At 52.9% G+C, this 57,671-nt stretch carries 50 protein-coding genes, 4 tRNA genes and 7 pseudogenes (2 of these 61 running past the window's edge); 37 read left to right on the forward strand and 24 right to left on the reverse strand.

What is annotated here, in order from left to right; genetic code table 11:
- A protein-coding gene (locus tag ACQ29O_RS17755; RefSeq protein ID WP_000701510.1) for an antimicrobial resistance protein Mig-14 crosses the window boundary here: on the forward strand, nt 1-852 show its 3' portion. The gene continues 45 nt to the left of window position 1, outside the view; 852 of the gene's 897 nt are visible here — the last part of the coding sequence; its start codon lies off the left edge, out of view; the stop codon is at nt 850-852.
- A 721-nt stretch (nt 853-1,573) separates the two neighbouring features.
- Here the strand turns inward: ACQ29O_RS17755 and ACQ29O_RS17760 are convergent.
- From ACQ29O_RS17760 to tctD, 3 genes are all read right to left on the reverse strand, one after another.
- Nucleotides 1,574-2,587: a HoxN/HupN/NixA family nickel/cobalt transporter gene (locus ACQ29O_RS17760; RefSeq protein WP_001059356.1), complete on the reverse strand. Its 1,014-nt coding sequence runs from the start codon at nt 2,585-2,587 to the stop codon at nt 1,574-1,576.
- Nucleotides 2,588-2,719: 132 nt separating this feature from the next.
- Nucleotides 2,720-4,135 carry a sensor histidine kinase gene (locus ACQ29O_RS17765; protein ID WP_000872348.1) on the reverse strand — a complete coding sequence of 472 codons (1,416 nt, stop codon included), beginning with the start codon at nt 4,133-4,135 and terminating at the stop codon, nt 2,720-2,722.
- Nucleotides 4,122-4,796, reverse strand: a complete 675-nt coding sequence (gene tctD / locus ACQ29O_RS17770) for a transcriptional regulator TctD (RefSeq protein ID WP_001237934.1) — start codon at nt 4,794-4,796, stop codon at nt 4,122-4,124. Before tctD ends, ACQ29O_RS17765 begins: the two co-directional genes overlap by 14 nt.
- A gap of 154 nt (nt 4,797-4,950) precedes the next feature.
- Between tctD and ACQ29O_RS17775 the strand changes: the two genes are divergently transcribed.
- The 9 genes and pseudogenes from ACQ29O_RS17775 to csiR all read left to right on the forward strand — a co-directional run bounded on the left by ACQ29O_RS17775 (nt 4,951) and on the right by csiR (nt 15,484).
- The gene (locus ACQ29O_RS17775) at nt 4,951-5,928 is read left to right on the forward strand and encodes a Bug family tripartite tricarboxylate transporter substrate binding protein (RefSeq protein WP_000744416.1); all 978 of its coding nucleotides are present in this window, start codon (nt 4,951-4,953) and stop codon (nt 5,926-5,928) included.
- 11 nt (nt 5,929-5,939) lie between these two features.
- A complete protein-coding gene (locus tag ACQ29O_RS17780; protein ID WP_001574835.1) occupies nt 5,940-6,374 on the forward strand; it encodes a tripartite tricarboxylate transporter TctB family protein in 435 nt (144 codons plus the stop codon).
- 10 nt (nt 6,375-6,384) lie between these two features.
- Complete coding sequence (locus ACQ29O_RS17785) at nt 6,385-7,899, forward strand: tripartite tricarboxylate transporter permease (protein WP_000382038.1); 1,515 nt, start codon at nt 6,385-6,387, stop codon at nt 7,897-7,899.
- A 303-nt stretch (nt 7,900-8,202) separates the two neighbouring features.
- Complete coding sequence (gene glaH / locus ACQ29O_RS17790) at nt 8,203-9,180, forward strand: glutarate dioxygenase GlaH (RefSeq protein WP_000993102.1); 978 nt, start codon at nt 8,203-8,205, stop codon at nt 9,178-9,180.
- Nucleotides 9,181-9,205: 25 nt separating this feature from the next.
- Nucleotides 9,206-10,467 (forward strand): annotated as a pseudogene (gene lhgO / locus ACQ29O_RS17795) (L-2-hydroxyglutarate oxidase).
- A 21-nt stretch (nt 10,468-10,488) separates the two neighbouring features.
- Nucleotides 10,489-11,937, forward strand: a complete 1,449-nt coding sequence (gene gabD, locus ACQ29O_RS17800; protein ID WP_045161702.1) for an NADP-dependent succinate-semialdehyde dehydrogenase — start codon at nt 10,489-10,491, stop codon at nt 11,935-11,937.
- A gap of 14 nt (nt 11,938-11,951) precedes the next feature.
- Nucleotides 11,952-13,235: pseudogene (gabT, locus tag ACQ29O_RS17805) on the forward strand (4-aminobutyrate--2-oxoglutarate transaminase).
- A 129-nt stretch (nt 13,236-13,364) separates the two neighbouring features.
- Entirely contained in the window at nt 13,365-14,765 is a 1,401-nt protein-coding gene (gene gabP / locus ACQ29O_RS17810; protein WP_000531281.1) for a GABA permease, read from the forward strand.
- Nucleotides 14,766-14,806: 41 nt separating this feature from the next.
- Complete coding sequence (gene csiR / locus ACQ29O_RS17815; protein ID WP_000126151.1) at nt 14,807-15,484, forward strand: DNA-binding transcriptional regulator CsiR; 678 nt, start codon at nt 14,807-14,809, stop codon at nt 15,482-15,484.
- Nucleotides 15,485-15,505: 21 nt separating this feature from the next.
- On the opposite strand, the gene lysM is transcribed toward csiR, so the two are convergent.
- Nucleotides 15,506-15,955, reverse strand: coding sequence for a peptidoglycan-binding protein LysM (lysM, locus tag ACQ29O_RS17820; RefSeq protein WP_000522406.1), 450 nt, complete (start codon nt 15,953-15,955; stop codon nt 15,506-15,508).
- Between the two features lie 99 nt (nt 15,956-16,054).
- Nucleotides 16,055-16,213 (reverse strand): YqaE/Pmp3 family membrane protein, encoded by a 159-nt coding sequence (locus tag ACQ29O_RS17825; RefSeq protein ID WP_000508175.1) that lies wholly within the window; start codon nt 16,211-16,213, stop codon nt 16,055-16,057.
- 182 nt (nt 16,214-16,395) lie between these two features.
- On the opposite strand from ACQ29O_RS17825, the gene ACQ29O_RS17830 reads away from it, so the two are divergent.
- The 3 genes from ACQ29O_RS17830 (at nt 16,396) to ACQ29O_RS17840 (ending at nt 17,490) form a co-directional block, all read left to right on the forward strand.
- A complete protein-coding gene (locus tag ACQ29O_RS17830; protein ID WP_000137432.1) occupies nt 16,396-16,695 on the forward strand; it encodes an ArsR/SmtB family transcription factor in 300 nt (99 codons plus the stop codon).
- 9 nt (nt 16,696-16,704) lie between these two features.
- Nucleotides 16,705-17,232 (forward strand): rhodanese family protein, encoded by a 528-nt coding sequence (locus ACQ29O_RS17835; protein ID WP_000022013.1) that lies wholly within the window; start codon nt 16,705-16,707, stop codon nt 17,230-17,232.
- A 78-nt stretch (nt 17,233-17,310) separates the two neighbouring features.
- Nucleotides 17,311-17,490, forward strand: coding sequence for a hypothetical protein (locus ACQ29O_RS17840; protein WP_000494943.1), 180 nt, complete (start codon nt 17,311-17,313; stop codon nt 17,488-17,490).
- An 89-nt stretch (nt 17,491-17,579) separates the two neighbouring features.
- Here ACQ29O_RS17840 and stpA read toward each other — a convergent pair.
- Nucleotides 17,580-17,981 (reverse strand): annotated as a pseudogene (gene stpA, locus ACQ29O_RS17845) (DNA-binding protein StpA).
- Nucleotides 17,982-18,678: 697 nt separating this feature from the next.
- Here stpA and alaE point away from each other — a divergent pair.
- Nucleotides 18,679-19,128: an L-alanine exporter AlaE gene (gene alaE, locus ACQ29O_RS17850; protein ID WP_000492669.1), complete on the forward strand. Its 450-nt coding sequence runs from the start codon at nt 18,679-18,681 to the stop codon at nt 19,126-19,128.
- Between the two features lie 34 nt (nt 19,129-19,162).
- Here the strand turns inward: alaE and ACQ29O_RS17855 are convergent, their stop codons facing one another.
- Nucleotides 19,163-19,513, reverse strand: a complete 351-nt coding sequence (locus ACQ29O_RS17855; protein ID WP_000281305.1) for a DUF2002 family protein — start codon at nt 19,511-19,513, stop codon at nt 19,163-19,165.
- Between the two features lie 161 nt (nt 19,514-19,674).
- Here ACQ29O_RS17855 and ACQ29O_RS17860 point away from each other — a divergent pair.
- Nucleotides 19,675-20,001, forward strand: a pseudogene (locus tag ACQ29O_RS17860) (DUF883 domain-containing protein).
- A gap of 83 nt (nt 20,002-20,084) precedes the next feature.
- On the opposite strand, the pseudogene ACQ29O_RS17865 reads toward ACQ29O_RS17860, so the two are convergent.
- Nucleotides 20,085-21,419 (reverse strand): annotated as a pseudogene (locus tag ACQ29O_RS17865) (PLP-dependent aminotransferase family protein).
- A gap of 88 nt (nt 21,420-21,507) precedes the next feature.
- Between ACQ29O_RS17865 and ACQ29O_RS17870 the strand changes: the two are divergent.
- From ACQ29O_RS17870 to emrB, 12 genes and pseudogenes are all read left to right on the forward strand, one after another.
- Nucleotides 21,508-21,939 (forward strand): carboxymuconolactone decarboxylase family protein, encoded by a 432-nt coding sequence (locus tag ACQ29O_RS17870; RefSeq protein ID WP_000209804.1) that lies wholly within the window; start codon nt 21,508-21,510, stop codon nt 21,937-21,939.
- A gap of 271 nt (nt 21,940-22,210) precedes the next feature.
- Nucleotides 22,211-22,456 carry a glutaredoxin-like protein NrdH gene (gene nrdH / locus ACQ29O_RS17875; RefSeq protein ID WP_000028870.1) on the forward strand — a complete coding sequence of 82 codons (246 nt, stop codon included), beginning with the start codon at nt 22,211-22,213 and terminating at the stop codon, nt 22,454-22,456.
- Entirely contained in the window at nt 22,453-22,863 is a 411-nt protein-coding gene (nrdI, locus tag ACQ29O_RS17880) for a class Ib ribonucleoside-diphosphate reductase assembly flavoprotein NrdI (protein ID WP_001275402.1), read from the forward strand. Before nrdH ends, nrdI begins: the two co-directional genes overlap by 4 nt.
- Nucleotides 22,863-24,980, forward strand: a complete 2,118-nt coding sequence (gene nrdE, locus ACQ29O_RS17885; RefSeq protein WP_371070403.1) for a class 1b ribonucleoside-diphosphate reductase subunit alpha — start codon at nt 22,863-22,865, stop codon at nt 24,978-24,980. Before nrdI ends, nrdE begins: the two co-directional genes overlap by 1 nt.
- 10 nt (nt 24,981-24,990) lie before the next feature.
- Complete coding sequence (nrdF, locus tag ACQ29O_RS17890; RefSeq protein ID WP_000777901.1) at nt 24,991-25,950, forward strand: class 1b ribonucleoside-diphosphate reductase subunit beta; 960 nt, start codon at nt 24,991-24,993, stop codon at nt 25,948-25,950.
- 354 nt (nt 25,951-26,304) lie between these two features.
- Entirely contained in the window at nt 26,305-27,507 is a 1,203-nt protein-coding gene (gene proV, locus ACQ29O_RS17895) for a glycine betaine/L-proline ABC transporter ATP-binding protein ProV (protein WP_000985529.1), read from the forward strand.
- Nucleotides 27,500-28,564: pseudogene (gene proW / locus ACQ29O_RS17900) on the forward strand (glycine betaine/L-proline ABC transporter permease ProW). Before proV ends, proW begins: the two are co-directional and overlap by 8 nt.
- Before the next feature lie 69 nt (nt 28,565-28,633).
- On the forward strand, nt 28,634-29,629 hold the full coding sequence (proX, locus tag ACQ29O_RS17905) for a glycine betaine/L-proline ABC transporter substrate-binding protein ProX (RefSeq protein ID WP_001216622.1): 996 nt from the start codon (nt 28,634-28,636) through the stop codon (nt 29,627-29,629).
- A 164-nt stretch (nt 29,630-29,793) separates the two neighbouring features.
- Nucleotides 29,794-30,978 (forward strand): MFS transporter, encoded by a 1,185-nt coding sequence (locus ACQ29O_RS17910; RefSeq protein ID WP_000165758.1) that lies wholly within the window; start codon nt 29,794-29,796, stop codon nt 30,976-30,978.
- Between the two features lie 496 nt (nt 30,979-31,474).
- A complete protein-coding gene (mprA, locus tag ACQ29O_RS17915) occupies nt 31,475-32,005 on the forward strand; it encodes a transcriptional repressor MprA (protein ID WP_000378431.1) in 531 nt (176 codons plus the stop codon).
- A gap of 126 nt (nt 32,006-32,131) precedes the next feature.
- Complete coding sequence (gene emrA, locus ACQ29O_RS17920) at nt 32,132-33,304, forward strand: multidrug efflux MFS transporter periplasmic adaptor subunit EmrA (RefSeq protein WP_001275606.1); 1,173 nt, start codon at nt 32,132-32,134, stop codon at nt 33,302-33,304.
- Nucleotides 33,305-33,320: 16 nt separating this feature from the next.
- Nucleotides 33,321-34,859: pseudogene (gene emrB / locus ACQ29O_RS17925) on the forward strand (multidrug efflux MFS transporter permease subunit EmrB).
- Nucleotides 34,860-34,907: 48 nt separating this feature from the next.
- On the opposite strand, the gene ACQ29O_RS17930 reads toward emrB, so the two are convergent.
- The 14 genes from ACQ29O_RS17930 to pncC form a co-directional block, all read right to left on the reverse strand.
- The gene (locus tag ACQ29O_RS17930) at nt 34,908-36,278 is read right to left on the reverse strand and encodes a carbohydrate porin (protein ID WP_000645138.1); all 1,371 of its coding nucleotides are present in this window, start codon (nt 36,276-36,278) and stop codon (nt 34,908-34,910) included.
- Between the two features lie 346 nt (nt 36,279-36,624).
- Nucleotides 36,625-37,140 carry an S-ribosylhomocysteine lyase gene (luxS, locus tag ACQ29O_RS17935; RefSeq protein WP_001130194.1) on the reverse strand — a complete coding sequence of 172 codons (516 nt, stop codon included), beginning with the start codon at nt 37,138-37,140 and terminating at the stop codon, nt 36,625-36,627.
- Nucleotides 37,141-37,289: 149 nt separating this feature from the next.
- The gene (gene gshA / locus ACQ29O_RS17940) at nt 37,290-38,846 is read right to left on the reverse strand and encodes a glutamate--cysteine ligase (RefSeq protein ID WP_000611821.1); all 1,557 of its coding nucleotides are present in this window, start codon (nt 38,844-38,846) and stop codon (nt 37,290-37,292) included.
- A gap of 76 nt (nt 38,847-38,922) precedes the next feature.
- A complete protein-coding gene (locus tag ACQ29O_RS17945; RefSeq protein ID WP_001279499.1) occupies nt 38,923-39,348 on the reverse strand; it encodes a YqaA family protein in 426 nt (141 codons plus the stop codon).
- On the reverse strand, nt 39,345-39,911 hold the full coding sequence (yqaB, locus tag ACQ29O_RS17950; protein WP_000271293.1) for a fructose-1-phosphate/6-phosphogluconate phosphatase: 567 nt from the start codon (nt 39,909-39,911) through the stop codon (nt 39,345-39,347). The genes ACQ29O_RS17945 and yqaB overlap by 4 nt, the downstream gene beginning before the upstream one ends.
- A 236-nt stretch (nt 39,912-40,147) precedes the next feature.
- Nucleotides 40,148-40,224 (reverse strand) — tRNA-Arg (locus ACQ29O_RS17955).
- Between the two features lie 193 nt (nt 40,225-40,417).
- Nucleotides 40,418-40,494 (reverse strand) — tRNA-Arg (locus tag ACQ29O_RS17960).
- 62 nt (nt 40,495-40,556) lie between these two features.
- Nucleotides 40,557-40,633, reverse strand: a tRNA-Arg gene (locus tag ACQ29O_RS17965).
- Between the two features lie 3 nt (nt 40,634-40,636).
- A tRNA-Ser gene (locus tag ACQ29O_RS17970) sits at nt 40,637-40,729 on the reverse strand.
- 303 nt (nt 40,730-41,032) lie between these two features.
- Entirely contained in the window at nt 41,033-41,218 is a 186-nt protein-coding gene (gene csrA / locus ACQ29O_RS17975) for a carbon storage regulator CsrA (protein ID WP_000906486.1), read from the reverse strand.
- Between the two features lie 234 nt (nt 41,219-41,452).
- Nucleotides 41,453-44,083, reverse strand: a complete 2,631-nt coding sequence (alaS, locus tag ACQ29O_RS17980) for an alanine--tRNA ligase (protein ID WP_000047242.1) — start codon at nt 44,081-44,083, stop codon at nt 41,453-41,455.
- Nucleotides 44,084-44,318: 235 nt separating this feature from the next.
- Nucleotides 44,319-44,819, reverse strand: coding sequence for a recombination regulator RecX (gene recX, locus ACQ29O_RS17985; protein ID WP_001294863.1), 501 nt, complete (start codon nt 44,817-44,819; stop codon nt 44,319-44,321).
- Between the two features lie 116 nt (nt 44,820-44,935).
- Entirely contained in the window at nt 44,936-45,997 is a 1,062-nt protein-coding gene (gene recA, locus ACQ29O_RS17990) for a recombinase RecA (protein ID WP_000963150.1), read from the reverse strand.
- A gap of 84 nt (nt 45,998-46,081) precedes the next feature.
- Entirely contained in the window at nt 46,082-46,579 is a 498-nt protein-coding gene (gene pncC / locus ACQ29O_RS17995; RefSeq protein WP_000132239.1) for a nicotinamide-nucleotide amidase, read from the reverse strand.
- A gap of 195 nt (nt 46,580-46,774) precedes the next feature.
- On the opposite strand from pncC, the gene ACQ29O_RS18000 reads away from it, so the two are divergent.
- Nucleotides 46,775-47,020 carry a hypothetical protein gene (locus tag ACQ29O_RS18000; RefSeq protein ID WP_001519391.1) on the forward strand — a complete coding sequence of 82 codons (246 nt, stop codon included), beginning with the start codon at nt 46,775-46,777 and terminating at the stop codon, nt 47,018-47,020.
- A gap of 37 nt (nt 47,021-47,057) precedes the next feature.
- On the opposite strand, the gene mltB is transcribed toward ACQ29O_RS18000, so the two are convergent.
- Nucleotides 47,058-48,137 (reverse strand): lytic murein transglycosylase B, encoded by a 1,080-nt coding sequence (gene mltB, locus ACQ29O_RS18005; RefSeq protein WP_001746445.1) that lies wholly within the window; start codon nt 48,135-48,137, stop codon nt 47,058-47,060.
- Nucleotides 48,138-48,390: 253 nt separating this feature from the next.
- Here mltB and srlA point away from each other — a divergent pair, with 253 nt between their 5' ends.
- The 7 genes from srlA (at nt 48,391) to gutQ (ending at nt 53,452) form a co-directional block, all read left to right on the forward strand.
- The gene (gene srlA / locus ACQ29O_RS18010; RefSeq protein ID WP_001746444.1) at nt 48,391-48,954 is read left to right on the forward strand and encodes a PTS glucitol/sorbitol transporter subunit IIC; all 564 of its coding nucleotides are present in this window, start codon (nt 48,391-48,393) and stop codon (nt 48,952-48,954) included.
- Nucleotides 48,951-49,922, forward strand: a complete 972-nt coding sequence (srlE, locus tag ACQ29O_RS18015) for a PTS glucitol/sorbitol transporter subunit IIB (protein WP_000199040.1) — start codon at nt 48,951-48,953, stop codon at nt 49,920-49,922. The genes srlA and srlE overlap by 4 nt, the downstream gene beginning before the upstream one ends.
- An 11-nt stretch (nt 49,923-49,933) precedes the next feature.
- The gene (gene srlB, locus ACQ29O_RS18020) at nt 49,934-50,296 is read left to right on the forward strand and encodes a PTS glucitol/sorbitol transporter subunit IIA (RefSeq protein ID WP_000111553.1); all 363 of its coding nucleotides are present in this window, start codon (nt 49,934-49,936) and stop codon (nt 50,294-50,296) included.
- A gap of 11 nt (nt 50,297-50,307) precedes the next feature.
- Nucleotides 50,308-51,087: a sorbitol-6-phosphate dehydrogenase gene (gene srlD, locus ACQ29O_RS18025; protein ID WP_001077372.1), complete on the forward strand. Its 780-nt coding sequence runs from the start codon at nt 50,308-50,310 to the stop codon at nt 51,085-51,087.
- Nucleotides 51,088-51,163: 76 nt separating this feature from the next.
- Nucleotides 51,164-51,523, forward strand: a complete 360-nt coding sequence (gutM, locus tag ACQ29O_RS18030) for a transcriptional regulator GutM (protein WP_000255198.1) — start codon at nt 51,164-51,166, stop codon at nt 51,521-51,523.
- Between the two features lie 197 nt (nt 51,524-51,720).
- A complete protein-coding gene (gene srlR / locus ACQ29O_RS18035) occupies nt 51,721-52,494 on the forward strand; it encodes a glucitol operon DNA-binding transcriptional repressor SrlR (RefSeq protein WP_000804536.1) in 774 nt (257 codons plus the stop codon).
- On the forward strand, nt 52,487-53,452 hold the full coding sequence (gutQ, locus tag ACQ29O_RS18040; protein ID WP_001278208.1) for an arabinose-5-phosphate isomerase GutQ: 966 nt from the start codon (nt 52,487-52,489) through the stop codon (nt 53,450-53,452). Before srlR ends, gutQ begins: the two co-directional genes overlap by 8 nt.
- Here the strand turns inward: gutQ and norR are convergent.
- The gene (norR, locus tag ACQ29O_RS18045) at nt 53,449-54,969 is read right to left on the reverse strand and encodes a nitric oxide reductase transcriptional regulator NorR (RefSeq protein WP_000010816.1); all 1,521 of its coding nucleotides are present in this window, start codon (nt 54,967-54,969) and stop codon (nt 53,449-53,451) included. The two genes, gutQ and norR, sit on opposite strands and share 4 nt — an antisense overlap.
- A 185-nt stretch (nt 54,970-55,154) precedes the next feature.
- On the opposite strand from norR, the gene norV reads away from it, so the two are divergent.
- A complete protein-coding gene (gene norV, locus ACQ29O_RS18050; RefSeq protein WP_000026001.1) occupies nt 55,155-56,594 on the forward strand; it encodes an anaerobic nitric oxide reductase flavorubredoxin in 1,440 nt (479 codons plus the stop codon).
- On the forward strand, nt 56,591-57,671 hold the 5' portion of the coding sequence (gene norW, locus ACQ29O_RS18055; RefSeq protein WP_253336086.1) for an NADH:flavorubredoxin reductase NorW. Its footprint extends 53 nt past the window's final position; the window shows 1,081 of its 1,134 coding nt (coding positions 1-1,081); the start codon lies at nt 56,591-56,593; the stop codon falls past the right edge of the window. Before norV ends, norW begins: the two co-directional genes overlap by 4 nt.

Consider the following 57,671-nt stretch of genomic DNA (forward strand, 5'->3'; position numbering starts at 1 on the left):
TCTTCCTTTACCCTATACCGGGAGGTGTTTACGCAATACGGCGGTAGTATCAATATGCACCCAGATATTGTTGATTATTTTATGAAGCGCCATAACTGGCATTTTAAATTCTTCCACTATAAAGAAGATGATAAGATTAAAGGCGCCTACTTTATCTGTAATGATCAGAATATTGGCATCCTGACGCGCAGAACCTTCCCGCTATCGTCAGATGAGATACTTATTCCAATGGCACCAGATTTACGCTGCTTCTTACCCGATCGTACTAACCGACTTTCGGCGTTGCATCAGCCACAAATACGCAATGCCATATGGAAACTCGCCAGAAAGAAACAAAATTGTCTGGTCAAAGAAACGTTCTCTTCTAAGTTTGAAAAAACACGCCGTAATGAATATCAGCGATTTCTTAAAAAAGGCGGAAGTGTAAAAAGCGTTGCTGATTGTTCTTCTGATGAACTGACTCATATTTTTATCGAGTTATTTCGGTCTCGTTTCGGCAATACTTCATCCTGCTATCCCGCTGATAACCTTGCCAACTTTTTTAGTCAACTGCATCACCTTCTGTTTGGGCATATTCTTTATATTGAAGGGATACCCTGTGCATTTGATATCGTATTGAAATCTGAAAGCCAGATGAACGTCTACTTTGACGTATCTAATGGTGCAATTAAAAATGAGTTCAGACCACTCAGTCCCGGCAGCATACTAATGTGGCTAAATATTAACCGTGCCAGACATTACTGCCAGGAAAGACAAAAAAAATTGCTTTTTTCCATCGGCATACTAAAGCCTGAATGGGAATATAAGCGCATGTGGTCGACCCCCTATTTTACCGGAAAATCGATTTGCTAAAAAGAAAGCCTGGACGTAAATATGTTTTTTACGTCCAGATTTTTCATAAGTCCTGATGAACTGATAAAAAACGAAAGTTTAATCATAATTTGAAAAATAAGTTAACCACCATATAATCATAATGACAATTACTCGAAATTCACTTACACTACACTCGGTTTTACGGAATTGATTAACACAGTATGTTACAGATAACGTGCTAAAAAGCGTGCAGCGGTTATACATTTTCATATGTGTGTGTCATTAACCTGGCGTCAGGAACAGATGATGATGACAACTACCCTTTTATCTCTTCTGGCCTGGCATACCGTCAGTAGATTAAAGGTGTAGCCTTGCTTTATGGCATTACAAAAATGTGGGTGAGGTCTATGCTCAATGTATACGTTATTTGTAACAACGCTCTTGTGCATAAACAATACGTTATTGCCAACAGCACTGAACGGGTACAGTGGTTCTTGCTGACAACAGGCTTAAAGATCGCCTTAACACGGGATACCTGATAACTGGATTATATTATGACACATGCAGACTGGCTGATTCTTGGGTATACAACTGTTATTATTATTTTTGGTATTGTATGTTATATCGGATTGCTTAAATTGATAACGAAAGGCAAGCATGAAAAATAACGCACTTACCGGGAAGAATATACTCTCAGGAGATAAAATGCTTCGGCAATGATATGACACCACTGCCGAAATGCTATTTTTAAAGAAATCAATCAGGTATTGAGGGTGATTTTATCATAGCCGCGCCAGCGATAATTCAACAACGAGAGCAGCCAGAATAGCACAAAAGCACCCACTACCCAGAAGCCCACATTCCCCATATGATCGTTAAGCGTGCTGACGGTCTGCCAAAATGTTCCGCTTAACTGTAACGCATCATCAATCAACCCCAGCGCCTCAAGCCCGCCAATCGCCAGCGCGACAATGACGGATGCGGCGGTAATGGTCATATTATAATAAAGCTTGCGTAATGGATGCGAGAAAGCCCAACCGTAAGCGCCGACCATGACAAAGTTATCCAGGGAATCTACCAGCGCCATCCCGGCGGTAAACAGCACAGGAAAAATCATCATTGACCAGAGAGATAGCCCCTGGTTGGCTGCTGAAGCGGAAATGCCCAGCAACCCAACCTCGGTTGCGGTATCAAATCCCAGACCAAACAGAAAACCGACAAAATACATATGCCAACTGGAAGTGACCAAACGAAACGTACGCTGAAATATACGCGTCATCAGCCCGCCAGGTATGGCCTCGTCATGCTCCCTCACTGACTCGCCGCGGGTAACCGAGCGAAATTGCCGCCAGACGTTGAACAAAATAAACAGGTTAAGCAGGGCCATCGCCAGCAGAAAAAAAGCGGAAACAGCCGTACCAATCAACGAACCATATTGATGCAAAACATCAATACGATCGCGAAATGCCATCGACGTCACAACAATCGCCAGACATGCCAGAACGACAATGGTCGAATGACCCAATGAAAAAAACGCCCCCACGCCTAAAGGCGTTTTACCCTGCTGCATCAGTTTACGGGTGACGGTATCGATGGCTGCGATATGATCGGCATCAACCGCATGACGCAGCCCAAAGCTATACGCCAGTATGGCTGCACTTAGCATGACTGCATGGTGATGAAAAACACAGAACGCCCAAATCCAGGCCAGGATGTTAACCCCGACAAGAAAGACGGTTAATGCTATTCCCCGTCGTTTAGTATGATTATTCATGCCCCTGCACCCACTATATTTTTAATTAACGCTACGGTTTGTAGGGGGAATGTATGATTATTTGATTAAAACGTCACACCTCAAGATGCGACTTTTTGTAAACGTGCTTTACCGCTGACACATTTGTGCGCATTACTGCGGAACAAGGCTTAAAAAGCGTATCCGAACGTATAACCCTCCCAACGCTTCACTACGGGAAAAATGGGGATGAGTACGGTGCAGGCGTGCAATATCATTGACCAAAGCCAGACCAATGCCCGCCCCGGCCACATTTCCTACGTTATCGAGCCGGTGGAACGGCTGTAGCGCCAGATGGATGTGTTCATCATCAATGCCGGGGCCGCTATCTTCGACAACCAGCGTCACGGCATCGCCATCCCGTTCAAGCCGCGCGGTGACGATACCTTGCTCAGGCGTGTATTTCAGCGCATTATCCAGCAAGTTTCCGCATAGCTCGCTAAGCAGTACCTCATCCCCCTCGATCCACATCGCTTCCTGTTCGCCTTCGTAGCCCAGGTCGATATGTTTACTCCGCGCCTGCGCCAGGCGGGTAAAGCAGCCGCTCTGTACGATATCGTACAGATTCACCGGGGAAAAGCGCCGCTCGCCCTGCTCTTTATGCTTTACCGCAGAAAGTTGCAACAATCTTTCCGTGAGCTGAATGGTACTATCCAGCGTTACGCTCATCGCCTGCAGACTTTCGTACCAATGATGAGGGTGCTGGCTGGCTAACGCCACCGCCGCCTGCGTTTTTAACACCGCCAGCGGCGTTTTTAACTGGTGAGAAGCATCGGCACTAAAGCGTTCCTGCCGGGAGAGAATGCCGCGGAGCCTGTCAATGTAGCGATTAAACGCCACGATTAACAAGCGTGTTTCCGACCACGGCAGCAGTTCCGGCAGCGGCGTTAACAGACCCGGTTCGCGGCGTACCATTAATGACGAAAGTTGACGCATAGGGCGCAGGATCCGGCGTAATAACCAGCCAACCAGCACCAGGGTCAGCAACACCAGCAGCCCCTGTGAGATCCAGGAAGAGAACAGCAGTTGGCCCGCCAGATAACGACGGGACTGCAGCGTCTCTGCGACATAAATCTCCGCCATGCCGATAATGCCGCCTTCGTTGACCGGCTGTAGCAAACGCGCCACGCGGATCGCCTCGCCGCGATACTCGGTATGATAGAACCACGCCAGCGCCGGATAAAGCCGGGTACGGGGCGTAGCGGGCGGCATGACGGGCAGATCGTCATAACCGGAAATGACCTTTCCGGAAGGGTCGACGACTTTGTAATAGAGTCGATCATTCATATTAAGCTCGAAGCTATCCAGCACCACCCAGGGCACGTTAACTTCCAGATGGTTATTGCGCACCACCAGCCGTTCCGATACCGTTCGCGCCGAGGAGAGCAACGTACGATCATAAGCCTGAGTGGCGGCCTGTAGCGCATTGACATAGCTGTTAAACGCCGACAGCCCCCATAGCAGAATCAGCGGCAACCCCAGGAACAGTAAGAGTTGCAGGTACAACGATTGCGGCTTAACCCACTTCATCGCCGCGCTCCAGCACATAACCCAGGCCGCGCAGCGTCGTAATTCGTACATCGCTTCCCTGGAGTTTTTTACGCAGTCGATGAATATAAAGTTCGATGCTTTCAGGGCTTACCTCATCGTTCAGGCTGAACACCTGTTCAAAAAGCTGCTGACGCGAAACCGGCCGCGTTCGTCGGTACATCAATACGGTTAAGAGCGCCTGCTCACGCGGCGTCAGCGCTAACGGCTGTCCCTGTAACAGAAAATACCCTTCATCATGAAAGATCAATTCCCCCAGTTGCTGAACTTCATGAACCTGCCCAGCGCTGCGTCGCAGCAAGGCCCGTAAACGGGCATCCAGCTCTTCCAGTTCAAAGGGTTTCGGCAGATAGTCATCGGCGCCGACGTTGAGACCTTTTACACGATCCGCCACCGCGCTTCGCGCCGTGAGCAGCAAAACGGGCAAGGTCTGACCGCGTTTACGCAGCCGTTGCACCACCTCCAGTCCATCCATTCCCGGCATATTGATATCCAGCACCGCCAGCGCGTACATTTCACTGTGCAGAAGATGGTCAGCCGCCAGGCCGTCAAATACGCAGTCCACGGCAAAGCCGTTTTGCACCAGCGCTTTCTCCAGCCAGTGAGCCAGCTCACGGTTATCTTCCGCCAATAAGAGACGCATATCACATCCTGTAAAGTTTCTGCCGCATTGAAAGGGAATTGAAAGGTTATTGTTTTAACAATCACGCAACCGAACTGCTACATGTCGGCTCACATAATCACAAAAATCTTCTTCCGAACCTGAAAAATCCGGACGTCCGGCGTGAGGATAAAAAATGAAAAAACAATTACTTCGTACCCTTACTGCAAGCATTTTATTAATGAGTACCTCTGTTCTGGCGCAGGAGGCGCCGTCGCGAACGGAATGTATCGCGCCAGCCAAACCTGGCGGCGGTTTCGACCTCACCTGTAAGCTGATTCAGGTGAGTTTGCTGGAGACTGGCGCTATCGAGAAACCCATGCGGGTAACGTATATGCCCGGCGGCGTCGGCGCTGTGGCCTATAACGCGATAGTCGCTCAACGCCCTGGTGAACCCGGGACTGTGGTCGCCTTTTCCGGCGGTTCGCTGCTCAACCTGTCGCAGGGGAAATTTGGTCGCTACGGCGTGGATGATGTGCGCTGGCTGGCAAGCGTGGGCACTGATTACGGCATGATCGCCGTGCGTGCGGATTCCCCGTGGAAAACGCTGAAAGATCTGATGACGGCGATGGAAAAAGATCCCAACAGCGTGGTCATTGGCGCTGGCGCCTCTATTGGCAGCCAGGACTGGATGAAGTCGGCGTTGCTGGCGCAAAAGGCGAACGTCGACCCGCACAAGATGCGCTACGTTGCCTTTGAGGGCGGCGGCGAGCCGGTGACGGCATTAATGGGCAACCATGTTCAGGTTGTCTCCGGCGATCTCAGTGAAATGGTGCCTTATCTGGGCGGCGACAAAATCCGCGTGCTTGCCGTCTTTTCAGAAAATCGTCTGCCGGGCCAGCTTGCCAATGTCCCTACCGCTAAAGAACAGGGCTACGACCTGGTGTGGCCGATTATTCGCGGCTTCTACGTCGGGCCCAAAGTCAGCGATGCCGATTACCAGTGGTGGGTGGATACCTTCAAGAAGCTCCAGCAAACCGACGAGTTTAAAAAGCAGCGCGATCTGCGCGGCCTGTTTGAGTTCGACATGACCGGCCAGCAGCTCGATGACTACGTGAAAAAACAGGTTACTGATTACCGTGAGCAGGCGAAAGCCTTCGGACTCGCGAAATAATCGCGGAGGCAATGATGAGCGATCGTATCTTTGCGGGTATCTGGCTGTTGCTCTGTATCGCCGGGCTATTCATCGCCTGGCAGATCCAAAGCGAATACAGCTATGAACCCGTCGGCCCCCGCCCTTTTCCGCTGGGGATTATCGGCCTGATGGCGCTCTGCGCGCTGGCGCTGTTATTGCGCCATCCCGACACGGTGAGCTGGCCGCGCCGCCATGTTCTGCAAAAGCTAATTACCATGATCATCATCCTGCTGATGTATGCCTGGGGATTCGAATGGCTGGGTTTTCCCATCGCCACCGCGCTTCTCACCATGGTTATCGGGATGCTGTTCGGCGCCACGATTCCGGCGGCGGGTATCTCCGGCGCGGTATTGGGTATTCTGCTGTGGTATGCCTTTGACCGGCTGCTTGATGTCACCTTACCTCTCGGCGCCTGGCTGAGTTAACGGAGCAACGATGGATACCTGGATATATCTTTCTCAGGGCTTTGCGGTGGCGATGACGCCGGAAAACCTGGTTATCGCGTTGATTGGCTGCTTCGTGGGCACGATCGTCGGTCTGCTGCCGGGCCTGGGACCGATCAACGGCGTGGCAATCTTACTGCCGCTGGCCTTTGCGTTGCATCTGCCTGCGGAGTCGGCGCTAATTCTGCTGGCGACGGTGTACATTGGCTGTGAGTATGGCGGCAGGATCTCCTCCATATTGCTCAACGTCCCCGGCGATGCGGCGGCGATCATGACGGCGCTGGACGGTTACCCAATGGCGCAGCAAGGGAAAGGCGGCGTAGCGCTGTCGATTTCCGCAGTCAGCTCATTTTTCGGTTCATTAATCGCTATCGGCGGCATCATTCTGTTCGCCCCTTTACTGGCGCAATGGTCGCTGGCCTTTGGTCCTGCGGAATATTTCGCCTTAATGGTTTTTGCCATCGCCTGTCTTGGCAGCATGATGGCGCAAAACCCGCTTAAATCATTTCTGGCAGCGCTGATCGGTCTTGGCCTTGCGACCGTCGGCGTGGACGCCAACACCGGGGTTTATCGCTTTACCTTTGACAGCGTTCATCTTTCCGACGGCGTACAGTTTATCGTCGTGGTGATCGGCCTGTTCTCGGTATCAGAAATACTTTTAATGCTGGAACATACCAGCAGCGGGCAAACAATGGTCCGCAAAACGGGTCGAATGTTGTTCAACCTGAAAGAAGGCGCGCAGTGTATCGGCACCACCCTGCGTTCTTCGGTAATCGGCTTTTTTGTCGGCGTATTGCCCGGCGCCGGGGCGACCATTGCCAGCGCCATTACCTATATGACCGAGAAAAAACTCAGCGGCAACAGCGATAGCTTCGGCAAAGGGGATATTCGCGGCGTCGCGGCGCCGGAGGCGGCAAACAACGCCTCAGCCTGCGGCTCCTTCATCCCGATGCTGACGATGGGCGTTCCCGGTTCCGGTACTACGGCAGTGATGATGGGGGCGCTGACGCTGTACAACATCACGCCAGGCCCGGCGATGTTCACCGAACAGCCGGATATCGTCTGGGGACTCATCGCTGCGCTGCTGATTGCGAACGTGATGCTGCTGATCATGAATATCCCGTTGATCGGTCTGTTCACCCGTATGCTCACCATTCCGCTGTGGTTCCTGGTACCCGCCATCGCTGCCGTATCGGCGGTAGGGGTGTATGCGGTACACAGCACCACCTTCGATCTGGTGCTGATGGTCGCGCTCGGCGTGTTAGGGTACATTTTACGTAAAATGCACTTCCCCATGTCGCCGCTGATCCTGGGATTCGTACTGGGGGAAATGCTGGAGCAGAACCTGCGTCGCGCACTCTCCATCAGTAACGGCAATATGGCGATTTTGTGGCAAAGCGGCGTTGCCAAAGCCCTGCTGATCATGGCGATCATGGTCATTGTCGTACCGCCAGTGTTACGTCTGCTCCGTAAACACAGCCGTAAACCGCAGGTTGACGCCGGTTAATTGACTGCTGAAATACGTTGTACTTGTCCGGCCTACGCGCTCATGTGTCAGGCCGGGCAACCCCGCCAGCATCACTTTCCCTATAACGCTCTCATTTTACACCCCTTCTTGCCGTTGTCAGGCTCGTGGCGCCGTTAACCTCACCCTTTGTATTGTTAAATATTTGTTGTTTTTGATCACAATAATTAAACAAAAGCGGTTATTTCATACGCGTTCCTGGAAAATGTCGATATTTTTAATTTATGGCTACGAAATGAGCATCGCCATGTCTCCCTGACCATCTTACCGAGAGGAATGATTCTGATGAATGCACTGACTGCCGTAAAAGCGAACACAGATGATTTAGCCCAACGCCATACTGGTTTCACCCTTGCCCCTTCGGCGCAGTCGCCGCGTCTGCTGGCGTTAACGTTTACGGCGGATACCACAAGACAATTTCTCCATCAGGTTGCACAGTGGCCGGTGCAGGCGCTGGAATACAAATCTTTCTTACGTTTCAAAATCGGCAAGATCCTCGACGATCTGTGCGGCAATCAGCTACAACCGCTGTTGATCAAAACGCTACTCAATCGTGCACAAGGCGCGCTGTTGATCAGCGCCGAAGGGCTCGATGATGTCGCACAGGCAGAAGAGATGGTCAAACTGGCGACGGCGGTGGCGCATCTTATTGGTCGCTCCAACTACGATGCGATGAGCGGCCAGTATTACGCGCGTTTCGTGGTCAAAAACGTCGACAACTCCGACAGTTATCTGCGCCAGCCCCACCGCGTAATGGAACTGCACAATGACGGCACCTATGTTGAGGAGGTGACCGACTACGTGCTGATGATGAAAATCGACGAACAAAATATGGAAGGCGGTAATTCGCTGCTGCTGCACCTTGATGACTGGGAACATCTGGAGTCGTTTTTTACCCATCCGCTGGCGCGTCGCGTCATGCGCTGGGCGGCACCGCCAAGCAAAAATGTTAGCCATGACGTCTGGCACCCGGTGTTTGATGTCGACCAACAAGGCCGCCCGGTCATGCGTTATATCGACCAGTTCGTCCAGCCAAAAGACTTTGAAGAAGGCGTCTGGCTCAGCGAGCTTTCAGACGCGCTGGAAACCAGTCAAAACATCCTCTCCGTGCCGGTACCGGTCGGCAAATTCCTGCTGATTAACAATCTGTTCTGGCTACATGGACGCGATCGTTTTACGCCGCATCCTGACTTGCGTCGCGAACTGATGCGCCAGCGCGGTTACTTCGCCTACGCCGCCAGCCATTATCAAACTCACCAATAAGCGCCACGGCGAAGGAATTACGCGGATGTATGATTTTGTGATTATCGGCGGCGGCATTATCGGCATGTCGACCGCCATGCAACTTATTGATGTCTACCCGGATGCGCGCATCGCATTGCTGGAAAAAGAGTCCGCGCCAGCCTGCCACCAGACCGGGCATAACAGCGGCGTGATCCATGCCGGGGTGTACTACACGCCCGGCAGCCTCAAAGCGCGGTTTTGTCTGGCGGGCAATCAGGCGACCAAAACCTTTTGCGATCAAAACAACATCCGCTACGACACCTGCGGCAAAATGTTGGTCGCCACCTCGGAGCTGGAAATGGCGCGGATGCGCGCGCTATGGGAGCGGACGGCGGCCAACGGCTTAGAGCGCGAGTGGTTAAGCGCGGCGGAGCTGCGTGAACGCGAACCCAATATCATTGGCCTGGGCGGGATTTTTGTCCCTTCCAGCGGGATTGTCAGCTATCGCGATGTCGCGACGGCCATGGCGAACCGCTTTCAGGCCAAAGGCGGCGAGATCATCTACCATGCCGAGGTCAGCGCGCTAACAGAACATGCCGCTGGCATTGTTATTCGCACCTCGCAAGGTCGGGAAATAGAAACCGCTACGCTTATCGGCTGTGCAGGGCTGATGGCGGATCGGCTGGTCAAAATGCTGGGCGTGGAGCCCGGTTTTATTATCTGCCCTTTCCGCGGCGAGTACTTTCGTCTGGCCCCGCGACACAACCGGATCGTTAACCATTTGATCTACCCGATCCGGCAATGCCGTTTCTCGGCGTCCATCTTACCCGCATGATCGATGGCAGCGTCACGGTCGGGCCGAATGTGGTGCTGGCGCTTAAACGCGAAGGCTACCGTAAGCGCGACGTTTCCTTCACCGACACCCTGGAGATTTTCCGCTCCGCCGGCATTCGCCGCGTACTGCAAAACCATCTGCTTTCCGGGCTGGGCGAGATGAAAAACTCGCTGTGCAAAAGCGGCTATTTGCGGCGAGTACAAAAGTATTGCCCCAGCCTGACCGTCAACGATCTCCAGCCCTGGCCGGCAGGCGTGCGGGCGCAGGCGGTTTCACCGGACGGCAAACTGATTGATGATTTTCTGTTTGTCACGACGCCGCGTTCCATTCACACCTGTAACGCCCCCTCCCCGGCGGCGACATCCGCGATACCTATCGGCGCGCATATCGTCAGTAAAGTTCAGGCGCTACGCGCAAGCCAGAGCAACCCCGGACGTACGCTGCGTGCGGCACGCAGCGTGGACGCATTACACGCCGCATTTACCCGTTAACCCTTCAGACAGGAAGCAATTATGCAACTTAACGACTCTACCCTGTTCCGCCAGCAGGCCTTTATCGATGGCGACTGGCGCGACGCGCGCGGCGGCGATGTCATCCCCGTGAGCAACCCCGCCAACGGGAAACCGCTCGGCAATGTGCCCCAAATGGGGGCGGAAGAGACGCGCGACGCCATCAACGCCGCCAATCGCGCCCTGCCCGCCTGGCGCGCGCTCACCGCCAAAGAGCGAGCCAATATCCTGCGTCGCTGGTTCAATCTGATGATGGAACATCAGGACGATTTGGCGCATCTGATGACGCTGGAACAGGGTAAACCGCTGGCGGAAGCGAAAGGCGAAATTAGCTACGCCGCCTCGTTTATTGAATGGTTCGCCGAAGAGGGGAAGCGTATCTATGGCGACACGATTCCAGGTCATCAGGCCGATAAACGGCTGCTGGTGATTAAACAGCCCATCGGCGTCACCGCCGCGATTACCCCGTGGAACTTTCCCTCAGCAATGATCACCCGTAAAGCCGGCCCCGCGCTGGCCGCAGGCTGCACGATGGTACTCAAACCCGCCAGCCAGACGCCGTTTTCCGCGCTGGCGCTGGCGGAACTGGCCCGGCGCGCCGGAATTCCCGCAGGTGTATTTAACGTAGTTACCGGTTCGGCAGGCGATATCGGCGGCGAGCTGACCAGCAACCCGCTGGTACGCAAACTGTCGTTTACCGGCTCGACGGAGATTGGCCGCCAGCTAATGGAACAATGCGCCAAAGACATTAAAAAAGTGTCGCTGGAATTGGGCGGCAATGCGCCGTTTATCGTCTTTGACGATGCCGATCTGGATAAAGCCGTCGAAGGCGCGCTGGCTTCGAAGTTTCGCAACGCCGGGCAGACCTGTGTCTGCGCCAATAGATTGTATGTTCAGGACGGCGTTTACGATCGTTTTGCGGAAAAACTCAACCAGGCGGTAAATAAGCTCGCGGTCGGCGACGGCCTGCAAGCCGACGTCGCTATCGGGCCGCTGATTGATGAAAAAGCCGTGGCGAAAGTCCAGGAGCATATCGCCGACGCGCTGGAAAAAGGCGCCCGCGTCATTACGGGCGGTGAAGCGCACAAATTGGGCGGCAACTTCTTTCAACCGACCATTCTGGCGGATGTTCCTGATAACGCGAAAGTCGCCAAAGAAGAGACATTCGGGCCGCTCGCGCCTCTGTTCCGCTTCAGCGACGAGGCGGATGTCATCAGACAGGCTAACGATACCGAGTTCGGCCTGGCAGCCTATTTTTATGCACGCGATTTAAGCCGCGTTTTCCGCGTCGGCGAAGCGCTGGAATACGGCATCGTCGGTATTAATACCGGCATTATCTCCAACGAAGTCGCGCCTTTCGGCGGTATTAAGGCCTCCGGATTAGGCCGTGAAGGTTCCAAATACGGCATCGAAGATTATTTAGAAATCAAATATATGTGCATCGGCCTTTAACAGGAGAGTCGCTAATGAATACCAATAACGCTTTAATGCAGCGCCGTCATAACGCCGTTCCTCGCGGCGTGGGCCAGATTCACCCAATTTTCGCCGAGCGGGCGGAAAATTGTCGGGTCTGGGATGTCGAAGGCCGTGAGTATCTCGATTTCGCGGGCGGCATTGCCGTCCTGAACACCGGTCATTTACATCCGGGCATTGTTTCAGCGGTCGAAGCGCAGTTGAAGAAATTGTCCCATACCTGTTTTCAGGTGCTGGCCTATGAACCGTATCTGGCGTTGTGCGAACGCATGAACCAGAAGGTACCGGGCGATTTCGCCAAAAAAACGTTGCTGGTCACGACCGGTTCAGAAGCGGTTGAAAACGCCGTGAAAATCGCCCGCGCGGCAACAAAACGCAGCGGCGCTATCGCGTTTAGCGGCGCTTACCACGGTCGTACCCACTACACGCTCTCTCTGACCGGGAAAGTACACCCGTACTCTGCTGGTATGGGATTGATGCCAGGCCATGTCTACCGCGCGCTTTATCCTTGCCCGCTACACAACGTCAGCGACGACGACGCGATCGCCAGCATTGAACGCATCTTTAAAAATGATGCCGCGCCGGAAGATATCGCCGCCATTATTATTGAGCCGGTACAGGGCGAAGGCGGATTTTACGCCGCCTCTCCCGCGTTTATGCAGCGACTGCGCGCGCTATGCGACTAACACGGCATTATGTTGATTGCCGACGAAGTGCAAAGCGGCGCGGGCCGGACCGGTACGCTGTTCGCCATGGAACAGATGGGCGTTGCGGCAGATATTACCACGTTTGCGAAATCGATCGCCGGCGGCTTTCCGCTGGCAGGCGTTACCGGCCGGGCAGACGTGATGGACGCTATCGCGCCGGGCGGGCTGGGCGGCACCTATGCCGGAAACCCGATTGCCTGCGCCGCCGCGCTGGCGGTACTGGACATTTTCGAGCAGGAAAATCTACTGCAAAAGGCGAATACGCTTGGCAAAACGCTGCGCGATGGCCTGATGGAGATAGCGGAAACGCACCGTGAGATTGGTGACGTGCGCGGACTGGGCGCCATGATCGCCATTGAGTTGTTCGAAAATGGCGACCCCGGCAAACCGAACGCGGCTCTGACCGCCGACATTGTGGCCCGCGCCCGCGAGAAAGGGTTAATTCTGCTCTCCTGCGGTCCTTACTACAACATCTTGCGCATCCTCGTTCCACTCACTATTGAGGCCTCGCAGATTCGGCAAGGCCTGGAGATTATCGCCCAGTGCTTTGATGAGGCGAAACAAGCGTAATATCCAATAAGCAGCGTCGGGTGGCGACGTAACTGTCTTATCCGGCCTACAAAAACCGTTTCGATTGTAGGCCGAATAAGCCAGGCGCCATCCGGTAAACGAGCGCAATAACAATAAAGAGGTTTTAGGATGGGGCAATTGTCAGAATCACATGCATTAGGGGGCGGGCTGAAATCACGCCACGTCACCATGTTATCGATCGCCGGCGTCATCGGCGCCAGCCTGTTTGTCGGTTCCAGCGTGGCGATTGCGGAGGCCGGCCCTGCGGTACTGCTGGCCTATCTGTTCGCAGGACTTTTAGTCGTCATGATTATGCGAATGCTGGCTGAAATGGCCGTCGCCACACCGGATACCGGTTCTTTTTCCACCTATGCGGATAAAGCGATCGGCCCCTGGGCCGGGTATACCATCGGCTGGTTATACTGGTGGTTTTGGGTGCTGGTTATTCCGCTGGAGGCCAATATTGCCGCCATTATTCTGAATTCATGGATACCGGGTATTCCGGTATGGCTATTTTCATTAGTGATTACGCTTGCCTTAACCGGAAGCAATTTATTGAGCGTCAAAAATTACGGCGAGTTCGAATTCTGGCTGGCGCTATGTAAAGTAATTGCCATTCTGGCGTTTATCGCGCTGGGCGCGACAGCGATTAGCGGTTTTTATCCGTATGCTGAGGTAAGCGGTATCTCCCGGCTATGGGATCACGGTGGTTTTATGCCTAACGGCTTCGGCGCGGTGTTAAGCGCCATGTTGATCACCATGTTCTCTTTTATGGGCGCGGAAATCGTCACTATTGCTGCCGCGGAATCCGATACGCCGGATAAACATATCGTACGCGCCACCAATTCTGTTATCTGGCGAATTTCCATCTTTTACCTGTGTTCCATTTTTGTGGTGGTGGCGCTGATCCCGTGGAATATGCCGGGTCTGAAAAGCGTAGGTTCGTACCGTTCGGTACTGGAGCTGCTTCATATTCCGCACGCAAAATTCATTATGGACTGCGTGATTTTGTTGTCGGTGACCAGTTGTCTGAACTCCGCATTATATACCGCCTCCCGGATGCTCTATTCCCTTAGCCGCCGCGGCGATGCGCCTGCGATAATGGGAAAAACTAACCGTAGCAAAACGCCCTGGGTGGCGGTTCTCCTCTCTACCGGCGCGGCCTTTTTAACCGTTATCGTCAATTATTACGCCCCGGCAAAAGTGTTTAAATTTCTTATCGACAGTTCCGGCGCCATCGCGCTGCTGGTCTATCTGGTGATTGCGATTTCGCAATTGCGGATGCGTAAAATTCTGCTGGCGCAGGGCGGAGAAATTAAGTTGAAAATGTGGCTTTATCCGTGGCTCACCTGGCTGGTTATCGGCTTTATCTGCTTTGTTCTGGTGGTGATTCTATTTCGACCGGCACAGCAACTAGAAGTCATTTCAACGGGGCTGTTAGGGCTGGGCATAATAGGTACTGTCCCCATTATGTCTCGCTGGAAAAAACTGATAAGGTGGCAAAAAGCCCCCCTGCAAAACCTACGTTAGTTATTCCCGGCGTCAGCCGGGAAGCTTCTCAGGAGTAAAAGATGACCGCCCTTTCCCAACCGACGGCCATAGATGGCTATCGCTGGCTTAAAAATGACATTATTCGCGGCACTTATCAGCCGGATGAGAAACTGCGGATGAGTTTATTAACCGCCCGCTATGCGCTCGGCGTAGGGCCGCTGCGTGAGGCGCTGTCGCAACTGGTGGCGGAACGGCTGGTCACCGTGGTGAATCAAAAAGGCTATCGCGTGGCATCCATGTCAGAGGCGGAACTCCTCGATATTTTTGACGCGCGCGCCAATATGGAAGCGATGCTGGTACGCCTGGCGATTGAACGCGGCGATGATGCGTGGGAGGCGGAGATCCTGGCGCGAGCGCATATGCTCAGTAAACTGGAAGCCAGCGATGCCAGTGAACATATGCTCGATGAATGGGATCAGCGCCACCAGGCGTTCCATTCCGCCATTGTCGCCGGGTGCGGCTCCCACTATCTGCTACAGATGCGCGAACGCTTATTTGACCTGGCGGCCCGCTACCGCTTTATTTGGTTACGTGAAACCGTTCTGTCCGTCGAGATGCTGGAAGATAAACATATCCAGCATCACACGCTAACCGAAGCGATACTGGCGCGCGAGGCGGCACGCGCCGGCGAATTAATGCGTCAGCATTTGCTGACGCCGATTCCCATTATTCGCCAGGCGATGGCAGGGAAAATGTAGCCTGGCGCGACCTGATAGCCATTATTCTTCAGGAATACGCAACACTTGTCCCGGATATATTTTTTCCGGGCTTTTCAGCATCGGTTTATTTGCCTCGAAGATTTTATTATACAGATTGGCGTTACCATACACTTGCTTTGAAATAGCGCTCAGGGTGTCGCCTGATTTTACGGTATAAAACTGACTTTCAGCCGCTGGCGTCGTGGTTTTAACCTGATCGTCAACGCTGCTAATCCCGGCGATATTCCCCACGGCAACCAGAATTTTTTCTTTTGCCTCCTGACTCAGCCCATCCCCCGTCACTGTCGCTTTTCCATCAGCTATTTGCACATTCACTTTGTCAGCGTCGGGTATTCCCGTTTTATTTAAATGTTCCTGGACTTTTTTCGCCTGATCGTCCTTATCATGATTAGCGGTTACCGCGTCCCAGAGTTTTTCACCTGCATCTTTTACAAAATTGAAAAGTCCCATATTCACCTCGCTTGTCAAAAATACACACAAAGAAAAGTGTAGCAGAGGGAATGAGGTTATCCTGATAAGCGGCGCTTATGCGCCGCCGGTGGCCGGTAATTAATGACGCATCTGAACCCAAAATGCGTGGATAAGCCCCGGAATATATCCGAGTAATGTCAGCAGGATATTAAGGATAAATGCCCAACCGAACCCTTTTCCTAAAAGTACGCCGAGCGGAGGCAAAATAATCGTAAATACAATTCTCCAGAAACCCATATACACTCCATACAAGCAAAATTAGTCATTGTTTAAAAAGAGATTTTATCTCTAAGCATAGTCAGTTTACCTGAGCCTGCCAGTCGCGCGCCGCGCTTTTACCCTCCTTTACGCTTTTTACGCTGGCATCAGGTTGATGTTTATTTTAGAATTAACTAAATTTAGAAAATACTTAAATAACTATGACAGAGCTTGAACAACTTCAGGCCAGCGCAGAACAGGCGGCGGCCCTGCTCAAAGCGATGAGCCACCCAAAAAGATTACTGATTTTATGTATGCTTTGCGGTTCGCCAAAAACCAGCGCAGGCGAACTGGCGCGCATTACCGGGCTAAGCCCCTCCGCGACGTCGCAACATCTGGCGCGGATGCGGGAAGAAGGGCTGATTGATAGTCAACGCGATGCCCAGCGCATTCACTATTTCATTAAAAATGAGGCGGTTAATACGATTATCGCCACGTTAAAGAATCTCTATTGTCCATAAGGAGGCACGATGTCCATTGGGATAGTTTCCCCCCGTGAGGCGCAAGCGCTGATAGCGCAAGGCGCGAAACTGATTGATGTACGCGACGCCGACGAATATCTGCGCGAGCATATTCCACATGCGCAACTGACGCCGCTTTCCCGGCTTGAACAGGGCGATTTGCCCGCCAACCTGCGAGCGGAACAGATTATTTTTCACTGTCAGTCAGGTAAACGAACCAGCAGCAATGCAGCAAAACTACAGGCCATTGCCGCCCCTGCTCAGGTCAGTCTACTGGAAGGCGGCATCGACGGATGGAAAGCGGCAGGATTGCCCGTCACAGAAGACAAATCGCAACCGTTGCCACTGATGCGTCAGGTGCAAATCGCCGCCGGCGGGTTGACGTTGCTTGGGGTGATTCTGGGCTATACGGTCCACGGCGGCTTTTTCCTCATTAGCGGTTTTGTCGGGGCCGGGTTAATGCTGGCAGGCATGACCGGCTTCTGCGGAATGGCGCGACTACTGGAAAAAATGCCCTGGAATACCCGTACTCATTAAGCGGTACCTTCACCGCGCGTCGGTAGGTGTGTAGTAGACTGAAGGCGGGTTTATACCATTGTTCAACAGGAGAGCGTGATGTTCACACCAGGCGATATCGTACAGCCCCGAATGGGTGGGCCGAAACTGAAAGTGATTGAAGTCAACGAGGATCATATTGTCGCGGTACAGGTCGGTAATGAGCAGGGCGAAAAATTGATCCTCAAAGCGGCAGATGTCACCCCCTATTGCGAAGAGGGCGATTTTGGCGTGTGCTGATTTATCAGAATGAGCATGGCGCAACGTTCCCTGAGCCCCGGTTAATAGAGACAGGAAACGCAGCGCCATCTGTTAAAGGTTATCCGTGATTAGATTAAGAAATCATCCAGAGATTTCCCCGCCGCCAGCGCCTGGGCAATCGGTTTAGGCGTACGGCCTTGTCCGGTCCAGGTTTTTTCTTCGCCATTGAAATCAGTAAAACGATATTTTGCCGGACGCGGCTGACGCTTTTTAGCAGAACGCGGCATTGCTGAATCCATGGCAAATAACTCTTCCGGGTTAATACCGTCTGCTTTCATCAGCTCCAGAAAGGCATTAATTTTCTCCTGCTTCTCGGCAAGCTGGCGTTGCTGCAATTCTTCTTCTTCGCGTCTTTCTTTAGTGACAACCCTGAATTTTTCGAGCATTTCTTCAAGAACGTCAATGGAGAATTAGCGAGCCATAGCGCGCAGCGTGCGGATATTATTTAAGTTCTGTAACATCAAATTCATATCAATAAAAACCTTTTAACGCAGAAAACAAAAACTATTACAGGCGGTATTGTATGCGATTATTGATTATATTTCCAGATCCTAAAGTTCATACAGATATACTCAGTATAACTCGATTAATTATATTAATCTGTTAACCAGAAGGTTATATTCATTACCCCCTGTGTGTTTCAGGTTATTCTGCCTACGGTATATCTGTAGGTTTCCCGTTCGGCTGTTTATAGCGTATTGCGTATCTCAGTAACCACGGCGACCCTCACGGTGGCTGACCTTATACAGAAGTGAATATTTCATCACAATAAGAGATTAACCATTCAAAAATCATCATCAGAGCTTTATGCTAAAAATCAGCCTGCAATAGCTATAATTATGCTGAGAAAAGTAGAGCGCGTGCCGTTAGCCGAGAATACATCGCATCTGACAACATTTGGAATGTGGCTGAAAATCGCCAGAAAAACAATGCATTATAATGCATTGATTTAAAAGTAATTAATGACTAACAACAACGAAAATCTCGCCGCGAGCAAAAAACACACAATCACAGAGTATTTTATCGACAAAAAGCCTATAAATAAAAATATTACACTAGTTGATAGTTATTATATGGGGATATACTCTATGCAAAGACAAAAGTGCTTTATGATTTCACTACCAACCATCACCTCATTCTGATCGATACGCTACAAGGAGCATTAACATGTTCTCTCCACAGTCACGCTTGCGTCATGCCGTAGCAGACACGTTTGCGATGGTTGTTTACTGTTCTGTTGTGAACATGTTGATCGAGATATTCCTCTCCGGAATGAGCTTTGAGCAGTCGCTTTCTTCCAGGCTGGTGGCGATACCTGTCAACATTTTGATTGCATGGCCATACGGCGTTTACCGCGATCTGATTATGCGCGTCGCGCGTAAGGCAAGCCCGGCGGGATGGGCCAAAAACCTGGCGGATGTATTGGCTTATGTCACCTTTCAGTCACCCGTTTATATTATCATCTTGCTGACCGTCGGTGCCGGCTGGCATCAGATAGTGGCCGCCGTAAGTTCAAACATTGTTGTTTCAATGTTAATGGGCGCGGTTTATGGCTACTTCCTGGATTATTGTCGCCGCCTGTTTAAAGTGAGCAGCTATCATCAGGCTAAGGCGTAAGTTAGCGTCGCGACTGGCATTGCCAGTCGCGCTTTTAGTCGGTTTTTTCGTCGCCAAAAAGCCCATTCAGATAACGTTCTAACGCTATTCGGGAGCTAAAGCCGTGGGGAATACCGTAATGTTCGTGGGTCTCGCCGCCTAAATAGAGCGGAAAATTTTGATAGTGATCGCAGGTTTTAATATCCGAAGCCGGGTCAGCCAGTGATGAGCTACGGTCTTTTAATCTGGGGTGAATGATCAGCGCGGTACGCCCCATACGCGCCTCGCGGTTAACATAAACATAATTCTCGCCGCGTCGATAACCATACGTCTTATTCGTCACCACATCGACGGTAAACCCTGCCTTTTCCAGTACCCGCGCCACCTCGTCAGGTCGTAAATACATATTTTATCCTCATTCTCTTTTACTGCGGGCTTACCCTACCCGATAGCGCGTTATCAACGCTTTCAGAAAAGTCCAGAAACGCATGATATCGCCGTAACAAGCCTCAGCAGGTAAAAATATGAACTACACTGAAAGCTACATCGAAATCAATGGAGGATCATATGCTTAACAAACCGAACCGAAACGACGTCGATGATGGTGTTCAGGATATTCAGAATGATGTCAATCGATTAGCCGACAGTCTGGAAGATGTCCTTAAATCCTGGGGAAGCGATGCGAAAGACGAAGCCGAGGCTGCGCGACGTAAAGCACAGGCGTTGCTGAAAGAGACCCGGGCGCGGATGCATGGACGTACTCGCGTAAAACAAGCCGCCTGTGATGCGATGGGGTGCGCGGATACGTTTGTGCGTGAAAAACCCTAGTGTAGCGTAGGAACCGCCGCAGCGGTAGGAATTTTTATCGGGGCGTTGCTTAGCCTGCGTCGCTAACGACGTGCGCTGCCGGATGGCGACATACTTTATTGGGCCTGCATCATTGCCGCAGGCCCAGGTCGCGCCATTCGGCGAAACGGTTACTGTATCGCCTGTCGAAGCTGCCATGCGACCTGTTTCGCCATGGCGGCGGAAGTAATATTGGTAAACGACAGTAAAATGCCCCCCTTTCCTGACGAAACCACTCGCCAACGGCTTAGCGCCTGTACCGCCAGTCCGGCCTGATTCGCTTTCGCTACCTGCGCTTTATCATCGCCTTCAACCTCAATAACCAGTTGAATACCGCCTTTCTGTAATGTCACGACAAATCCCTGTTCTGCCAGCGCCTCTTCAATCCATAACCGTCGCTGAGCATAATGTTGACGCATCTTTTTCAGATGCCGCCAGAAATGGCCATCACGGATAAAATCAGCCAGCGTGTGCTGCCATAACAACGGTACGCTACAGGGCATCAGCGACGCCTGCTGGCGGAAATGCTCAATCTGCTTTATCGGCACCACCAGCTAGGCGGTACGTAATGCCGGAAAGAGCGACTTACTGAACGTTCCGGCGTAAATCACTCGCTGCGGGGCATCCAGACTCTTGAGCGGCGGAAGCGGTTTACCGTGATAACGAAATTCGCTGTCGTAGTCATCTTCAATAATCCAGGCCTGCACATTCACCGCCCATGCCAGAAGTTGCCGTCGGCGAGTTAACGACAGCGCCACCCCCAACGGACTTTGATGGGCGGGCGTCACCAATGCAAAGCGCCCCTGCGGGCAATCCCGCATCCCCGCCGCGACATTCAGCCCATCCGCATCGACCGGAATCGGCGCCAGCGTAATCCCCTCCTGCGTTATCACCGGGCGAATTAACGGAAAACCGGGATCTTCCACCCACATGCTGTCTCCCGGCACAGACAATGTACGCAGGATTAGCCACATAGAATCCGCATATCCGGAGGTAATAAATACCTGTTCCGGCAGGCATTCAATGCTACGCGAAACCCGCAGGTAATCGACTATCGCCTGGCGCAAAATCGCCTCGCCGCAGACGTCGCCTAATGCCAGATCGAAGCGCGTCTGCGTGCGCAACCGACGCCCCATCACTCGCGCCCACTTCTCGCGTGGAAAGAGATCCAGCGCCGGTAACCCCATCTGAAAGGGTTTCGGTTCCGGACTTTCTCCGGCAAAAACAGCGGGTATCGGCGGCGCCGTCTCAAACCGTAGAGCGTTGCTCACAAACGTGCCTGCCTGACCACGTCGCTCCAGCCAGCCCTGCGCCACCAGCTCGCCATAGGCATTTTCCACCGTGGCGCGAGAAACGCCCAGTTCCTGCGCCCACGTCCGGCTGGAAGGCAAGCGCGTTCCGGGCGCGAGTTCTCCTTGCTCAATGGCCGTTTTTAACTGACGAGCGATGTGCTGATAGCGCGGCATATGGTCTGCTTTTTCTGTAAAAATATGGCTCTCTTTTACAGACCATTATAGTGCTACAGTGCTCGTCATCAACACGAGGAGAAACATGATGACGACGTTACGCCAACCCTATTATGAACTGAGCCCGGAGGTTTACAGCGCTCTGGTGCAGGCGAAAAACGCGCTGGAAAAGAGCACGATTGACCCCACTCTGATGGAGCTGATTTACCTGCGTGTTTCGCAAATAAATGGTTGTGCATTTTGCCTGGAGATGCACAGTAAAGCGCTGCGTAAGGCTGGCGTGAATCAAGCTAAATTAGATGCGCTGGCAGGATGGCGGGTAAGCCACCATTTCAACGAGCAAGAGTGCGCGGCGTTAGCCTGGGCGGAATCGGTGACGCACATTGCTGAAACCCACGCCGAAGATAATGTTTACCTGCCGCTGCTCGATCATTTCAGCGCGCGTGAAATCAGCGATCTGACCTTCGCTATTGGTTTAATGAACTGCTTTAACCGTCTGGCGATCGGTATGCGAATGTGACGCATTGTTGCCGGATGGCGCTGATGTCAGCCAACTCTGTTATGCGTCAACCTGCAGGCCGGAGCGGGCGTTCATGCCACCATCCGGCAAAAATTAGCCATGCCACCCCTACCCCGCTGCGTTCATCAGCGACGTTAAAATCAATCGAAAATTCCCATATCTTGTATGGTTGAATCTTAATTCAACTACATCTAGTATTTCGTGTATCAACACACGACAATCCGACGCGTTTCATCGCGCCGTTTTCTCATTTTAAATGGAAATACGAATCATGAGCATTACTATTTACACTCGCAATAACTGTGTTCAGTGCCACGCCACAAAGCGGGCGATGGAAAGCCGTGGATTTGAATTTGAGATGGTGAACGTCGATCTGGTGCCGGATGCAGCGGATACGCTCCGGGCGCAAGGGTTTCGTCAATTACCGGTGGTGATGGCGGGCGATTTGAGCTGGTCTGGCTTCCGTCCGGACATGATTAACCGTCTGCACCCGACACCCCACGCGGCAAACGCATGAGCGCGCTCGTCTACTTCTCCAGCAGCTCTGAAAATACGCACCGTTTTATGCAGCGTCTGGGGCTGCCCGCCACGCGTATTCCGCTCAATGAGCGGGAGCGAATTCAGGTAGACGAACCGTACATTCTGGTTGTGCCGTCATACGGCGGCGGCGGGATGGCCGGTGCGGTGCCGCGACAGGTGATCCGCTTTTTAAATGATGAACACAACCGGGCGCGCATTCGCGGCGTTATCGCCTCCGGTAATCGCAATTTCGGCGATGCCTGGGGATGCGCTGGCGATGTGATAGCACAAAAATGCGGCGTCCCCTGGCTGTACCGCTTTGAGCTCATGGGCACACAACGCGACATCGATAACGTCCGAAAAGGAGTAAATGAATTTTGGCAACAACTATCCCGGAGCGCGTAATGCAGGAAACCATGGATTACCACGCCCTGAACGCGATGCTGAATCTTTACGATAAAGCAGGCCATATTCAGTTCGACAAGGACCAGCAGGCGATCGACGCCTTCTTTGCCACCCACGTCCGCCCGCATTCCGTGACGTTTGCCAGCCAGCATGAACGTCTGGAGACGCTGGTTCGGGAAGGGTATTACGATGACGCTGTCCTCGCGCGTTACAACCGCTCCTTCGTCCTCCGCCTGTTCGAGCACGCCCACGCCAGCGGCTTTCGCTTCCAGACGTTTCTTGGCGCCTGGAAGTTCTATACCAGTTACACGCTGAAAACCTTCGACGGCAAACGTTATCTGGAACACTTTGAAGATCGGGTGACAATGGTGGCGTTGACGCTGGCGCAGGGTGACGAAACGCTGGCCACCCAACTGACCGATGAAATGCTTTCTGGTCGCTTTCAGCCCGCTACCCCGACTTTTTTAAATTGCGGTAAACAGCAGCGTGGGGAACTGGTCTCCTGCTTCCTGCTCCGTATCGAAGACAACATGGAGTCGATCGGGCGGGCGGTGAATTCGGCGCTGCAACTCTCCAAACGCGGCGGCGGCGTCGCGTTTTTACTCTCCAATCTGCGCGAGGCGGGCGCGCCGATCAAACGCATTGAGAATCAGTCTTCCGGCGTGATCCCGGTGATGAAAATGCTGGAAGACGCGTTTTCGTATGCCAACCAGCTTGGCGCGCGCCAGGGGGCCGGCGCGGTTTATCTCCATGCGCACCACCCGGATATTCTGCGTTTTCTGGATACCAAACGGGAAAATGCCGACGAAAAAATCCGGATCAAAACGCTCTCTCTCGGCGTGGTGATCCCGGATATCACCTTCCGGCTGGCGAAAGAAAACGCGCAAATGGCGCTCTTTTCGCCCTATGACGTACAACGACGCTACGGCAAACCGTTTGGCGATATCGCCATTAGCGAACGGTACGATGAATTAATTGCCGATCCGCACGTGCGTAAAACCTATATTAACGCCCGTGACTTTTTTCAAACACTGGCGGAGATTCAGTTCGAATCCGGGTATCCCTACATCATGTTTGAAGATACGGTAAACCGCGCGAATCCCATTGCTGGGCGCATTAATATGAGCAACCTGTGCTCGGAAATTTTACAGGTCAATAGCGCCTCCCGTTACGACGATAACCTTGACTATACCCACATCGGGCATGACATTTCCTGCAATCTCGGCTCGCTGAATATCGCTCACGTCATGGAATCACCGGACATTGGTCGTACCGTAGAAACCGCTATTCGCGGCCTGACGGCGGTGTCGGACATGAGCCATATACGCAGCGTACCCTCAATAGCCGCCGGTAATGCCGCCTCTCATGCCATCGGTCTGGGCCAGATGAATCTGCATGGCTATCTGGCGAGAGAAGGCATTGCCTACGGTTCGCCGGAGGCGTTGGATTTCACCAATCTCTATTTTTACACCATTACCTGGCATGCCGTGCATACTTCAATGCGGCTGGCCCGCGAACGCGGCAAAACCTTCGCCGGATTTGCGCAGTCGCGCTATGCCAGCGGCGACTATTTTACGCAGTATTTACAGGACGACTGGCAACCGAAAACGGCGAAAGTCAGAACGCTATTTGCCCGCAGCGGCATTACGCTGCCCACACGAGAAATGTGGCTAAAGCTGCGCGACGATGTGATGCGCTATGGCATCTATAACCAAAATTTGCAGGCGGTGCCGCCGACCGGTTCGATTTCTTACATTAATCATGCGACCTCCAGCATTCATCCGATTGTGGCCAAAATTGAGATTCGCAAAGAGGGCAAAACCGGGCGTGTGTATTACCCCGCGCCGTTTATGACCAATGAAAATCTGGACATGTATCAGGATGCTTACGATATCGGTCCGGAAAAAATTATTGATACCTATGCCGAGGCCACGCGCCACGTCGATCAAGGACTGTCGCTCACCCTGTTTTTCCCCGATACCGCCACGACCCGCGATATCAACAAAGCGCAGATCTATGCCTGGCGAAAAGGTATTAAGTCACTGTATTACATCCGGCTTCGCCAGTTGGCGCTGGAAGGTACTGAAATTGAAGGCTGCGTATCCTGCGCGCTATAAGGAAAGCCATATGAAATTATCTCGTATTAGCGCCATCAACTGGAACAAGATCCAGGACGACAAAGATCTGGAGGTGTGGAACCGGCTGACCAGTAACTTCTGGCTGCCGGAAAAAGTGCCGTTATCGAATGATATTCCGGCCTGGCAGACGCTGAGCGCCGCCGAACAGCAGCTCACCATTCGCGTGTTTACGGGACTTACGCTGCTCGACACTATCCAGAACATCGCAGGCGCGCCGTCGTTAATGGCAGATGCCATCACGCCGCATGAAGAGGCAGTGCTGTCGAACATCAGCTTTATGGAAGCGGTACACGCCCGCTCTTACAGTTCTATTTTTTCCACGCTGTGCCAGACGAAAGAGGTTGATGCCGCCTACGCCTGGAGCGAAGAAAACCCGCCGCTTCAGCGTAAGGCGCAGATTATTTTGGCTCATTACGTCAGCGATGAACCGCTAAAGAAAAAGATTGCCAGCGTCTTTTTAGAGTCTTTTCTGTTCTATTCCGGCTTCTGGCTGCCGATGTATTTCTCCAGCCGCGGTAAGCTCACGAACACTGCCGACCTGATTCGTTTAATCATTCGCGATGAAGCGGTTCACGGTTATTATATTGGTTATAAGTATCAGATAGCGCTACAAAAACTATCGGCAATCGAGCGTGAAGAGTTAAAGCTTTTCGCGCTGGATTTGTTGATGGAACTGTACGACAACGAAATCTGCTACACAGAAGCGTTATATGCGGAAACCGGCTGGGTTAACGACGTCAAAGCCTTCTTGTGCTACAACGCCAATAAAGCCTTAATGAACCTGGGTTATGAGGCGTTATTTCCGCCAGAGATGGCTGACGTGAATCCCGCAATCCTTGCCGCGCTCTCGCCGAATGCCGACGAAAATCATGATTTCTTTTCCGGATCAGGTTCATCTTATGTGATGGGGAAAACAGTCGAAACCGAAGACGAAGACTGGAATTTTTAACCTTGCGGGCATGGGAAATAACGTTACATTTTCCATGCCTTTATTTCAAGCAATACCGGGTTAAATCGCGCAAATATTACAACATGTCCTACACTCAATACGAGTGACATTATTCACTTGGATTCCTCCAATTCAGGTGGATTTTTGCTGGTTGTTCCAAAAAATATCTCTTCCTCCCCATTCGCGTTCAGCCCTTATATCATGGGAAATCACAGCCGATAGCACCTCGCAATATTCATGCCAGAAGCAAATTCAGGGTTGTCTCAGATTCTGAGTATGTTAGGGTAGAAAAAGGTAACTATTTCTATCAGGTAACATATCGACATAAGTAAATAACAGGAATCATTCTATTGCATGGCAATTAAATTAGAAGTGAAGAATCTGTATAAAATATTTGGAGAGCATCCGCAGCGTGCCTTCAAATATATTGAAAAGGGACTATCGAAAGAGCAAATACTGGAAAAAACGGGGCTATCGCTTGGCGTTAAAGACGCCAGTCTGGCCATTGAAGAAGGCGAGATATTTGTCATCATGGGATTATCCGGCTCGGGTAAATCCACAATGGTACGCCTTCTCAATCGCCTGATTGAACCCACCCGCGGACAGGTACTGATTGACGGCGTTGATATTGCCAAAATATCAGACGCTGAGCTTCGCGAGGTGCGCAGGAAAAAGATTGCGATGGTCTTCCAGTCATTTGCGCTCATGCCGCATATGACCGTGCTGGATAATACGGCATTCGGTATGGAATTAGCGGGCATCGCGGCGCAAGAGCGTCGCGAAAAAGCGCTGGACGCCTTGCGTCAGGTGGGGCTTGAAAATTACGCTCATGCCTATCCGGATGAACTTTCCGGTGGGATGCGTCAGCGTGTTGGACTTGCCCGCGCGCTGGCAATCAACCCTGATATCTTATTAATGGACGAAGCGTTTTCCGCCCTCGATCCATTAATTCGTACCGAAATGCAGGATGAACTGGTGAAATTACAGGCGAAACATCAGCGCACCATTGTCTTTATTTCCCACGATCTTGATGAGGCTATGCGTATTGGCGACAGGATTGCCATTATGCAAAATGGCGAGGTCGTACAGGTTGGTACGCCGGATGAGATCCTGAATAATCCGGCAAATGATTATGTCCGCACGTTCTTCCGTGGCGTGGATATTAGTCAGGTCTTTAGCGCCAAAGATATTGCCCGTCGCAGTCCGGTCGGCTTAATTCGTAAAACGCCAGGTTTCGGTCCCCGTTCGGCACTGAAATTATTACAGGACGAAGACCGTGAATATGGTTACGTCATTGAGCGTGGCAATAAATTCGTGGGCGTCGTGTCCATCGACTCATTAAAAGCGGCATTAAGCCAGGCGCAAGGGATTGAAGCGGCGCTTATCGACGACCCTTTAGTTGTTGATGCGCAAACCCCACTCAGCGAGTTGCTCTCTCACGTCGGCCAGGCGCCCTGCGCGGTGCCGGTTGTCGATGAAGAACACCAGTATGTTGGCATTATTTCAAAACGTATGTTGCTACAGGCTTTAGATCGCGAGGGGGGTAACAATGGCTGATCAAACGAATCCGTGGGATACCGCACAGGTGGCCGATACTACGACGCAAACGGCTGATGCCTGGGGAACACCGGCAGGCGTAGCCACGGACGGCGGCAGTACCGACTGGTTGAACAGCGCGCCCGCGCCAGCCCCTGAACACTTTTCTCTTCTGGACCCGTTCCATAAGACGCTGATCCCGCTGGATAGCTGGGTCACAGAGGGAATCGACTGGGTCGTCACCCATTTCCGTCCCCTTTTTCAGGGGATTCGTGTGCCGGTGGATTACATCCTCAACGGCTTTCAGCAACTGCTGCTGGGAATGCCCGCCCCTGTGGCGATTATTCTCTTTGCGCTGATTGCCTGGCAGGTTTCCGGCGTGGGCATGGGGATCGCGACGCTGATATCGCTGATCGCGATCGGCGCGATCGGTGCCTAGTCGCAGGCGATGATTACCCTGGCGCTGGTGTTGACCGCCCTGTTGTTCTGCGTCGTGATCGGATTACCGATGGGAATCTGGCTGGCGCGCAGCCCGCGTGCGGCCAAAATAGTTCGTCCGCTGCTGGATGCGATGCAGACCACGCCCGCGTTTGTCTATCTGGTGCCGATTGTCATGTTATTCGGCATCGGTAACGTGCCGGGCGTGGTGGTGACGATTATTTTTGCTCTACCGCCGATTGTACGCCTGACGATCCTGGGCATTAACCAGGTGCCTGCCGACTTAATTGAAGCGTCGCGCTCGTTCGGCGCCAGCCCGCGCCAAATGTTGTTCAAAGTGCAACTACCGCTGGCGATGCCCACCATTATGGCAGGCGTTAATCAGACGCTGATGCTGGCTCTCTCGATGGTCGTTATCGCCTCGATGATTGCGGTCGGCGGACTTGGCCAGATGGTACTACGCGGCATTGGTCGTCTTGATATGGGGCTGGCAACCGTCGGCGGCGTCGGCATTGTGATTCTCGCCATCATTCTGGACCGTCTGACGCAGGCCGTCGGGCGCGACTCGCGTAGCCGCGGTAACCGTCGCTGGTATACCACCGGTCCTGTTGGGCTAATCACCCGCCCTTTCGTTAAGTAACTCTCCTGACGCCCGGTGACATTGCGCTTACCGGGCTTACAACTCCCTACCATAATTAAAGGAACAACGATGCGACATACCGTGATATTTGCCTCAGCGTTTGCCACCCTTGTCACCGCCAGCGCTTTCGCTGCCGACCTGCCTGGCAAAGGCATTACCGTCCAACCTATCCAAAGCACGATTTCTGAAGAGACCTTCCAGACGTTACTGGTCAGTCGGGCGCTGGAAAAGTTGGGTTATACCGTAAATAAGCCGAGTGAAGTCGATTACAACGTAGGCTATACCTCCATCGCCTCTGGCGATGCGACGTTTACCGCCGTGAACTGGCAGCCGCTGCATGATGATATGTATGCCGCAGCAGGCGGAGACAACAAGTTTTACCGCGAGGGCGTCTTCGTCTCCGGCGCTGCGCAGGGCTATCTGATCGATAAAAAAACCGCCGAGCAGTACAACATCACCAATATCGCTCAGCTAAAAGATCCGAAAATCGCCAAAATCTTCGATACCAATGGCGACGGAAAAGCGGACATGATGGGCTGCTCGCCGGGCTGGGGCTGCGAAGCCGTGATCAATCATCAGAATAAAGCGTTTGATCTGCAAAAAACCGTTGAGGTCAGCCACGGTAACTATGCGGCGATGATGGCTGATACCATTACCCGTTTTAAAGAAGGCAAGCCGGTGCTGTATTACACCTGGACCCCGTACTGGGTGAGCGACGTAATGAAGCCGGGTAAAGATGTCGTCTGGCTACAGGTGCCGTTCTCCTCTCTGCCGGGCGAACAGAAAAATATTGATACTAAACTGCCGAACGGCGCGAACTATGGGTTCCCGGTTAATACCATGCATATTGTCGCCAATAAGGCATGGGCGGAGAAAAACCCGGCGGCGGCGAAACTGTTCGCCATCATGAAGCTGCCGCTGGCGGATATCAACGCGCAGAACGCCATGATGCATGCCGGTAAATCGTCTGAAGCCGATGTTCAGGGCCACGTGGACGGCTGGATCAACGCCCACCAGCAGCAGTTTGACGGCTGGGTGAAAGAAGCGCTGGCCGCGCAGAAATAAGATCGTTTTTTATGCCGGATAAAGCGCAGTTCATGCGCCGCTATCCGGCCTATTCAATCTCTCCTCAAAGCGCACGATTCATCACGTCACCGTTCCCCTTTATTCATCAACATCCGCTATGATTGTTTTCCCAGGAAATAATTATCTGAATCACGATTGCCATAATGACGAAACCCACTCATGAGCTTAGCCCGGCGCTGATCGTTTTAATGTCTGTGGCCACGGGTCTGGCGGTCGCCAGCAACTACTATGCCCAGCCGCTGCTTGATACCATCGCGCATCACTTTTCGCTTTCCGCCAGCTCCGCAGGGTTTATCGTTACCGCCGCGCAGTTGGGCTATGCCGCTGGCCTGTTGTTTCTGGTGCCGCTCGGCGACATGTTTGAACGCCGAACGCTGATTGTCTCCATGACGTTGCTGGCGGCTGGCGGAATGCTGATCACCGCCAGCAGTCAGTCGCTTAGCATGATGATACTCGGAACGGCCTTAACCGGACTGTTCTCCGTGGTGGCGCAGATTCTGGTTCCGCTGGCCGCCACGCTTGCGACGCCCGCCACCCGCGGTAAAGTGGTCGGCACCATTATGAGCGGCCTGTTGCTGGGGATCCTGCTGGCGCGAACGGTCGCCGGACTGCTGGCAAACCTCGGCGGTTGGCGCACCGTATTTTGGGTAGCGTCGGCGCTGATGGCGCTGATGGCCGTCGCGTTGTGGCGCGGACTGCCAAAGCTCAAATCCGACACCCATCTTAACTACCCGCAGCTGTTGGGTTCTGTATTCAGCCTGTTTATTCACGATAAGCTGCTGCGTACCCGCGCGCTGCTGGGCTGTCTGACCTTTGCTAATTTCAGCATCCTCTGGACGTCAATGGCCTTTTTGCTCGCCGCGCCGCCGTTTAGCTATTCCGAGGGGATGATTGGCCTGTTTGGCCTGGCGGGGGCCGCCGGCGCTTTAGGCGCGCGTCCGGCTGGCGGATTTGCCGATAAAGGTAAATCTCACCTCACCACCACGTTCGGCTTACTGCTGCTGTTACTCTCCTGGCTGGCTATCTGGCTTGGGCATACCTCGGTACTGGCGCTGATTATTGGCATTCTGGTACTGGACCTCACCGTTCAGGGGGTACATATCACCAATCAGACGGTCATCTATCGTTTGCATCCGGATGCGCGTAACCGGCTCACCGCCGGCTATATGACCAGCTACTTTATCGGTGGCGCCGCGGGGTCGCTGATTTCCGCCTCCGCCTGGCAACATGCCGGCTGGGCCGGCGTTTGTCTGGCGGGTGTCACGGTAGCCTTACTTAATTTACTGGTCTGGTGGCGAGGTTTTCACCGACAGGAAGCCGTAAATTAAGCGGATAGTGAGCGTTTACCTTTGTTTAAGCTCCTTAGGGTGTTAAGGAGCTCCCCAGTCTGTTAAGGTTATGCTATTCATTTATCATGGTTATTTTTATACCGGTGAAGAATAATATAATTCTATGGAAAGCCCTGCATCCCCATCTGCTCCCAGGCCAATAGCGCCCGTTCAAGGATTCGAAGGTCGTTCACCGATAGCTATCCGTGATATTCCGGTGGCTTTTGCATCGGGTTGTAAGGCCGTTTACCCGGCTTTCGCCCCTCCCGCTTATCGTTCTCTCCTGATTTTTTCATGCAGGCACTCACGCTTTTCTCGTCATTCCTGGATTTGCCGCAGGCGGCGCTTTACCGGGCCCAATGTTCCCGCTGGCGTCTCAGTCTGCGTATCATTGGTTGCTTTATAGCCTGAAAGAATGATTTTGTATTAATAATACATTTACTTTATTTGTCACTGTCGTTACTATATCGGCTGAAATTAATGAGGTCATTCCCAAATGGATAGTTCGTTTACGCCCATTGAACAAATGCTAAAATTTCGCGCCAGCCGTCACGAAGACTTTCCTTATCAGGAAATTCTTTTGACTCGTCTTTGTATGCACATGCAAGGCAAGCTCCTGGAAAACCGCAATAAAATGCTGAAGGCTCAAGGGATTAACGAGACGTTGTTTATGGCGTTGATTACGCTGGAGTCTCAGGAAAACCACAGTATTCAGCCGTCTGAATTAAGCTGCGCGCTGGGTTCATCTCGCACCAATGCGACACGCATTGCAGATGAGCTGGAAAAACGCGGCTGGATTGAGCGTCGTGAGAGCGATAACGACCGCCGTTGCCTGCATCTGCAATTAACGGAGAAAGGCCAGGCATTTTTGCAAGAAGTGCTTCCGCCTCAGCATCATTGTCTGCATCAACTCTGGTCATCACTTAGCACAGCCGAAAAAGATCAACTTGAGCACATCACTCGTAAACTCCTGACGCGTCTTGATCAAATGGAGCAGGAAGGCACTGTTCTTGAGGCGCTGCGCTAAAGCGCCGACCCGCTCAAAAATCCAGATTAATAACAGGAAAGCGGACAGGCCGGCACGCATTACTGCTGGCCTTTCTGACAACAGGTCGGCTCAGCCGATGTGAATAATAAGATCGTGGAGAACAACATGAGCGCAAATGCGGAGATCCAAACCCCGCAGCAACCGGCTAAGAAGAAAGGCAAACGCAAAACAGCGCTGCTACTTCTTACCTTGCTCTTTGTTATTATTGCCGTGGCATATGGAATTTATTGGTTTTTAGTATTGCGTCATATTGAAGAGACAGATGATGCTTACGTGGCAGGGAACCAGGTTCAAATCATGGCGCAGGTGTCAGGCAGCGTGACGAAAGTCTGGGCTGATAACACCGACTTTGTAAAAGAGGGCGATGTTCTGGTCACGCTCGATCAGACTGACGCCAAACAAGCGTTTGAAAGAGCCAAAACGGCGCTGGCCTCCAGCGTGCGCCAAACGCACCAGTTGATGATTAACAGTAAGCAGTTGCAGGCGAATATCGACGTGCAAAAAACCGCCCTGGCGCAAGCGCAGAGCGACCTTAACCGTCGTGTGCCGCTGGGTAATGCCAATCTTATTGGCCGGGAAGAGCTGCAACACGCCCGCGATGCCGTCGCCAGCGCGCAGGCACAGCTGGATGTCGCCATTCAACAGTACAATGCCAACCAGGCAATGATACTCAACAGTAATCTGGAAGATCAGCCTGCGGTTCAACAAGCGGCGACCGAAGTGCGTAACGCCTGGCTGGCGCTGGAGCGTACTCGCATCGTCAGCCCAATGACTGGTTATGTCTCCCGCCGCGCCGTCCAGCCTGGCGCGCAAATCAGCCCCACCACGCCGCTGATGGCCGTGGTGCCTGCAACCGATCTGTGGGTGGACGCTAACTTTAAAGAAACCCAATTAGCGAATATGCGCATTGGGCAGCCAGTGACGGTGATTACTGATATTTATGGCGACGACGTAAAATACACCGGTAAAGTCGTCGGTCTGGATATGGGGACAGGCAGCGCCTTCTCCCTGCTGCCCGCGCAAAATGCGACGGGTAACTGGATTAAAGTGGTTCAACGTCTGCCGGTACGCGTCGAACTGGACGCCCGCCAGTTAGAACAACATCCGCTGCGCATTGGTTTATCGACGCTGGTCACCGTGGATACCGCTAATCGCGACGGTCAGGTACTGGCCAGCCAGGTACGAACGACGCCGGTTGCCGAAAGTAACGCACGCGAAATTAATCTCGCGCCGGTCAATAAACTGATCGACGACATCGTACAGGCTAACGCGGGTTAATCCTGAGGTGCGTGTGATGCAACAGCAAAAACCGCTGGAGGGCGCGCAGCTCGTCATCATGACGATCGCGCTGTCGCTGGCGACATTCATGCAGGTGCTGGACTCCACCATTGCCAACGTGGCGATTCCGACCATCGCCGGGAACCTGGGTTCTTCCCTAAGCCAGGGGACATGGGTTATCACCTCTTTCGGGGTGGCGAACGCTATCTCGATTCCCTTAACCGGCTGGCTGGCGAAACGTTTTGGCGAAGTCAAACTGTTCATGTGGTCGACGGTCGCCTTTGCCGCGGCCTCCTGGGCCTGTGGCGTATCCAGCAGCCTGAATATGCTTATCTTCTTCCGCGTGGTGCAGGGCGTGGTCGCCGGGCCGCTGATTCCGCTCTCGCAAAGCCTGTTGCTGAATAACTACCCGCCTGCAAAGCGCTCCATTGCGCTGGCGCTCTGGTCAATGACCGTCATTGTCGCGCCGATTTGCGGCCCGATTCTGGGGGGCTACATCAGTGATAATTACCACTGGGGATGGATTTTCTTCATCAACGTGCCGATTGGCATCGCCGTCGTCCTGATGACGTTACACACGCTGCGCGGACGTGAAACGCATACCGAACGGCGACGTATTGACGCCGTCGGGCTGGCGTTACTGGTGATTGGCATCGGCAGCCTGCAAATTATGCTCGATCGCGGTAAAGAGCTGGACTGGTTCTCCTCACAGGAAATTATCATCCTGACCGTGGTCGCCGTCATCGCCATCAGTTTCCTGATCGTCTGGGAACTGACCGACGATCACCCTATCGTCGATCTTTCTCTTTTTAAATCGCGTAACTTCACGATTGGCTACTTGTGCATCAGCCTTGCCTATATGCTCTATTTCGGCGCCATTGTTCTACTGCCGCAGCTTTTGCAAGAGGTGTACGGCTATACCGCAACGTGGGCAGGTCTGGCGTCGGCGCCAGTCGGCATTATTCCGGTAATTTTGTCGCCGATTATCGGACGCTTCGCGCATAAACTGGATATGCGCAGGCTGGTCACGTTCAGCTTCATTATGTACGCCGTCTGTTTTTACTGGCGCGCCTGGACGTTCGAACCGGGTATGGATTTCGGCGCTTCCGCATGGCCGCAGTTTATTCAGGGATTTGCCGTCGCCTGCTTCTTTATGCCGCTGACCACCATTACGCTCTCCGGGTTACCGCCATAACGGCTGGCGGCGGCATCAAGCCTGTCGAACTTCACGCGAACGCTGGCGGGCTCCATCGGCACCTCGATTACCACCACTATGTGGACCGATCGTGAGTCGCTACACCATGCTCAGCTCACGGAGTCGGTTACGGCGTATAATCCAAACGCTCAGGCTATGTACGATAAACTGGAAGGCTTAGGGATGACGCACCAACAGGCGTCAGGCTGGATAGCCCAGCAAATCACGAATCAGGGGCTGATTATTTCCGCCAACGAAATCTTCTGGATGTCGGCGGGGATCTTCCTGGTGCTGCTCGGCCTGGTGTGGTTCGCCAAACCGCCCTTCGGTGCGGGCGGCGGCGGTGGCGGCGCGCACTAACTATCTGATAAAAGGGATCTGCGGATCCCTTTTTTAGTAAACCAACAATCAAAAGAAATATTTGAATCTCAGACGCCCGCCGTAACGCGCATCTTCACTGTTATCGCCATTATTCGGATTGGCCTCTACCCATGAAGCATAGGCACCGAGGTAGATGTTAAAGTTTTTCATATCCATCACGTTGGGGAATAAATATGAGGCATGAATAGTGTGAATATCATAATTGCCGGGATCGGTGATCCAACAATCGTCCTCACAAACGGCATCGATATTGGTATCATTGAAGGCTTCGATTTTGTTATGCGCATAGATATAACCCAGTTCAAATCGATGCCACAGCGCATTCACCCCAGCGGTAAAATCTGTCTCATCGGTCGCATCCATATAGGCGGTATTCAGGTTAATCACTGCGCCATCTTCCGGGTCAGTTTTTTGACCATTCCAGGTCATGGTAAAACCATAGCCCGTACGATCTGACTGATCGATCCACTTCCCATTCTCATAATAGCCATAGGCGTTGTTAACGACGTTACTTTCCATCGCTATCGCCGTTGAAAAACGCCCGTTTTGCCAGGCGATAACCGGACGGACGTAAGCCACGTTTTTATCGTTGGTTAAATCCATTCCGTGGTACTGCTTCTCTGTATATAACGTACTGCCATTTTCCAGCAATGTGTTAACTTCGAAATACCAGTTGTCGATGGTTTTGCTCAGCAGGAAGTTACCCCCACTGTCGCTACGTCCCCGTCCTTCTTTCATCATATAGATATAGCCGTAACCGTCACTGTAAAGATCGTTCGCTGTATTCCCCGAATATTCAATAAACGTATCCTGATTCAGCGGGAACATATCGTAGGCTTCAAAACGACCAACCTTAATTTTCCAGTCATTCTCACGACCAAAGAAGAAAACGGCATCATCAAGGTTCATTTTTCCGGTCAGGTCCGCCAGAGGCTGTACAGAGAATCCGGCAAAATTACCGTTGTCCAGCCGCTGGTAGCCATCAAAGCCCAGCAACAAGCGCCCGTTAATATCCCAGCGTTCATTGGTTCCTGATGCCCAATCTTTATTCGCTGACGTTCTCATCGAGGTCAGGCTACCGGAACGGCTTGCCGCATCCATATTAAATTCGACATCGCCATAGAACTTAATATCGCTGAATCCGGATAAGGTCAGCTTCGGCGGCGTTTTATCTGCTGCAATGGGCTCGGCGGACTGGACATTCACCGTCGGCGTAGCGGCGACCTGCTGCTGTTTCAACGAGCGAATTTGCGCCTCGGCATCGGATGCCCGTTTTTCAGCATTAACAACACGTTGCTCCAGTTCAGCCAGACGCTGCTCAATAGTGATATTATTCGCTGCCCAAAGGTTATGAGAAAAGCAAGCACCGATCATCAGCGCCAAATATTTAGCCTTCATTTTTTATCCCTTAAGTTTGATGTATACCAGATAAGATTTGCTAAAAACCCCATCGACCGGCTATTAGTAGAGTCTTGTTATTACCTGGATATCTGGCTCATTCCATTATGTTTTTCTATTAATTATTTATGATTTTTAGTTTATGTGATCAATACACTCTGGCATCGTGAGTTATCCGCCTTTTCTGTTTACCAGATCACATTTTATTATTTAACAGGCCAGGCATTACTTAATTTAAAATGTATTCTTGCCGCAAATATAATAAATACAAATTATATTAAGCAATAAAAAACCCCCGGTCATAAACCGGGGTTAATTTAAATACTGGAACCGCTCACCAATAAGACTAAATATGCAATTCCTGCAGTTTTTCTTTCGGCAGCGCCAGCTCTTTATTGCTGTTCACGCGCACATCACGCTCCAGAATATGACGGGCAATGTCCTGCGCTTCACTGAGCGAGTGCATCTGATACGTACCGCACTGGTAAACGTTCAGCTCCGGAATCTGGTTTTGATCCTGCACTTTCAGCACATCCGCCATCGCCGCTTTCCACGCGTCGGCAACACGCTGCTCGTCCGGCGTGCCAATCAGGCTCATGTAGAAACCGGTACGGCAGCCCATCGGCGAGATATCGATAATCTCAACGCCGTTACCGTTGAGGTGGTCGCGCATAAAGCCAGCAAACAGATGCTCAAGCGTATGAATCCCTTTTTCCGGCATCACTTCTTTGTTCGGAATGCAAAAACGCAGATCAAACACGGTGATTGCGTCGCCATGCGGGGTGTTCATCGTTTTTGCAACCCGGACCGCCGGCGCTTGCATCCGGGTATGATCGACTGCGAAGCTATCTAATAATGGCATTTAGTCACCTCCGATAATTTTTTAAAAATAAACTGAACTCTTTGTTCCGGGGCGAGTCTGAGTATATGAAAGACGCGCATTTGTTATCATCATCCCTGTTTTCAGCGATGAAATTTTGGCCACTCCGTGAGTGGCCTTTTTCTTTTGGGTCAGGCGTGTTTTGCAAGCCACGCGGCAAACGGCTCGGTATCCGCCGCCTCAATCTCCTGCTGACGACGTACTGAAGCGTCACGTTCAGCAATAAACTCTTCTTCCTGTAAAATCTCCAGCGGCTCTTCGCGTAACAGATTACGGTAAGCCTCACCGAACGCTTTCCCGGTGCCGCCAATGCCTTCATCAATCATAGACCGTAAGATTCGGGCGGAGAATGTCAGCTCAGGATTATCAAAGCAGGCGACCAACTCGTCACACACCTTTTGATACTCCTCTCCCCCGTGGATACTGTCCAGCGTTTGCGCCACGCGTTTCAGATCGCGGAAGAGATCTTTCCCTACTTTGGGCAGCGGGAACTGCGCAGTTTCACAGCCAATGCCTAACGTCAGGCCCGGCTTACGCCCTTCCAGAATAACGCGATTCCAGTTAGTACGCGTACATAACAGCTCATCGCTACTCATTTCCGGCGCATCGGCCAATACGCACCAGACCATAAACAGATCGAGGAAGCGCACCTGTTGCTCGTCTACGCCGATCGGTGAGAACGGGTTAATATCGAGAGAACGAACTTCAATATACTCAATACCACCACGCAGAAGCGCGTCAGAAGGCGATTCGCCGCTGCGCGTCACGCGCTTGGGACGAATGGGCGCGTACAGCTCATTTTCAATTTGCAGAACGTTGCTGTTAATCTGTAGCCGCTTACCGTCTTTTTCCACACCAATCCGCGCGTACTCCTCGGAAGGGGTTTTAATCGCCCGCTTCAGACCTGCAACGTATTCATGCAAATCGTTAAACGTAATTCCGAGATTGCTTTGCGACTTATTGGTATAGCCCAAATCACTCAAACGCAGCGACGTCGCATACGGCAGGTAGTACATGCCGCAGTCCGTTTTTTCAAACGGTAATGTGGTTGGCTTCCCTTGCAGGAAAGAGGAACAAATGGCCGGAGACGCGCCAAACAGATAGGGGATGACCCAGCCAAAACGGTAATAGTTGCGAATCAGACGAAAATAGCCGGCAGAAATTTTTTCTTTTGCCGCTTCGCCTTCCGTAACGCCGCATTTCGCCTGCCAGAACGCCATCGGTAATGAAAAATTGTAATGTACGCCGGAGATGGTTTGCATCAAGGCGCCATAACGATTTTTCAGCCCTTCGCGATAGAGCGTCTTAAAGCGCCCGGTATTGGATGTGCCGTACTGCGCCAGCTCTATGTCCTGCCCTTCCGCAATATAGCAGGGCATACTTAATGGCCACATCCGCTCATCGCCCAGTTTCCTGGCCGTATACCGATGGAGATCGCGCATAAAGGTGAGCATATGCTGGATATCGCCATCGACTGGCGTAATAAACTCCAGTAGGGCTTCCGCAAAATCCGTGGTAATCCATTTATGGGTCAGCGCTGAACCTAACGCTTCAGGATGACCTGTTGTCGCCAGCGTGCCATCAGCATTGACACGCAGCGTTTCGCGCTCTAACCCGCGCTGTATCCCCTTTAACGCCTGAGGATGTTTTTCCAGCCAGGCCAGAGCCTGTGATACGTCCGGGATCAAATTGACCTCCCGCCTGTCCAAATCGTTTTAATAAGCATAACTGTAATGGCGGCCATACATGCCAAACCTACAATTATTACCACCACATCATGCCCTGAACCGTCGCCGCTGCGAGCGCAACATAGCGCAGCGCCTTACCAAGACACAAAAAAAAGATCGTCCGCCCCCACGGGATGCGCATCCATCCCGCTAACAGGCACAACAAATCACCGATGACCGGCATCCAGCTTAATAATAGTGTGGCTGCGCCATAACGCTTTAGCCAGCCAGTCGCTTTTTCCTGCCAGCGCGACGTTTTGCGCAGCGGAAAGAAACGCCCAAGAATAACGTTAGTTACCCCTCCAAGGCTATTACCCATTGTTGCTGTTAAGACTAAGACCCAGGGATGACTGACGCCGGAGACCAGCATAGCAACCAAAACCACCTCAGAATTACCGGGTAACAGCGTCGCGCTGAGAAAACTACTGGCAAACAGAGACAGGAGCGACAGTCCGTCACTCACAATAGTCGGACATCCACGGCATCCATTCCCGCCGCCCGCGCCGCCTGTAAACCAAAATCGGCATATTCAAATACCACGCACTGCGTCGGCATGATGCCCATCCGCTGGGCGCACAGTAGGAAGGTGTCAGGCGCGGGTTTGTGATGCTGTACGTGATCTGCCGCCACAACCGCATCAAAATAACGACGCAGCCCCAGATGCGCTAACAAGGCTTCCGCGATAGCGCTTTCGCTACCGGTACCGACCGACATGGGACGCCGCCCATGCCACGCTTTGACCACCTCAACCAGCGGCAGCGGTTCTACGCAGTCCAGCAGGATGCTTTTTACCGCGTCGGTTTTCTCACGCGCCAGTGACAGGGGATCAAGATCGGCATGGTTAAGCTCAATGATTGACTGGGCGATAAGCCAGGTTGGCGAACCGTTAAGCGCGACCATTGCCTGTTCATCAAAACGAAGACCATAGCGCCCCAAAACCTCACGCCACGCTTTGCGATGCGTGGGTTCGGTATCCAGGAGAGTACCGTCCATATCAAAAATCAAACCAGCATAACGTGCGTACATCGTGTTCTCGCAAACCGAATAACCAGACAGTACTTTATCGCAATTGGTTGATTTTGTCGCTAATAGAGATGAAGAGGTGTATTCAGGATAAGGGGAAAAGCGATTGCAGGGCAGTAACGTATCCGGGAGGATTATTCGCCTTATGGGCCGTTGCTGACGCAACGTTATCCTTCCTGGTGCCAGCGGTGATTATAACTATCTTATCTGCATCTTCATCGCTGAAAGTACGGAGAATATGGTGCATCCGGGAGGATTCGAACCTCCGACCGCTCGGTTCGTAGCCGAGTACTCTATCCAGCTGAGCTACGGATGCATTGGAAATGATGTTTACTACAAGATTTGATGTCGCATTTACTGCCACACTAAATAAGATGGTGCATCCGGGAGGATTACTCGCCTTACGGCTCGCCCTTCGGGCCGTTGCTAACGCAACGTTATCCTTCCTGGTGCCAGCGGTGATTACCGCTATCTTATCCGTATCTTCATCACTGAAAGTACGGAGAATATGGTGCATCCGGGAGGATTCGAACCTCCGACCGCTCGGTTCGTAGCCGAGTACTCTATCCAGCTGAGCTACGGATGCATCGGAAAACTTGCTTTACTGCCGATATTGATACCGCGGTGAAAGCCGTATCAAGTAAGAGATGGTGCATCCGGGAGGATTCGAACCTCCGACCGCTCGGTTCGTAGCCGAGTACTCTATCCAGCTGAGCTACGGATGCAAATGGCGGTGAGGCGGGGATTCGAACCCCGGATGCAGCTTTTGACCGCATACTCCCTTAGCAGGGGAGCGCCTTCAGCCTCTCGGCCACCTCACCACACGCCTCTTACGAGTGCTTCGAAGAACTTGTTCTGCTCATCATCGCTGCGTGGCGCACATATTACTTTCTGGGACTTATAAGTCAAACAATTTTTCCAGAGCTTTTATCGTTTGCACACTTCACGCTCAATTAGTCTGTAAAAAAGCCAAAAAGAGTGTTTTATCAACAGATAATTTGATGACACGCTGGCCGCCAAAAGCGCACCATATCAACAGTGAGGTTGAAAAAAGTCATGAAAGGACAACGCGGGCGAGCGAGAAGAGAGGCTGCGTCTCACCCGAAAAGTGAGACGCGAAAACCTTAGTAACTGGACTGCTGGGATTTTTCAGCCTGGATACGCTGGTAGATCTCTTCACGATGGACAGAAACTTCTTTCGGGGCGTTCACGCCAATACGCACCTGGTTGCCCTTCACCCCTAAAACTGTCACGGTGACCTCATCGCCAATCATGAGGGTCTCACCAACTCGACGAGTCAGAATCAGCATTCTTTGCTCCTTGAAAGATTAAAAGAGTCGGGTCTCTCTGTATCCCGGCATTATCCATCATATAACGCCAAAAAGTAAGCGATGACAAACACCTTAGGTGTAAGCAGTCATGGCATTACATTCTGTTAAACCTAAGTTTAGCCGATATACAAAACTTCAACCTGACTTTATCGTTGTCGATAGCGTTGACGTAAACGCCGCAGCACGAGCTGCGGCGCCAACGAACGCTTATAATTATTGCAATTTTGCGCTGACCCAGCCTTGTACACTGGCTAACGCTGCAGGCAGAGCTGCCGCATCCGTACCACCGGCTTGCGCCATGTCCGGACGACCGCCACCCTTACCGCCCACCTGCTGAGCGACCATACCAATCAATTCCCCTGCTTTAACCCGGTCGGTCACATCCTTCGACACGCCCGCAATCAGAGAAACCTTACCTTCAACAACCGTTGCCAGTACGATAACGGTAGACCCCAGTTGATTTTTCAGATCATCAACCATGGTTCGCAGCATTTTCGGCTCAATACCAGCAAGCTCGCTGACCAGGAGCTTCACGCCGTTGAGATCGACCGCTTTACTGGAAAGATTTGCACTCTCCTGCGCTGCGGCCTGGTCCTTCAACTGCTGCAACTCTTTTTCCAGCTGACGTGTACGTTCCAGCACGGCACGCACTTTGTCGCCCAGATTCTGGCTGTCGCCCTTCAGCAGATGCGCAATATCGTTTAAGCGATCGCTTTGCGCATGAACGGTGGCCATAGCGCCTTCACCGGTTACCGCCTCAATACGACGAATGCCCGCTGCGGTGCCGGACTCAGAGATAATACGGAATAGACCGATATCACCGGTACGACTGGCGTGAGTACCGCCGCACAGTTCGGTAGAAAAATCGCCCATGCTCAGAACGCGTACACGTTCGTCGTATTTCTCGCCAAACAGCGCCATGGCCCCTTTCGCCTTCGCCGCGTCGAGATCCATGATGTTCGTTTCAATCGGCAGGTTGCGGCGAATTTGCGCATTCACCAAATCTTCAACCTCACGAATCTCCGACGGCTTCATCGCTTCATTGTGCGAGAAGTCGAAGCGCAGCACTTTATCGCTAACCAGCGAACCTTTCTGCGCAACGTGTGTCCCAAGCACCTGGCGCAACGCCGCGTGCATCAGGTGCGTGGCGGAGTGGTTCAGACGGATACGTGCGCGGCGCGCTTCATCTACGTCAGCCTGTACCGCATCGCCCACTTTCAGAGCGCCCGCAGACAATTTGCCGAGGTGACCAATCGCCTGACCATATTTTTGCGTGTCGTCCACAGCGAAAGTAAATCCAGCGCCTTTCAGCTCGCCTTTATCGCCAACCTGACCGCCTGATTCCGCATAGAATGGGGTCTGATCCAGCACGACAACAGCTTCCTGTCCCGCGTTAATCGCTTCAACCGCTTTACCATCGACAAACAGCGCAGTCACTTTGCCGTTCAGTTCCAGATGGTCATAACCTTTAAATTCAGAAGCGCTATCAACGCGGATCATCGCGTTGTAGTCCGCGCCAAAACCGCTAGCTTCGCGCGCGCGACGGCGTTGCTCTTCCATGGCGGCTTCAAAACCGGCTTCGTCGACTTTGATGTTGCGCTCACGGCAGACGTCCGCCGTTAGATCGACCGGGAAACCATAAGTATCATACAGACGGAAAGCGGTTTCGCCGTCCAGGGTGTCGCCCTGCAATTTCGCCAGTTCTTCATCCAGCAGCGCCAGACCGCGCTCCAGCGTACGAGCGAACTGCTCTTCTTCCGTTTTCAGAACCTGCTCGACCTGCGCCTGCTGACGTTTCAACTCTTCGCCTGCGGAGCCCATTACCTCAATCAGCGGCCCAACCAGCTTGTAGAAGAAGGTCTCTTTCGCGCCCAGCATGTTGCCGTGACGAACCGCGCGACGAATAATGCGACGCAGCACATAACCACGGTTTTCATTCGACGGCAGCACGCCATCGGCAACCAGGAATGCGCAAGAACGGATGTGGTCGGCGATAACGCGCAGCGATTTATTACCCAGATCGGTAGCGCCGGTGACTTTCGCTACCGCTTCAATCAACGTGCGGAACAGGTCGATGTCATAGTTAGAGTTAACGTGCTGCAGTACCGCGGCAATACGCTCCAGCCCCATACCGGTATCTACAGACGGTTTCGGCAATGGTTCCATCGTCCCTTCAGCCTGACGGTTGAACTGCATAAAGACGATGTTCCAGATCTCAATATAGCGATCGCCGTCTTCTTCCGGGCTTCCCGGAGGGCCGCCCCAGATGTGGTCGCCATGATCGTAGAAGATTTCGGTGCACGGACCGCAGGGACCGGTATCGCCCATCTGCCAGAAGTTATCCGATGCGTATGGCGCGCCTTTATTGTCGCCAATACGGATAATACGCTCGCGCGGGATGCCGACTTCTTTTTCCCAGATCTCATAGGCTTCGTCGTCGGTTTCATAGACGGTGACCCATAAACGCTCTTTTGGCAGAGCAAACCAGTTTTCACCGGTCAGTAATTCCCATGCGAACTGAATGGCGTCGTGTTTGAAGTAATCGCCGAAGCTGAAGTTGCCCAGCATTTCGAAGAAAGTATGGTGACGTGCAGTGTATCCGACGTTTTCCAGATCGTTGTGTTTCCCCCCCGCGCGTACGCAACGCTGGGAAGTGGTTGCACGGGAATAATTACGTTTATCGAGCCCAAGGAAAACATCCTTGAACTGGTTCATCCCGGCATTGGTAAACAACAGAGTGGGGTCATTGTTAGGCACCAGGGAACTGCTGGCAACTACCTGATGCCCTTTACTATGGAAAAAGTCGAGAAACGCCTGACGGATCTCAGCGGTGCTCTTGCTCATAATTATCCTGAAATCAAGCTACACTTCATCCTTCAGGCCGCCTCTGCGTTAGCTGCGAGTTTCCCGGTCACGAGTTCCCGAGGCTCACTTGCCGCTTTGATGCGGCTTGAATGATTTTGTGTATTTAAGGAATATTCGTCGCAGACGCTGTTCGCCGTTAAGCAACCCGCGTCCAGACGGAAAAAGTGGGAATAAGATAAGTTTTCTTTACCGGGAAGTAAAATCCCGTATGCGCTCAATCTGCAAAATTTCGCCATATTTGCTGGATATCGTCCATCAGATACCCGCGATAGAGCAAAAAGCGCTGTACCTTAACCTTTTCTGAAAAGTTTGAAGGGAGCGGCTCGCCATATTTGCGAACGGCCTGTTCACGTGCCATTTCACTCCAGTCAATTTCACATTCTCGCATCGCTTTTTCAGTCGATTCACGGGAAATGCCTTTCTGATTCAACTCCTGGCGAATACGCGCCGGGCCATAGCCTTTGCGGCTACGACTGGCGATAAAGCGCATCACGAAGCGCTCGTCATCAAGATAGTGATGTTCGTGGCACCAGGCGATCACGCGTTCATAATCGTCTGCCGTCGCATCAATCTCTTCCGGCCCATTTTTGCCCATCACCGGCGCGGAGAGTTTACGCCGTAATTCCTGCTCGCTGTGATCGCGGACAGCAAGAATACGTACCGCACGATCAAGGAGACGAGCATAAGCGGGACGGCGCGATGTGGGTTCACTCATAAAAAACCTTAACAGGGAGAAATGCCAAAAGGGCCGCATAAATGCAGCCCTTGATGGTAATTTAACGTTTTGCTGAATGGCGGTTTCGTTTTGCCCGACCCACCATCACCTGATGATTAAAAATCTTCGTTGGTTTCTGCAACGCCTTCGCTATCGTCAACGGCGAAATCGGGCGTGGCATTCTGATTACTCAACAGTAATTCACGAACCCTTTTCTCGATCTCTTTCGCTGTCGCCGGGTTCTCTTTCAGCCAGGTAGTCGCGTTCGCTTTACCCTGGCCAATCTTCTCGCCGTTGTAGCTGTACCATGCGCCCGCTTTCTCGATCAGCTTCTCTTTCACGCCCAGGTCAACCAGTTCGCCATAGAAGTTGATGCCTTCACCGTAGAGGATCTGGAACTCGGCCTGCTTAAACGGCGCGGCGATTTTGTTTTTCACCACTTTCACACGCGTTTCGCTACCCACGACATTATCGCCCTCTTTCACCGCGCCAATACGACGGATATCAAGACGAACAGAGGCGTAGAATTTCAGCGCGTTACCGCCGGTGGTGGTTTCCGGGTTACCGAACATCACGCCAATCTTCATACGGATCTGGTTGATGAAAATCAACAGCGTGTTGGACTGTTTCAGGTTCCCCGCCAGCTTACGCATCGCCTGGCTCATCATACGCGCCGCGAGGCCCATGTGAGAGTCGCCAATTTCACCTTCGATTTCCGCTTTCGGCGTTAGCGCCGCTACGGAGTCGACCACAATGACGTCCACCGCGCCTGAACGCGCCAGCGCGTCACAGATTTCCAGCGCCTGCTCGCCGGTATCCGGCTGAGAGCAGAGCAGGTTATCGATATCGACGCCCAGCTTGCGTGCGTAAACAGGGTCAAGCGCGTGTTCCGCATCGATAAACGCACAGGTTTTACCTTCACGCTGCGCAGCGGCAATCACCTGCAGCGTCAGGGTCGTTTTACCGGAAGATTCCGGCCCGTAAATTTCGACGATACGCCCCATCGGCAGACCGCCCGCACCGAGTGCGATGTCCAGTGAAAGCGAACCGGTGGAGATAGTTTCCACATCCATAGAACGGTCTTCACCCAGACGCATGATGGAGCCTTTACCAAATTGCTTTTCAATTTGGCCCAGTGCTGCCGCCAACGCTTTCTGTTTGTTTTCGTCGATAGCCATTATTACTCCTGTCATGCAACTTGGTATTGAACCGGATAGTGAATTCGTACTGTTGAAGCAATTATACTGTATGCTCATACAGTATCAAGTGTTTTGTAGAAATTGTTGCCACAGGGTTTGTAGCGCGTACGTCGTCGCCTGTCGACGCACCGATTCACGGTCGCCGCTGAAGCATTCCCGACGCGTAATCCCTTCTCCGCTGACGCTGGCGAAAGCAAACCACACCGTACCAACCGGCTTTTCTTCACTGCCGCCATCCGGCCCGGCAATTCCGCTAATAGCGACAGCAAAATCGGCGCGAGCGGCCTTCAGCGCCCCGATCGCCATTTCGACCACTACGGGTTCGCTGACCGCGCCATGCTGCGCCAGAGTCTCTTCACGCACGCCAATCATCTGCGCTTTGGCTTCATTACTATAGGTGACAAAGCCGCGTTCAAACCAGGCGGAGCTTCCGGCGATGTCGGTAATGGCTTTCGCCAGCCAGCCGCCGGTACAGGACTCTGCTGTCGTTACGGTCGCCCCGCGCGCTTTTAACGCCAGCCCGACCTGTTCGCTAAGCCGCATCAGTTCACTGTCAGTCATCATGACCTCTGTCAGTTAGAAATCCTGCCGCACAAGATAGCACTTTCTCACCAGAGATGGGGACGAGCAGTCGATTTTACGAGTCGGATTCCGAAAAAATGCCAGCAGGTTATTTATGCAGAATGAAATGAGGTAGCACATGACTAAATAGCAGTACCATGTCGCTAAATTTACACGCACGGAGAGAAAGCAAGGATGTCACTCAAAAAAACGGAAAGCACACAGCACAAACTGAAACAAACCTGTCAACTACGGCTGTGGTTAATTGTGGGTGGAGTATGTTCATTAGGAATGGGAGTACTGAATATATTGTCGTCAGGCTATTTTGAACCGTATGATGGCGGTCAAATTATCTTAGGCCTGGGATGTCTGGGATATAGTCTGGCACTATCAAAGAAGATATCCCACTTGCAGGCAGAGAATCAGCCCAAAAAGCCATAATAATAGCGGAGGGGGTGCTCCCCTCCCTAAGCGTAAATTAGCGCACCCGCGCCAGCGCTACCGCCTGGCCCAGTTGCCAAACCGCCATCGCATAATGCGTGCTGTGGTTATATCGGGTAATAGTGTAGAAGTTCGGCAGGCCGTACCAGTACTGGTAGCCCGTACCGATATCCAAACGAAGCAGGCTGGCTTCCTGATGATTGCCCAACGATTGCTGCGGCGTTAAGCCTGCGGCGGCAAGCTGAGAGAGGCTGTATTTTGTTTTGAAACCATTCGCCAGTCCCGGCGCCTGACCATTCGCTGGCACCGCAACCGTATCGCCTTTCACCCAACCATGCGCCTTGAAGTAGTTCGCCACACTGCCGATGGCATCTACCGGATCCCACAAGTTAATGTGCCCATCGCCATTGAAATCGACCGCATATTCTTTATAGGAAGATGGCATAAACTGGCCGTAGCCCATCGCGCCCGCAAAGGAACCTTTCAGATTGAGCGGATCGTCTTGCTCATCGCGCGCCATGAGCAGGAAGGTTTCCAGCTCGCCGGAGAAATATTCCGCCCGGCGCGGATAGTTAAATGACAGCGTCGCCAGCGCGTCCAGAATCCGCGTTTTCCCCATGATACGTCCCCAGCGGGTTTCCACGCCGATAATCCCCACGATGATTTCCGGCGGTACGCCGTATACCTGCCAGGCGCGGTTCAGCGCGTCTTCATACTGATTCCAGAACGCGACGCCGTTTTGCACGTTATCCGGCGTAATAAATTGTTTGCGGTAGCGCAACCAGGCGCCATTTGGTCCGGCGGGCGGCTGAGTGGTCGGCGCTTGTCTGTCCATCAGACGCAGGACGTAATCCAGTCTTTTAGACTGCGAGAGGCTCTCCTGCAGCTGCTGACGGTCGAAACCGTGTTTATTGACCATTTTATCAATGAACTGCTGCGCATTAGGGTTGTTGGCGAAGTCGCCGCCCATTTGCATGACGTTATGCTGCGGCTCAAGCAGAAAGCCGCCGGAAGGCGTGCCCGTCGTCGCTTGAGTCTCGGAAGATTTTGGCGTGCTGCTACAGGCAGCAAGCAATACGCAAAGTGGAAGTAACGCTACATAACGACGCTTGAACATGAGACATCCATTAAACAAATTCAGCCAGGGAGAAGTATGGTAAAGCATCCCCCGCCACACAAGGAAGCGGCACAAGAGAATAAATCACCTTTCTCCTCTTTTCAGTTTGTATCCGCTCCCCCACTCCCGCAATCTTTCAACTTAAAATATTTTTCTTTTATTTTGCGATCACAATAACACTTTTGAATCTTTCAACATGATTACAATGAACAGAAAATTAGCAAGAAAACTAAAAACCCTACAGGAGAGAACAATGATCGAAACCATTACACATGGTGCGGAGTGGTTCATCGGGTTATTCCAGAAAGGCGGAGAGGTGTTTACCGGTATGGTGACAGGTATTCTTCCGCTACTGATAAGCCTGCTGGTTATCATGAATGCGCTCATCAATTTTATCGGCCAGCAGCGTATTGAGCGTTTTGCCCAACGCTGCGCCGGAAATCCGCTATCCCGCTACCTGCTTTTACCGTTTATCGGAACGTTTGTTTTTTGTAATCCGATGACCCTGAGTCTGGGACGCTTTATGCCGGAGAAGTACAAGCCGAGCTATTACGCGGCGGCCTCCTATAGCTGTCACTCCATGAACGGTCTGTTTCCGCATATCAATCCCGGCGAACTGTTTGTTTATCTGGGGATCGCCAGCGGACTCACCACGTTAGGGCTTCCTCTCGGCCTGCTCGCGGTGAGCTATCTGCTGGTAGGTCTGGTGACGAACTTCTTCCGCGGTTGGGTCACCGATCTCACCACCGCTATTTTTGAGAAAAAAATGGGGATTCAACTTGAGCAGAAAGTTCATCTGACAGGAGCGGTATCATGACACGGGTTCGTATTGAGAAAGGCGCCGGCGGCTGGGGCGGCCCGCTTGAACTGGACGTTACGCCAGGCAAAAAGATCGTCTATATCACAGCCGGTACGCGCCCGGCGATCGTCGACAAACTGGCGCAACTAACAGGCTGGCAAGCGGTGGACGGCTTTAAAGAAGGCGAACCGCCGGAAGCGGAGATCGGCGCGGCCATTATCGACTGTGGCGGTACGCTGCGCTGCGGTATCTATCCGAAACGCCGGATTCCAACCATTAATATTCACTCGACGGGTAAGTCCGGCCCACTGGCGCAGTATATTGTTGAGGATATTTATGTCTCCGGCGTAAAAGAAGAAAACATTACTCTTGTCGGCGAAACGCCTGCCAGTCCTCAGCCTGCCAAAACGACATTAGGACGTGACTACGACACCAGCAAAAAAATCACCGAGCAGAGCGACGGGCTGCTGGCAAAAGTCGGTATGGGAATGGGCTCCGCCGTGGCGGTACTGCTCCAGTCCGGTCGCGACACCATTGATACGGTCCTGAAAACAATCCTGCCGTTTATGGCGTTCGTTTCGGCGCTGATCGGCATCATTATGGCCTCAGGTCTTGGCGACTGGATCGCCCACGGCCTGGCGCCATTAGCCAGCCATCCACTGGGGCTGGTGACGCTGGCATTGATCTGCTCTTTCCCGCTGCTGTCGCCCTTTCTCGGCCCTGGCGCGGTTATCGCTCAGGTCATTGGCGTCCTGATCGGCGTTCAGATAGGCCTGGGCAATATCCCCCCGCATCTGGCGCTTCCCGCCCTGTTCGCGATTAACGCGCAGGCGGCCTGCGACTTTATCCCGGTCGGCCTGTCACTGGCGGAAGCGAAACAAGACACCGTTCGCGTCGGCGTACCTTCTGTGCTGGTCGGACGCTTCCTGACTGGCGCGCCCACGGTACTTATCGCCTGGTTTGTTTCCGGCTTTATCTATCAATAAGAGGTTCAGACATGAGCGTGATTTATCAAACCACCATCACCCGTATCGGCCAGAGCGCGAAGGAGGCGCTCGGCGAACAGATGCTGATTACGTTTCGGGAAGGCGCGCCGGCGGATATCGAAGAATTTTGCTTCATCCATTGTCATGGCGAACTGACCGGCGCGCTGCAGCCTGGCGCGCGGTGTGAATTGGGTCAACATTGCTATCCGGTCACGGCGGTCGGCAGCGTAGCCGAGCAAAACCTGCGTGAACTGGGGCATATCACTTTGCGCTTCGATGGTCTGCGCGAAGCAGAATTTCCCGGCACCGTACACGTTGCGGGGCCTGTACCGGACGATATCGCGCCGGGCTGTATTTTGACGTTTGTCGCTTAAGGAGAAAAAACATGAATCAAGTTGCCGTTGTCATTGGCGGAGGCCAGACCCTGGGGGCATTCCTTTGCCGTGGGCTTGCAGAAGAAGGATACCGCGTGGCGGTCGTTGATATTCAAAGCGATAAAGCCGCGAATGTCGCCCAGGAAATTAACGCCGATTTTGGCGAAGGTATGGCGTACGGTTTTGGCGCCGACGCCACCAGCGAGCAGAGCGTGCTGGCGCTTTCCCGCGGCGTAGACGAGATTTTCGGGCGCGTCGATCTGCTGGTTTACAGCGCGGGTATCGCCAAAGCGGCGTTTATCAGCGATTTCCAGTTGGGCGATTTTGACCGCTCGCTACAGGTGAATCTGGTGGGCTATTTCCTCTGCGCCCGTGAGTTTTCCCGCCTGATGATCCGCGACGGCATTCAGGGGCGCATTATTCAGATTAACTCTAAATCCGGCAAAGTGGGCAGTAAACACAACTCCGGCTACAGCGCGGCGAAATTCGGCGGCGTGGGGTTAACCCAGTCTCTGGCGCTGGATCTGGCGGAATACGGCATTACCGTACACTCGTTGATGCTCGGCAACCTGTTGAAATCGCCGATGTTCCAGTCACTGCTGCCGCAATACGCCACTAAACTGGGCATTAAGCCCGACGAGGTGGAACAGTATTACATTGATAAAGTACCGCTCAAACGCGGGTGTGATTATCAGGATGTGCTGAACATGCTGCTATTTTATGCCAGCCCGAAAGCGTCTTATTGCACCGGGCAGTCGATCAACGTAACCGGCGGTCAAGTGATGTTCTGACCGTGAATTGCCGGATGGCGCCGTAAGCCGGATAAGACGGTTACGCCGCCATCCGGCAAAACAACAGGAGCACATTATGGTTTCCACTCTGATTACCGTCGCCGTTATCGCCTGGTGTGCGCAACTGGCGCTGGGCGGCTGGCAGATTTCCCGCTTTAATCGGGCCTTCGATAAACTTAGCCAACAGGGGCGGGTCGGCGTCGGGCGCTCCGGCGGGCGTTTTAAGCCCCGGGTGGTGGTTGCCGTGGCGCTGGACGAACAGCAGCGGGTGACGGACACTTTATTGATGAAAGGCCTTACGGTATTCGCCAGACCGGTTAAAATTGCCGCAATGCAAGGAAAACATTTGCATGAATTACAGCCTGATGTGATCTTTCCCCATGATTCGCTCGCGCAGAATGCACTATCATTGGCGCTTAAACTGAAACATGGGTAATTTCGTTGTGAATGCGTATAGCTTGCGAAATTATCATTTTGCAACCAATACCCTAAATAATTCGAGTTGCAGGAAGGCGGCAACGCAGTGAATCCCAGGAGCGTACATCAGTACGTGACCGGGGTGAGCGAGGAAAGCCAACGCACATGCAGCGTGAAGTATGACGGGTAAATACATAAGTCAGGGTAATCACGCCTATGAAACCTCGTCAGCGTCAGGCCGCGATTCTGGAGCACCTGCAAAAACAGGGAAAATGCTCGGTTGAAGAGCTGGCCCAGTACTTTGACACGACAGGCACCACTATCCGTAAAGATCTGGTCATTCTGGAAAATGCCGGAACCGTCATCCGCACCTATGGCGGCGTGGTGTTGAATAAAGAAGAGTCCGATCCGCCTATTGATCACAAAACGCTTATCAACACCCACAAAAAAGCGCTGATAGCCGCAGCCGCTGTGAAATATATCCATGATGGCGATTCCATTATTCTGGACGCCGGAAGTACCGTGTTACAGATGGTGCCGTTGCTTTCGCGTTTTAGCAACATCACGGTGATGACCAACAGCCTCCATATTGTCAACGCGCTATCGGAACTGGACAACGAACAAACTATCCTGATGCCCGGCGGCACCTTCCGTAAAAAATCGGCGTCGTTTCACGGTCAACTGGCGGAAAACGCCTTTGAGCAATTCAGCTTTGATAAACTTTTCATGGGAACTGACGGTATTGACCTGAACGTCGGTGTGACCACGTTCAATGAGGTTTACACCGTCAGTAACGCAATGTGCAATGCAGCACGCGAGGTGATTCTGATGGCGGACTCCTCAAAATTTGGTCGTAAAAGCCCCAATGTGGTGTGCAGTCTGGAAACCGTCGACAAACTGATCACGGACGCGGGTATCGATCCGGCATTTCGTCAGGCGCTGGAAGCAAAAGGGATTGAAGTAATCATAACCGGAGAAAGCAATGAGTGATGCACTACTAAACGCGGGCCGTCAGACCTTAATGCTGGAGCTACAAGAAGCCAGCCGTCTGCCGGAGCGTCTGGGCGATGATTTTGTCCGCGCCGCCAATATCATTATTCACTGTGAAGGCAAAGTGATCGTTTCCGGTATTGGTAAATCAGGTCATATTGGTAAAAAAATCGCCGCGACGCTTGCCAGTACCGGTACTCCCGCTTTTTTTGTTCATCCGGCGGAAGCACTGCATGGCGATCTGGGGATGATTGAAAGCCGCGATGTGATGTTATTTATCTCCTATTCCGGCGGCGCAAAAGAACTCGACCTCATCATCCCGCGTCTGGAAGATAAATCCGTCGCGCTGCTGGCGATGACCGGTAAACCTCTCTCTCCGCTGGGGCGAGCGGCAAAAGCCGTTCTGGATATTTCCGTCGAGCGTGAAGCCTGTCCGATGCATCTGGCGCCGACATCCAGTACCGTCAATACGCTGATGATGGGCGATGCGCTGGCGATGGCGGTCATGCAGGCGCGCGGTTTTAACGAAGAAGATTTCGCCCGTTCGCATCCGGCTGGCGCACTGGGCGCGCGTTTGCTCAATAATGTGCATCACCTGATGCGCCAGGGCGATGCAATACCGCAGGTAATGCTCGCCACCAGCGTGATGGATGCCATGCTGGAACTTAGCCGTACCGGGCTGGGGCTGGTGGCGGTTTGCGATGAGCAACATGTTGTGAAAGGCGTCTTTACCGACGGCGACCTGCGTCGCTGGCTGGTGGGCGGCGGCGCGCTCACCACGCCGGTAAGCGAAGCCATGACGCCCAACGGTATTACGCTCCAGGCGCAAAGCCGCGCCATTGACGCCAAAGAGCTCCTGATGAAACGCAAAATTACCGCCGCGCCGGTGGTCGATGAAAACGGCAAACTCACCGGCGCCATTAACCTGCAGGATTTCTACCAGGCGGGGATTATCTAATCCTTCAGTCCCAGACGCTTCGCCAGCCGATGCAGGTTGGCGACGTCGGTTTCCAGCGCCCGCGCACTGGCCGCCCAGTTGTGATTATTTTGCGCCAGCGCCTGGCGAATCATCTCTCGCTGGAAGTTCTCCGTCGATTCGCGCAAATTGCGGCAGGCAGGCAGCGCCAGAAAGCTTTCCGCAGACGGCGCGGGTAAAACGTCCTCTGACAAGGCAAAATGCTGCTCCTCCAGTACCACCTCATCCCCTGCCCGGGTCGCTCTCGCCAGTACAACCGCACGGTGAATGGCATGTTCCAGCTCCCGGACGTTGCCCGGCCAGCCATAGTTGAGCAAATGGCGGCGCGCGCCGGGACTCAGTACCACGCGGGACAGCCCCAGCCGCAGTCGGCACTGCTCGCAAAAATAGCCCGCCAGCAACACCACATCATCGCCGCGCTCGCGCAGCGGCGGCACAAAGAGCGGGAAAACGCTCAGGCGATGGAACAGGTCGGCGCGAAAACGCCCCGCCAGCACCTCTTCACGCAGGTCACGGTTGGTCGCCGCCAACACCCGCACATCCACGCGCAGGCTACGATCGTCGCCGACGCGCTGAATATCGCCATACTGCAACACGCGAAGTAGCTTGGCCTGTAGCGCCAGCGACAGTTCGCCAATCTCATCCAGAAACAGCGTGCCGTTATCCGCCATTTCAAACTTACCGCTACGATTACTGATAGCCCCGGTAAAAGCCCCTTTTACATGACCAAACAACTCGCTCTCCGCCACGCTTTCCGGCAGCGCGGCACAGTTGAGATAGACCAGCGGATTGACCGCTCTGGGGGAGCCCTGGTGAATGGCTTTCGCCACCAGCTCTTTACCAGTCCCCGTTTCACCGCCGATCAGCACGTTAAGATCGGAGCCCGCCACAATCTCGATCTCTTTTTTCAACTGCGTCATCGCCGGCGACAGGCCGATCATGTGCGTCTCTTTTATCGGTTCAAACACGCCTGACGACCCCGGCAGCATGTTCTGGCTTTCCAGTTGTTCAATTAACAGCGCATTGCTCAATGCCCCGGCGGCCAGCGCGGCGACAAGCCGCAGCTCTTCATCGCTAAATACCTCGAACTGCTCCGGCGTCATAGCATCAAGGGTCAGCGCACCGATGAGGTTCTGTCCGGCAAACAGCGGCAGACCAACACAGGCGTGGACTTTCAGGCTTTCCTGTCCGGGAATTAACCCGTCATACGGATCGGGTAAATCGCTATCAGCCGGAAAACGCACCACGTCCCCCGCGCGAGCGATGGCTTCCAGGCGCGGATGCCCTTCCAGGGTAAAACGTCTGCCGAGAACGTCCTGCGCCAGGCCATCAATCGCCAGTGGAATAAATTGTCGTGATTCATAACGCAACAGCGCCGAGGCGTCGCACGCCAGAACCTGACGCAGCGTAGTAATCAGCCGCTGAAAACGATCCTGATGCCCAATGCCGCGTTGTAACTCAATGGCGATGCCCGCCAATACCTCCACGGAAAAACTCATGGTTACCTCATTGTCATTTTGACAACCTACAGTGTCATATTGACAGCATCATTTATAGTCTTTTTGACTATATCAAAAATACAAACTTATTATAAATTCATATAAATCAATAAGATGTAAAATTGGCACACTACCTGCAATAAGCAAAACAACTTTTTGTAAACGTTGAATGAATTGAGGTGGTTATGTCTATTCTGGTTAAAAATAATATTCATTGGGTTGGCCAGCGCGACTGGGAAGTACGTGATTTTCACGGCACTGAATACAAAACGCTGCGCGGCAGCAGCTATAACAGCTATCTCATTCGTGAAGAAAAGAATGTGCTGATCGATACCGTCGATCATAAGTTTAGCCGTGAGTTTGTGCAAAATCTGCGCAGTGAAATCGACCTCGCGGATATCGACTACATCATCATTAACCATGCCGAAGAAGACCATGCAGGCGCGCTGACCGAACTGATGGCGCAGATCCCGGACACGCCTATCTACTGTACCGCCAACGCCATTGACTCTATCAACGGCCATCACCATCACCCGGAATGGAATTTTAAGGTGGTGAAAACCGGCGATACGCTGGATATCGGCAACGGCAAGCAGTTGATCTTCGTGGAAGCGCCGATGCTGCACTGGCCGGACAGCATGATGACCTATATGACCGGCGACGCGGTGTTATTCAGCAACGACGCCTTTGGTCAGCACTACTGCGACGAGCGCCTGTTCAATGATGAAGTGGACCAAACCGAACTGTTTGAACAATGCCAGCGCTACTACGCCAATATCCTGACGCCGTTCAGCCGTCTGGTAACGCCAAAAATTACCGAAATCCTCGGCTTCAACCTGCCGGTGGATATGATTGCCACCTCACACGGCGTGGTATGGCGCGACAACCCAACGCAAATCGTGGAACTGTATCTGAAATGGGCGGCAGATTATCAGGAAGATCGTATCACTATTTTCTACGATACCATGTCGAACAATACTCGCATGATGGCGGATGCCATCGCGCAGGGTATCAATGAAGTGGACCCGAACGTGGCGGTCAAAATCTTTAACGTCGCCCGCAGCGATAAAAATGAAATACTGACCAATGTCTTCCGTTCGAAAGGCGTGCTGGTCGGCACTTCTACCATGAACAACGTGATGATGCCGAAAATCGCTGGTCTGGTGGAAGAGATGACCGGCCTGCGCTTTCGCAACAAACGCGCCAGCGCCTTCGGTTCTCATGGCTGGAGCGGCGGCGCGGTGGATCGACTGTCCACGCGCTTACAGGATGCCGGTTTTGAAATGTCCCTGAGTCTGAAAGCGAAATGGCGTCCGGATCTGGATGCGCTGGAGTTGTGCCGTCAGCACGGTCGCGACATCGCGCGTCAGTGGGCGCTTGCTCCGCTGCCGGAAACCACACAGAAAACCGCGCCAGTCGAAGAAACCACAACCTGCGCCGCCGCAGACTTCGGCCCCAAAATGCAATGCAGCGTATGCCAGTGGATTTACGACCCTGCGCTGGGCGAGCCGTTGCAGGATGTCGCGCCGGGTACGCCGTGGAACGACGTGCCGGATAACTTCCTGTGCCCAGAATGTTCATTAGGTAAAGACGTGTTCGACGTACTGGCGACGGAGGCAAAATGAGTCGGGGAATCATCATTATTGGGTCGGGCTTCGCCGCCCGCCAGCTCGTCAAAAATATCCGTAAACAAGATGCGCATGTGCCGTTAACCCTGATTGCGGCGGACAGCATGGATGAGTACAACAAGCCCGATCTCAGCCACGTTATCAGCCAGTCGCAGCGCGCCGATAATCTCAACCGCCAGTTAGCGGGGGAATTTGCTGAACAGTTTAATCTGCGACTGTTCCCGCATACCTGGGTTGCTGACATTGATGCCGATGCCCATGTGGTGAAAAGTCAGGATAAGCAGTGGCAGTACGACAAGCTGGTACTGGCGACCGGGGCGGCAGCCTTTGTGCCGCCGATTGCAGGACGTGAGTTAATGCTTACTTTGAATAGCCAGCAGGAGTACCGCGCCTGTGAGACACAACTGCGCGACGCGCAGCGAGTGCTGATTGTCGGCGGCGGTCTCATTGGCAGTGAATTAGCGATGGATTTCTGCCGCGCCGGGAAAACGGTAACGCTGATGGATAACGCCGCCAGCCTTCTCGCCTCACTGATGCCACCAGAAGTGAGCAGTCGCTTACAGCATCACCTGACCGATATGGGGGTGCATCTGCTGCTGAAATCGCAGTTGCAAAAACTGGAGAAAACCGAAGCCGGTATCCGCGCTACGCTGGTAAGCCAGCATAGTATTGAGGTCGATGCGGTGATTGCCGCCACCGGCTTACGCCCGGAAACCGCTCTGGCGCGCCGCGCCGGGGTAGCCGTCAACCGCGGCGTCTGCGTGGATAGCTATCTACAGACCAGTCACCCGGATATTTATGCGATCGGCGACTGCGCGGAGATCAACGGTCAGGTGCTGCCCTTCCTGCAACCGATCCAGTTAAGCGCGATGTACCTGGCGAAAAATCTGCTTGGCGGCAACGCGCCGCTGAAGCTACCGGCGATGCTGGTCAAAGTCAAAACGCCGGAACTGCCGCTGCATCTGGCGGGAGAAACTCAGCGCAGCGATTTGAGCTGGCAGATTACCGCAGAATCTGACGGTATGATTGCCAAAGGCATGAGCGGAGAAGGCCAACTACGCGCCTTTGTGGTGA

This window comes from Salmonella sp. GDC200615, assembly GCF_050574145.1.
GTDB classification, from domain to species: domain Bacteria; phylum Pseudomonadota; class Gammaproteobacteria; order Enterobacterales; family Enterobacteriaceae; genus Salmonella; species Salmonella enterica.

Bases quoted from the DNA above. Each gene is read 5' to 3' on its own strand.
- nrdE (WP_371070403.1), top strand. From the start codon at position 22,863: ATGCAGGAAACCATGGATTACCACGCCCTGAACGCGATGCTGAATCTT.
- ACQ29O_RS17825 (WP_000508175.1), bottom strand. From the start codon at position 16,213: ATGGGTTTCTGGAGAATTGTATTTACGATTATTTTGCCTCCGCTCGGC.
- nrdH (WP_000028870.1), top strand. From the start codon at position 22,211: ATGAGCATTACTATTTACACTCGCAATAACTGTGTTCAGTGCCACGCC.
- srlB (WP_000111553.1), top strand. From the start codon at position 49,934: ATGAGCGTGATTTATCAAACCACCATCACCCGTATCGGCCAGAGCGCG.
- emrA (WP_001275606.1), top strand. From the start codon at position 32,132: ATGAGCGCAAATGCGGAGATCCAAACCCCGCAGCAACCGGCTAAGAAG.
- tctD (WP_001237934.1), bottom strand. From the start codon at position 4,796: ATGCGTCTCTTATTGGCGGAAGATAACCGTGAGCTGGCTCACTGGCTG.
- nrdI (WP_001275402.1), top strand. From the start codon at position 22,453: ATGAGCGCGCTCGTCTACTTCTCCAGCAGCTCTGAAAATACGCACCGT.
- pncC (WP_000132239.1), bottom strand. From the start codon at position 46,579: ATGACTGACAGTGAACTGATGCGGCTTAGCGAACAGGTCGGGCTGGCG.
- norR (WP_000010816.1), bottom strand. From the start codon at position 54,969: ATGAGTTTTTCCGTGGAGGTATTGGCGGGCATCGCCATTGAGTTACAA.
- ACQ29O_RS17840 (WP_000494943.1), top strand. From the start codon at position 17,311: ATGTTCACACCAGGCGATATCGTACAGCCCCGAATGGGTGGGCCGAAA.
- mltB (WP_001746445.1), bottom strand. From the start codon at position 48,137: ATGTTCAAGCGTCGTTATGTAGCGTTACTTCCACTTTGCGTATTGCTT.
- nrdF (WP_000777901.1), top strand. From the start codon at position 24,991: ATGAAATTATCTCGTATTAGCGCCATCAACTGGAACAAGATCCAGGAC.
- glaH (WP_000993102.1), top strand. From the start codon at position 8,203: ATGAATGCACTGACTGCCGTAAAAGCGAACACAGATGATTTAGCCCAA.
- luxS (WP_001130194.1), bottom strand. From the start codon at position 37,140: ATGCCATTATTAGATAGCTTCGCAGTCGATCATACCCGGATGCAAGCG.
- gutM (WP_000255198.1), top strand. From the start codon at position 51,164: ATGGTTTCCACTCTGATTACCGTCGCCGTTATCGCCTGGTGTGCGCAA.
- recX (WP_001294863.1), bottom strand. From the start codon at position 44,819: ATGAGTGAACCCACATCGCGCCGTCCCGCTTATGCTCGTCTCCTTGAT.
- ACQ29O_RS17855 (WP_000281305.1), bottom strand. From the start codon at position 19,513: ATGTATTTACGACCTGACGAGGTGGCGCGGGTACTGGAAAAGGCAGGG.
- proV (WP_000985529.1), top strand. From the start codon at position 26,305: ATGGCAATTAAATTAGAAGTGAAGAATCTGTATAAAATATTTGGAGAG.
- lysM (WP_000522406.1), bottom strand. From the start codon at position 15,955: ATGGGACTTTTCAATTTTGTAAAAGATGCAGGTGAAAAACTCTGGGAC.
- gabD (WP_045161702.1), top strand. From the start codon at position 10,489: ATGCAACTTAACGACTCTACCCTGTTCCGCCAGCAGGCCTTTATCGAT.
- ACQ29O_RS17910 (WP_000165758.1), top strand. From the start codon at position 29,794: ATGACGAAACCCACTCATGAGCTTAGCCCGGCGCTGATCGTTTTAATG.
- gutQ (WP_001278208.1), top strand. From the start codon at position 52,487: ATGAGTGATGCACTACTAAACGCGGGCCGTCAGACCTTAATGCTGGAG.
- yqaB (WP_000271293.1), bottom strand. From the start codon at position 39,911: ATGTACGCACGTTATGCTGGTTTGATTTTTGATATGGACGGTACTCTC.
- alaS (WP_000047242.1), bottom strand. From the start codon at position 44,083: ATGAGCAAGAGCACCGCTGAGATCCGTCAGGCGTTTCTCGACTTTTTC.
- csrA (WP_000906486.1), bottom strand. From the start codon at position 41,218: ATGCTGATTCTGACTCGTCGAGTTGGTGAGACCCTCATGATTGGCGAT.
- ACQ29O_RS17830 (WP_000137432.1), top strand. From the start codon at position 16,396: ATGACAGAGCTTGAACAACTTCAGGCCAGCGCAGAACAGGCGGCGGCC.
- recA (WP_000963150.1), bottom strand. From the start codon at position 45,997: ATGGCTATCGACGAAAACAAACAGAAAGCGTTGGCGGCAGCACTGGGC.
- ACQ29O_RS17775 (WP_000744416.1), top strand. From the start codon at position 4,951: ATGAAAAAACAATTACTTCGTACCCTTACTGCAAGCATTTTATTAATG.
- ACQ29O_RS17760 (WP_001059356.1), bottom strand. From the start codon at position 2,587: ATGAATAATCATACTAAACGACGGGGAATAGCATTAACCGTCTTTCTT.
- gabP (WP_000531281.1), top strand. From the start codon at position 13,365: ATGGGGCAATTGTCAGAATCACATGCATTAGGGGGCGGGCTGAAATCA.
- srlE (WP_000199040.1), top strand. From the start codon at position 48,951: ATGACACGGGTTCGTATTGAGAAAGGCGCCGGCGGCTGGGGCGGCCCG.
- alaE (WP_000492669.1), top strand. From the start codon at position 18,679: ATGTTCTCTCCACAGTCACGCTTGCGTCATGCCGTAGCAGACACGTTT.
- srlA (WP_001746444.1), top strand. From the start codon at position 48,391: ATGATCGAAACCATTACACATGGTGCGGAGTGGTTCATCGGGTTATTC.
- proX (WP_001216622.1), top strand. From the start codon at position 28,634: ATGCGACATACCGTGATATTTGCCTCAGCGTTTGCCACCCTTGTCACC.
- ACQ29O_RS17785 (WP_000382038.1), top strand. From the start codon at position 6,385: ATGGATACCTGGATATATCTTTCTCAGGGCTTTGCGGTGGCGATGACG.
- srlR (WP_000804536.1), top strand. From the start codon at position 51,721: ATGAAACCTCGTCAGCGTCAGGCCGCGATTCTGGAGCACCTGCAAAAA.
- csiR (WP_000126151.1), top strand. From the start codon at position 14,807: ATGACCGCCCTTTCCCAACCGACGGCCATAGATGGCTATCGCTGGCTT.
- ACQ29O_RS17870 (WP_000209804.1), top strand. From the start codon at position 21,508: ATGACGACGTTACGCCAACCCTATTATGAACTGAGCCCGGAGGTTTAC.
- ACQ29O_RS17930 (WP_000645138.1), bottom strand. From the start codon at position 36,278: ATGAAGGCTAAATATTTGGCGCTGATGATCGGTGCTTGCTTTTCTCAT.
- ACQ29O_RS18000 (WP_001519391.1), top strand. From the start codon at position 46,775: ATGTCACTCAAAAAAACGGAAAGCACACAGCACAAACTGAAACAAACC.
- ACQ29O_RS17765 (WP_000872348.1), bottom strand. From the start codon at position 4,135: ATGAAGTGGGTTAAGCCGCAATCGTTGTACCTGCAACTCTTACTGTTC.
- ACQ29O_RS17835 (WP_000022013.1), top strand. From the start codon at position 16,705: ATGTCCATTGGGATAGTTTCCCCCCGTGAGGCGCAAGCGCTGATAGCG.
- ACQ29O_RS17780 (WP_001574835.1), top strand. From the start codon at position 5,940: ATGATGAGCGATCGTATCTTTGCGGGTATCTGGCTGTTGCTCTGTATC.
- srlD (WP_001077372.1), top strand. From the start codon at position 50,308: ATGAATCAAGTTGCCGTTGTCATTGGCGGAGGCCAGACCCTGGGGGCA.
- norV (WP_000026001.1), top strand. From the start codon at position 55,155: ATGTCTATTCTGGTTAAAAATAATATTCATTGGGTTGGCCAGCGCGAC.
- mprA (WP_000378431.1), top strand. From the start codon at position 31,475: ATGGATAGTTCGTTTACGCCCATTGAACAAATGCTAAAATTTCGCGCC.